Genomic DNA, 56,398 nt, shown 5'->3' on the forward strand with positions numbered 1-56,398 from the left:
CCGCGACGGGTACCAGCCGCACGGCCCGCCGCGGACGCACGACCGGGGCCGTACCCGCGGCCGCGGCGTCGACGCGCCGCTCCAACTCGGCGAAGGCATCGTGGAGGGTGCGAAGGTCGCTCATGAGGTCTCCTGAAAGTTGGGGGCGGTGGCGGTGAGGTCGATGCGCAGAACGTTGAGTGCCCGATGGATCTGGCTGCGTACGGTCGGCTCCCGGCACCCCAACTGTGTGGCGATCTCCCTGTCGGACAGGCCCGCGTAGTAGCGCAGGACCACGGCCGCGCGCTGCTTCCTGGGCAGGCCGGCGAGGCGGCTGATCATCGCGTCCCGCTCGGCCCGCTCGTCCGCGCCGTCGGAGATCACCATCGGCTCGACCTCGGCGCGCGGGGACGTGCGGGTCAGCATTCTGCGCCAGGACAGGTACTCGTTGACGACCATCCGCCGCACGTAGGCGTTCGGCTCGTCCATTCCCGAGATCCGTTCCCAGCGCTCGAACGCCCGGCCCAACACGTCGCTCACCAGGTCCTCGGCCAGCCACGTCCGGCAGGTCAGGACCATGGCGAACCGCATCAGCGCGGGACGCTGCCTTGCCACGTACTCAACGAACTCCACCGGCAACTCCCGATCGTCGGCTCGATCTCGATTTCGCACCCCTAATGGAGAAGTGACCCCTTACGTTGCATTTGGTCTCTTAACGGCTGCTGGTCACCCGCCAGCAGCTGACGACCGGATTCTGCCGGTCGAAACGAGTCGCCTGCTGCTGACAGGTGCCTCGGCCCAGATGGGCATCGCGCAAGGTCGTGTCTCAATCAAGCTGCGGTAGCACGCGTTCGCCGACGAGTTCGACCATGCTGCGGAACTCGCCGACGGGCATACCCCCAAGTCCAGGTAGAGCAGGTTGGTGTCGGCGGTGAGCAGTTCCGCGCCGTGGTTGAGGCGATCGGCAACCTCGTCAGGACTGCCCACGATGGCGGGGCCGGTGGTGGTCAACGTGTCGAAGTCGAAGGTGAGCGACTTGACGAACGACGGCGGCGCCGGCTGTTCCTGCTGATTCTTTCGGTTGCGCCCCACCGTCTTCATCATCAGCTCGTGGTAGGCGCGGTAACGCGGTTCCCATCGAGCGCGGGCGCTCTGGCTCGTCTCCCCCACGTTGGCGTGCCAGCAGGCGCCCACGCGTGGTTCGCGGCCGTGCCCGTACGAGCGGAACTTCTCGCGGTAGAGATCGACCGCGGGCGTGAGCTTGGCCGGATCGCCGAACACGCTGGGCAGCATCAGGTCCAAGCCAAAGCGGGCGGCCAGTTCCGCGGTCTGCTCCGAGGCGCCGCCACCCACCCACAGCGGTACCGCGGTGACCGGTGGTGGCTGGAGGACGAACTCCTCGACAGGCGCACGGTGGCGTGAGCCAGGCCAGTTGACCTCTTTGCCGCTCCACAACTCGACGAGCAGTTCGACCGCGTCCGCGAACAGCTCGTGCGAGTCCCCGGTGCGCTGGCCGAAGAGCCGATAGGTGGAGGTGAAGAAGTTGCCGCGCCCGATCACGACCTCACATCGGCCGCCGGAGAGGACGTCAACGGTGGCGTAATCCTCCGCGACGCGAACGGGGTCGAGGTTGGCGGCGAGCGTGACCGCCGTCGACAGGGTGAGGTGGCTGGTCCGCTCGGCGATCGCCGCCAGAATCACCGGGGGTGCGGAGAAGATGTAGTCCGAGCCGTGGTGTTCGCCCACGTGCACACCGTGGAATCCGGCTTCCTCCGCCACCACGGCGGCTTCGACGATCGAGCGGTGACGTTCGGACGGACTGGCGAGTGTCCCGGTGATCGGATCGACCACCAGGTCGCCCAAGGTCATCAAGCTGAGCTTCATCGAGATCTCCAACGTCTTGGATTCATCACGTGCGAGGTCTGGGCCGCCGGCACTCGGTGTGTTGTTCAACCGAGGCTTGGGCGGCCGTGTCGCCAGGAGCCGCGGAAGGTGATCGCTGAGCGTGGAACGCCCCGGTCGTTCACGAGGTGCCTGCGAACCCCGGTCGCCAAAGCCGACTCGCCCGCGACCCACGCGTAGAACGAGCCCATGGGCAGCAGCGCCGTGCGCACGGCGTCAAGGGCGCGAGAACCGGGTCTCACGGCCGTGTCGTTTCTGGGCAGCCAGTGGATCCGGGTGTGTGCCGGTGCGGTCACCTCGCGGCGGACGTCCTCGTCGCCAGGCACCTCGAGGAAGACCTCCGCTGGCAGCGAGTCCGCCGAACGCTCCAGAATGGACAGAATCGCCGGCAGCGCGCTCTCGTCACCGACGAGCAGCTGCCAGCGCGCGTCGCGGCCCGGTGCGTAGGCGTGCCCTTCGTCGAGGAAGGCGACTTCGTCACCAGGTGCCGCTGTGAGCGCCCACGAGGAACCGGCACCTGCGGGCGGTTCCGTTTCGTGCAGAGCGACCTCGATGTCGATCGCCGAGGCCTCGGGGCGGAAGCGCCTGATCGTGTAGGTCCTGACCCGAGGACGCCGGCCGGTCGGCTGGAGGGTGAGGTGGAGCATCCACCGCTCGCTCTCCGGCAGGACGACCGCCCGTTGTCCTGGCTCGGCGAAGAACAGGCGACCGGCCTGATCAGGCCCCGGCTGTCTCAGTTTCCGCACGTCATCGCCCGCCAAGATGACGGACATGAAATGAGGGCTCACCCGTTGACCGCCCTGGACGGTCAGCCTCAGCATCCGGCCGCGGCCTTGGCGCCGGCGCCCGCCCGGCACCACTGGCTGGTCTGCCGCTGCCTCCGGCGATGACGGTTGTTCCGTGGTCATGACGCCCAGCGTCTTCTCGGCGCCCACTGACAACCACCGGTAAACTGCCAGATGATGCCGGAAACCCGCCAACCTGCCACGCCACCCGCCGAGGTCGCGCCCAGCGGTGGCGGCTGGCTCGACCACGGCTTCCACGTCGACGTCCACTCACACACGGACGGACAGCTGGTCTACGCCGCCTCTGGCGCGCTCGCCACCTCGACCGAGCGGGGCACGTGGGTGGCGCCGGCGAACCGCGCCACCTGGACACCACCGGGATTCGGCCACTCACACCGCTTCTACGGCCGGACCGACGTGCGAATCGTGGTCGTTCCCCCGGCTCTCTGCGCGGCACTCGTGCCCCACCCCAGCGTGTTCGCGGTCAGCCCGTTGCTGCGGGAGGCGATCCTGGCGCTGATCGACCGCCCGGAATCCCGGCCGGGCGCGCACGCACGGCTGCTCGAGGTCATGATCGACGAGCTGGTCGAGACGCCGGAGCTGTCTCTGCACCTGCCCGAACCGCGCGACCCCAGATTGCGTGCGGTGACCGATCTTCTCCACGCCGACCCGGGACGCGCCTCGACGCTGACCGAGTTGGGCCGCATGGTGGGCGCGAGCGAACGCACGCTCAGCCGCCTGTTCGACTCCGAGCTCCGTATGAGTTTCCACCGCTGGCGCACGGTCCTGCGCGTGCACCACGCCGTCATCCACCTCACCAACGGTGTCTCGGTCACCGACACCGCGATCGCATGTGGATGGTCGAATCCGTCCAGCTTCATCGACGCGTTCAGCTCCGTGACCGGCCAGACCCCCGGTCGCTACCAGACCGAGCTCAACGGCCGATAGCCGAAGTTGGCGGCTTTCCCGTATCCGCTGTCGTGATACCGGTGGGACGCACCGATCGCGACGTCCACTGTGGAGGGTATGAACGAAGCGAACGAGTACACCAGCGTTGTCGTCGTGGGCGGCGGAGTCGCCGGGCTCGCGCTCGGAAACTTCCTGCAGCGCAGCGGAATCAGCTGCGTCATCCTGGAGAAGCACAGCCGCGCGCACATCGAGCAGAGGCAACGCGCGGGATCCCTGGAAGCAAGTGGCGTGCGCATGTTCCGGCAGTGGGGACTCGAGGAGGCTTTCGCCGGCTCCCCCAGCTATTCCGTGGAATCGCCCGACATGCCGGTGCTGATCGATGGCGAGACGCGGTACTGGAAACAAGGAGGCGACGACAGCGAGGAACACCGGACTGAGGACGACTCGATCTTCTGCCCCCAGCAGATCCTCGTCGCGAACCTCACCACGATGTTCCTCCGCGAAGGCGGAGACCTCCGCTACGAGGCAGCCGACGTGTCACTGGAGAACGTCACCCACCAGCCCGTGGTCCGCTACCGGACTCGTCCGGCGCCGTCAGGACGATCAGCTGCGAGTTCGTCGCCGGCGCGGACGGATTCCACGGCGTCAGCAGGAAGTCCATCCCCGCAGACGTCCTCACCTGCGACACCCACGAGTTCGGCTACGCATGGGTCAGCATCCTCGCCGAGGTCCACGCCGACCCCATGGCCGTCCTGGCGGTGCACTCCCGCGGATTCTCCGCGCAGATCACCCGCGGCCCCGGCAAGAGCCGCATCTACCTGCAGTGCCCGCTCACCGACGCCGTCGAGCAGTGGCCGGACGAGCGGATCTGGAGCGAACTCTCAGAACGGTTCGGCCACCCGGTGCAGCCGGGCCCCATCAACACCAAGCAGATCGTTCCCCTGCGCGGCGTCGTGTTCAGCCCCATGCGTCACGAAAACCTCTACCTGCTCGGCGACGCCGCGCACATCATCTCCCCGATGAGCGCCGAAGGCATGAGCCTCGCCCTGCACGACGCCGAAACCTTCGCCCGCGCCGTGATCCACCGCATCGGCACCGGAGACTCACGACTGCTCGACGAGTACTCCGACACCTGCCTGCGCCACATCTGGAACCGCCAGCAGGCCGCGATCTGGATGACCGACACCATGCACGACTCCGGCGACAGCTCCTACCACGGCGAGTTCCGCAAGCAGATCGCCAGGGTCAACCTGGAGACGCTGCTACAACCCGCCGATACCGCGAACTGACCGCGTACTACGAAGAAGCGGGTCGAGATTCCTCTCAACCCGCTTCTTCGTACCCGTCTTCGGAGGAACTGCGTCAGGCGATCAGCGTTGCAGAGTCAGCAGGCCCGGCCGGTAGGGCAGGAGGCCGTAGTCGCCGCCGGAGTTGGGGTCACGTCCCTGGTAGAGCAACTGCAGGTTGCAGGGATCGATCGTCTTGGTCTGGTCGGGGTTGCTGCGGATCAGGTCGCCGTGGCTGATGTCGTTGGTCCAGGTGGCGCCGCTGTTGGCCTTGCCCGCGAAGGGGTTGCTCTCGGTGGCGGCCTGCGGTGTCCACGAACCGCTCAGGCTGGTGGACGTGAACGAGCGGAAGAAACGCCCGTTGCGCCCCATCGCCTCGACGAGCATCAGGTACTGGTTCTGGCCCTGGACCTTGTAGACCTCGACACCTTCGAACAGGTTGGCCTGGGTGTCGCTCATGATCTCGGTCCAGGACGAGCCGAAGTTGCCAGGGAAGTTCCCGATGGGCATCGTGGCACGGTAGATCTTGCCGTTGTCACCGGCGAAGAACAGGTACATGTTCCTGTCGTCGGCGATGAGCGTCTGGTCGATGGGGCCCGTGCCGGAGTTGGGGATGCTTCCGGTGAAGAGCGTCTGCGGCGACGACCATCCGTTCGCGTTCGTGGGGTCGGTCGACGTCCGGTAGCTGAAAGCGGGCCCGCCCCACTGGTAGGCGAGCACCCAGATGTTCTTCGGTGCGAAGTAGAACAGCGTGGATGCGACGGCGCCGGGATTCATCCCGTTCTGGCTGGCCGAGGCCATGTCGGACCAGTTCGTGAACGTCCCGAAGTTCATCGAGCCCCAGGTCGTTCCCCTGTCGTGCGTCGTCGCGTAGACCAGGTGCTTGCCGTTGTAGAGGACGTGGGTGAAGTCCTTGAGCGAGACCCACCCCTGCTTCGGGGTCGCCAGCGCGCCCGTCGACGACCAGCGGTACGTCGACGGAAGAGAACATCCGCCGTTCGGCGGGGTGGTCGTCGTGGTGGTGGGGTTCGTGCCGCCGCCGACGCGGACGAGCTGCCACTGCTGGTTGGTGCCGCCCCAGTCGCTGTACTGGACGACGTTGCCGCCGTCATTGGTCGCCGCGCCCTGGACCTCGACGGCCTTGTTGCTGTTGCGGTTGATCAGGCGCACGTGGCCGCCGTCGGAGTCGGCGAGGCGGAACTGCTGGTTGGTGCCGTTGCCATCGGCCCACTGGACGATGTTGGCGCCGTCGGCGGTGGAGAAGTTGTAGACGTCGAGGACCTTGCCCGACAGCCGTGACTTCACCCGGTAGTAGCCGCCGCCGGAGTCGACGAACTGCCACTGCTGCTGGTTGCCGTCGTTGCGGGTCCACTGGGTGATGCGTGCGCCGTCGTTCGTGGCGAGGTTGTAGACGTCCAGAGCCTTGCCGCTGTTGCGGTTGACCAACACGTACCAGGCGTTGGTGTCGACGGTCGCCGCCGACACGGGCGCCGCGCTGAACGCCGCCACCAGCCCGCCGAGCAGTACGGCAACGGCGGCGGCGGCACCGAGCACTCGACGCCTGCGGGCTCGTGGGACGGCGGTGGGCGGGTGATGGCCTGATCCGGCCATGGGCGTGCTCCTCTTCGTCGAGGTGGGGGCAAACCGCGGCACGGGCACCGTTCGAACGACCGCTTGCGCCGGAGCGGTCCATCGCGCGCCCTCTGAACACACCGCGATTACTTCAGCGTCGACAATCCGAGAGCTAAAGACGAGCACACGGACTGGGGACGCCTCCATCAAACTGTGGAGGAGGATCTCCGTGCGGTCAAGACGCAACGGAAATGTTTAGCACGGTTAAGCACGGACAGTCGGGGTGCATTGTGGATGCTAAAAGTGAAGAGAATTCTTTAGCTCATGTGAACGTCGACCACCGCGGTCAGGCGTCGACCAACCGGGTCCCGATCTGCACCTGGGGTCGGCAGGGACGACGTCGGGCTCCGTCGAGGCGGAGCGGCCCGGCTCGGTCCGAGCCGGGCGAGCAGTGGTCCCGCGATGGTGCAGACCGATTGTTCAAGCTTCATTCACGTTCGCTTGTGGGGACAAAAGAGAGCAAGTTCTCTCGGGAGACTGCCGGTATTTCCGGACGTATCGCGCAAGCCTCAAGACGCTCTCTGACTCGTCTACGAAGCGGGTTTGATGCCGATGCCGTCCACTGTTCCCGTGGTGATGGACGAGTAGCTGGTGACCGTGCCCTTCGGAATACCGGCGAACATCGAGTCCGAGACCTTCCGCTCGCCGATCACCTCACCGGTGCCGGGGTCGAGGATGATCTCCTGCCGCTCGCCGTCCTCGGAGATGCCCAGCGCCACGCCCAGGTGGCCGTCGAGATCGGCAGCGCGGTCGGTGACGTCCAGTCCGGGGACGTGGGTCAGCGCCCGCAGCAGGTTCGCGCGGGCCGCCACGGGCATCAGGCCGGTGCGCAACGCGTCCGCGGCGTAGACCAGGGATTGCCGGTCGCCGCCGCTGTCCGCACGCAGCCGCTCGTACAACCGCTCGGGGTCGGCGGGCAGGCCAGCGAGGAACTCCGGCTTGGGGAACTGCCAGTTCCCGTGCTCCGGAGCGCCCTGGGTGAACTCGCCGCCCTTGGCGCGCTGCTCCGGCCACGGCCTCTCCTCGAGCACCACCCCGGCCTCGCGAGCCTCGGCCTCGGTGCCCTTGACCCACTTGCGGTTGCCGGTCTCCCGGCGTCGCAGCAGCCACTCCCCATTCGGATCGGCGGGAATCCAGGTCTCCACGAGGTTCTCGTTGAAGAAGGAGAAACTCCTGCTTTCCGCACCCGTCGTCTTCAGCCACCAGGCGTGGGTCGCCACGTAGCGGTACTGGCCGTTGGCCAGCACCGGGTCCTCGGCACGCGCTGCGAGATCGGCGGCGCTGGTCAGCGCCTCCCGTGCCTGGGCGGTCGCGGAGGTGGCGGAGAACAACAGCGTCTGCGCCACCACACCTCCGGTCGCGAGCACCGCGACCGCCGCCGCAGCGGCCAACCAGCGGCGCAACGGCCGTCGCCGACCGTTCCCCGTGTCGACCAGGCTCAGCCGAGGCTCGGCCTGGCTGTCGATGGCGGTCAGCAGATTCTCCCGCACGGCGGTCAAACCTCGTTGATCAGTCTTGATGTCCATGTACAAACCGGCCAGCGCGCGGTCGAGCTCGTCCCCGGTCCACGCCTGCTCCACGGCCCGATCCCCCTCACGCATCGCCGTCCTCCGTTCCACTGGTCGCGACTGGACTGTGTGACTGCAACCACCGGCGAACCCTGTGCAGGCGCGAGTAGACCGTGCCCACGGGGATGCCCAGGGCCTGAGCCACCTCGGTCGAGGTCAGCCGGCCCCACGACGTCAGCAGCAGCACGTCCCGGTCTCCCGGCTCCAGCGCGGCCAGCGCACCGGCCAGCTGCCGGACCTGCTGCTGCGCGGTGACCCGCTCGGTCGAGCGGACCTCCGGCGACTCGGTCTGGGCCCGGTCCGACCCCACCATCCGGGCCCTGGCCTGCCAGCCACGGACCTCCTGCCGCACGTGCCGGCGCAGCAGGTTGCTGGCGATCCCGTACAGCCACGGCCGCACCCCGGCGCGTGCCGGGTCGTAGGTGTGCCGTTGCTGCAACGCCACCAGGAACGTCTCCGACACCAGGTCGTCGGCCGCCTGGTCCCCGATCCGACGTGCGAGGTAGCCGTGCAGCGACCCGGCGTGCGCGTCGAAGAGCCGCCCGAACACCGATCTCGGATTCGGGCCCGACAGATCCAGTCCGGACAGGTCTGGCGGCTCAGGCAGGTCCGGGTCGTCTTCGGGCGGCGGTCCCTCACCGGGCTCCGCCGAATTCGCGGTCTTCATCGTCACGCCTCTACTTGCCCGCAGACCGCCGCACCCTTCACGAAGGTCATCGTGTCCTGCGCCACGGCTCACGGATGCCGGCGGCCCGCCGGTGATGTCGATCAGAATCACTCGATCGTGGCGATCGGGACCGGCGCCGGGGCGACTTGTGTGGTTTGTGGCGACTTCATCACGTGTGCACGGGATGGTGGACGGCATCTGGCATCCTGCGCAAATGGCACTTCGGCAGGCGAGCGACTTCGCCCAGTTGTCGACCGAGATCAAGCAGGCTGGCCTGCTCGCCCGGCGGCGCGGTTACTACTTCGCCCGGATCGGGGCGAACCTCGTGGTGTACGCGGCGGCGTGGACGGCGTTCGCGCTGCTCGGCGACTCGTGGTGGCAGCTGGCGGTGGCCGTCGTCTTGGCGGTGATGACCACCCAGCTGGCGTTCATCGGGCACGACGCGGGGCACAAGCAGATCTTCGCCTCCAAGAGGTGGAACGAGATCGCCGGGTACGTCCACAGTGGATTGATCGGCGTCAGCTACGACTGGTGGGTCGGCAAGCACAGCCGGCACCACGCCAACCCGAACCATGAGGACGAGGACCCGGACGTCGACATCTCGGTGCTGGCGTTCACGCAACGGCAGGGTGCCGCCAAGCGCGGGCCACTGCGGTGGATCGCCTCGCACCAGGCGGTGTTGTTCTTCCCGCTGCTGTTGCTCGAAGGCTTTGCGCTGCACTGGCATTCGATCAAGCACTCGGGACGTGAGCGCTACCTGATGATCGCGAACGTCGTGGTGTACCTCGCCGTGGTGTTCTGGGTGCTCTCCCCCATGTACGCGATCGCGTTCGTGTTGGTGCATCAGGCGTTGTGGGGCCTGTACATGGGATGTTCCTTTGCTCCCAACCACAAGGGCATGCCGGTGCTGTCCGCCGGGCACTCGCTGGACTTCCTGCGCAAGCAGGTGCTGACGTCCCGCAACGTCCGCGGCGGCTGGTTCGTCGACTTCCTGCTCGGCGGGCTTAACTACCAGATCGAGCACCACTTGTTCCCGAGCATGCCGCGGCCTCATCTGCGGCACGCGCAGTGATCGTGAGCGAGTTCTGCCGTCAGCGCGGGATTTCCTATGCGCAGTGCGGGTTGTTCCGCTCGTACGGGTACGTGCTGGAGCACCTGCACGAGGTCGCGGCGCCGTTGCGGAAAGCACCGGTCTGATTCCCGCCAGACCTGGCCGGCTCGCTCGGCCAGGCTGGTCGGCATGGGATCACTTGACGGAAAGGCCGCTCTGGTCACCGGCGGCAGCCGGGGCATCGGAGCGGCTGTGGCCGGGAAGCTCGCCGAACTGGGCGCGCGGGTCGCGGTCACGTACCAGAACACCAAGCCTGACAACGTTCACGGCATCCGGGCGGACAGCGCCGATCCGGATGCCGTGGTGGCAGCTGTGGAGGAGACCGCGGCGGAGTTCGGGCGACTCGACGTGCTCGTGAACAACGCCGCGGTGTTCCAGGTCGGGCCACTCGAAGAGCTCGGCCGGGAAGAGTTCGACCACACGATGGCCGTGAACGTGCGGGCACCGTTCCTCGCGGCGCGAGCAGCGGCACGGCACATGCGCGACGGCGGGCGAATCATCAGCATCGGCAGCAATGTGGCGGTTTACGCGCCGTTCCCCGGCTTCACGCTCTACTCGGCCAGCAAGACGGCGCTGATCGGCATGACGAAGGGCCTTGCGCGCGAGCTGGGTCCGTTGGGCATCACCGCGAACGTCGTGAACCCCGGTCCGACGGACACGGACATGAACCCCGCGGACGGGCCGATGGCGGAGACGATTCGCGGGCTGACCGCGTTGGCCGTTACGGACGGCCTTCTGAGATCGCCGAACTGGTGGCGGCGCTGGCGGGAGACGCCGGTGCGTACGTCACCGGCGCGAGCATCAACGCTGACGGCGGGTTCACCGTCTGATCAAGCCTCAAGCCCTCGAGGCCGGGTGCCCGCGGTGCACCCGGCCTCGAACTACGCCCAGGTCACCGGCAGGGCGTGGACACCGTAGATGTTCATGTCCGTCCTGAGCTTCACCTCACGGGCGGCCACGGCGAGCTCCAGCGTCGGGAAGCGGCGCAGGAGTCCCTCGAACCCGGCGCGCATCTCGATGCGAGCCAGCTGCTGGCCGAGGCACTGGTGGATGCCGTGCCCGAACGACAGGTGCCCGCGGGCGTTGCGGCGCACGTCCAACGTGTCGGGATTCTCGTATCGCTCCGGGTCGTGGTTGCCGGCCAGCAGCGACAGGATGACCGTCGAACCCTCGCGGATCGTCTCCCCGAAGAACTCGATGTCCTCGGCGGCGTAACGGAAGAAGACATCGGCGACGGCCAGGTAGCGCAGCAGTTCCTCGACGGCGTCCGGGATCAGCTCCGGGTCCGAGCGCAGTGCGGCCATCTGTTCAGGGTGCTCCAGCAAGGCGAAGGTGCCCAGCGCCAGCATGTTCGCGGTGGTCTCGTGCCCGGCGAGCAGCAGCAGGAACGCCATGCCGGTGAGTTCCTCGAGGCTCAGGTCCTCGTCGCGGGCCAGGTCGGACAGCAGGTCGTCACCGGGTTCCGCGCGCTTGCTCGTGACCAGTTCGTACAGGTACGTGTGCATCGCCATGTACGCGGCCATCTTGTCCTCGAGGTTCACCTCCCGCTCCATGAACTTGGTGGAGTTGCCCTGGAACGTCTCGCGGTCCGCGTAAGGCACACCGAGCATTTCGCAGATCACCAGTGACGGCACCGGCAACGCGAACTCCTTGACCAGGTCGACCGGCGGAGTGAGCTTCGCCAGCTCGTCCAGCTGCCGTTCGGTGATCTCGATGATGCCCTCTTCGAGCGCCTTCATCCGCTTGACCGTGAACGCACCGGTGAGCTTGCGCCGCAACCGGGTGTGGTCCGGCGGGTCCATGCTGAGGAACAGCCCTGGCGTCTGCGGGGACGGCTCGGTCTGCTCCGGCATGCCCGGCGTCGGGAACGGCACATGCAGGATGCCGAGGTCCTGCCGGTTGCTGAACCTGGTGTCGGCCAAGGCTTGCCGGACGGCCTCGTAGCCGGTGACGAGCCAGCCCTCGTGGCCGTCGGGGAAAAGCATGGGGCTGATCGGACGGGCCGACCGCAGCTCGGTGATCCGGCTGGGCGGGTCGAACGGGGTGACGTCGCGATCCATGGGCAGGCCGTGCTGAACTTCAGTCATCGCGGTGTCTCTCCTCAACGGGTGGATTCGCGGTTGAACAGCTTCTTGGACCAGAAGTAGCCGCCGAACCCGATGACGGCGCACCAGCCCAGCGCGATGAAGCCGCTGTTGCCGATCGGCGTGCCCATCAGCAGGCCGCGCAGTGCGTCGATGAACGGGGTGAACGGCTGGTACTCGGCGAACCAGCGCAGCACCGTCGGCATCGAGTCGGTCGGCACGAAACCGTTGCCGAAGAACGGAAGCAGGATCAGCGGCAGGCCGACGTTGCTCGACGACTCGACGGACTTGCTCGCCAGTCCGAGCGCGGCGGAGAACCAGATGAGCGCGAAGGCCATGGCCACCAGCAGACCGGCCAGCGCGAGCCAGTCGACCAGACTCGCCTGCGGCCGGAAGCCGATGGCCACCGCGACGCCGAAGACGAACGTCATGGCGAGGACCGTCTGGACCAGGCTGCCGACGACGTGTCCCGTTAGGACGGACACCCTGGCGATCGCCATGGTGCGGAAGCGATCCACGATACCTTCGGTCATGTCCATCGCGATCGAGATGGACGTGCCCTGCACCGCGGCGGTGATTGCCATCAGGATGATCGTCGGCGTGACGTAGTTGAGGTACTCCGCACGTCCACCGGACGGTCCGCCGAGCCCGGCGCCGAGCGTGCCGCCGAAGACGTAGACGAACAGCAGCAGGAAGACGACCGGCATGATCAGGAGCTGGAACGTCATCGACGGATAGCGGATCATGCGCTTGAGGTTGCGCCGCACCATCGTCGCCGAGTCGGTCAGTGCGTAAGTCATTGCTGTGTCACCTTTTCAGGGTTTCCGGTGAGGGCGAGGAAGACGTCGTCGAGGTCCGGGGTGTGCATGCTGAGCGAGTCGACCAGGACCGAGTTCTCGTCGAGCCTGTCGAGCAACGCCTTGAGCGAACCGACGCTGCCGTCGTTCGGCACGCGCAGGGCGAGCGCTTCACCGTCACGAGAGGCGTTGGCCACGATCCGGGTGGCGGCCTCGAGGTGCCGGGGATCGGTGAACTGCAGCAGGACGTGACCGCCGGGGATGCGCCGCTTGAGCTCGTCCGCGGTGCCCTCGGCGACGATCTTCCCGTGGTCCAGCACCGCGATCCGGTCGGCGAGCTCGTCGGCCTCCTCCAGGTACTGGGTGGTGAGGAAGATCGTGACGCCGCTCGCCACCAGCTGCCGCACGATCTGCCACATGGTGCGGCGGCTGCGCGGGTCGAGGCCGGTGGTCGGCTCGTCCAGGAAGATCACCTGTGGTGACCCGACCAGCGTCATGGCCAGGTCGAGCCGGCGCCGCATGCCGCCGGAGTAGGTCGACGCGGACTTGTCGGCCGCGTCGGCCAGGTCGAACTGCTCCAGCAACTGCTCGATCTTGCGCCTGCCCTCCGCCTTGCCGAGGTGGTGCAGGTCGGACATCAGCTTCAGGTTCTCGCGGCCCGTCATCAGGTTGTCGACGGCGGAGAACTGGCCGGTGACGCCGATAGCGGCGCGGACGGCGTTGGGATCACGCGCCACGTCGTGGCCCGCGACGGACGCACTGCCGCCGTCCGCGCGAATCAACGTGGAGAGGATCTTGACGGTGGTGGTCTTGCCGGCGCCGTTCGCGCCGAGCAACGAAAAGACGGTGCCGCGCTGGACGTTCAGATCGACGCCCTTGAGCACGACGTGGTCGCCGTAGGACCGGCGCAGGCCGGTTGCCTTGATCGCGTTCATGGAGTTCCCCTCAGGAACGGCGGACGGTGATGTCGCCGAAGGACGTGTGGGCGGTGACCTTGACGGTCTCCATGGAGTTGCCGGGGCCGTCGCTGCCCTCGAGCGCGCTGTCCACGCGGCCGAACCCGGTCGTGACGTCGAGCCACGCGGCGGTGCCCTGGGCGATCCCGACCTCGATGCTGCCCATCGCGGTGCTGAACGTGGCGGTGTCGCGCACGACCTCGCCGACGCTGATGGAACCCATGGCGGTCTTGGCGTCCACCAACGCACCGACCCGTTCGGCGGCGATGTCGCCGTTGGCCGCGCGCACCCTCAGCTCACCCTCGACCGTGCCGATCTCGGTGTTGCCGTTGGAGTTCTTGACGGTCAGCGAACCGGCGACGGAGCCGATGCGGATGCTGCCGCTGCCGGACTTGACCTCGGCGTTGCCCGTGACCGCCCCGACGTGGACCTGACCCGCACCGGTGTCGACCTTCAGCGGGCCGGTCCGGTCGAGGTGGATGTTTCCCGCCGACATGTCGACCTCGGTCTCCCCCAGCACGCCGGAGGTGCGGGTGCTGCCCGCCGACACGTCGGCGTCCACCTTCGATCCGGTCGGAAGCTCGATCACCACGTCGACCGACCTGGTCTTCTTGGAGAAGTCGAACGTCCGCTTCGGTCCGCGGACGGTCAGCGTGCCGTCCGCGTAGTCGACGCGCGTCTTCTGCGCGGCCTCGACGTCGGAGGAGTCGGAGGAGTCGGAGGGCCGCACCTCGACCGAGGTGTCGGTGCGGTCGCTCGCGACGATCTGGACGTAGCCCGCATAGATGTCGAGCAGTACGGAAATCGGTTGTGGCGTTTCGTAAGAAGGCATGGCTGTCCCCTCAGAAGGTGTCGGTGGAACATCCCCGCAGGTCGGGGCGATGTGGTGAACGTGCTGGGGTTAGCGGACCCAGCCGACGAAACGCTGGGAGGCGGGGACGCCTCCGGTCCGCGGTTCGGGGCCGGATTCACGCTTCGGGCCGAGCTGGGCCGACGCGGCGCGGACGAGCCACGCGTTGACCGAGCGGCCCTCCTTGGCAGCGGCCTCGTCGATCGCCGCCTTGAGCTGCTCGGGCAGGCGGACGTTGATGCGCACGGTGGAGCCGTCCTCGAAGCCGGCCGCCACGTCCTCGGCGGGGGCCGCGGCGACGGGCTCCGGCGTGGCGTCGGCCGGCTGCTCGACCGTCCGGCGCGTCACGACGAACTTCGGGTCACGACCCCGCAGCAGCACCTGCACCGAGTCCGGCGCCAGGTCCGCGGTGATCTCGTCGGCGGCGGCGGACAGCGCCTCGAGCAGCGCCAGCCGGATCGCCGACTCCATCGACACGGTCAACCGCTCGACCAGCGCGCTTGCCTCGTCACCACCGGTCTCGACGGCGGTCAGCAGTTCGCGGCCGAGCGAAGCCACGTACGGGGTCAGATCCATGGCACCACTATGGCACACCGTGGCACCACCAGCAAGCATTTCTGGCTCAGCATGGCATCATTTTGGCTCACCGCAGGTCAGAGGCCTAGTCGAGGAAGGTGACCGTCTCCGTGAGGGGTGCACGGCCCGTGCGTGGCTCAACCAAAGCCCGGTCCTCGTACCCGATCGACATGCCACAGAAGAGGACGAGCTCGTCCGGTGGCGCCACGATCTCCGCGACAGAGGCGTTGAACTTCGCCCACGCCATCTGCGGGCAGCTGTGCAGCCCCTCCTCGCGGAGCAGCAGCATCACGGTCTGCAGGTACATGCCGACGTCGGACCACTGAGGCGAGCCCATGCCGCGGTTGATGTAGCAGAACAGTGCGGCGGGTGGGCCGAAGCAGTCCCAGTTCGCTGACGCGGCCCGCTGCCGCGCCTCCCAGTCCTCGCGGGCGATCCCGAGGGCGCCGTAGCGCTGCGCACCGAAGGCCGAGCGCCGTTCGCGATACGGGGTCTTCAACTCGGGCGGGTACTGCTGGTACTCCGCGTCGTCCCACGGGTCACCGGTAGCCAGGCGTTCGGCGGTGCACTTCTTGAGCTCCACCAACGGTTGTCCCGTTACCACGTAGAGGTGCCACGGCTGGATGTTCGACCCGGACGGCGCCCAGGCCGCGGGACCTGGGAGGAACAGCACCCGAACGGCACCGTGATCCACCGCGACCTCGCCGCCGAACCCGTGCCGCACATCACCGCCGACGGCTACAGCCGGCGGGACTCCGCCGCGTTCGAGGCCAGGCTGCGGTTGATCGAGGAACTGGAGCGCGCGGACGCCGTCCTGATCGGCGCCCCGATGTACAACTACGCGATCCCGTCGACGCTCAAAGCGTGGCTGGACAACGTGATCCTGCTCGGCCGCACGTCCGGTGAGAGCCCGTCCTGCAAGGGCAAGCCGGTCACCGTGGTCGCCAGCCGGGGTGGTTCCTACGAGCCGGGAACCCCGCGCGAGGGTTTCGAGTTCGTGCGGAACTACCTGGAGGCGGTGCTCGTGGGCAGCCTCGGGATGGACGTCGGCTTCATCGTCCCCGAACTCACGATGGCGCCCCGCAACCCCGCCATGGCCGCCTTGATCCCGCTCGTCGAAGCGTCTCGTGAGCGCGCCTTCGAGGAGGCGGTCGTCAAAGCCAAGATGCTCTAATTCTCGGGATGGGCGAGCTTGGTCAGCAGTTCCTCGAGCTGATCACGCTCGCCGGGCTCGAGGACGGCCTCCAGCCGTTCGGACAGCGGTCTCGCCGCCACGTGGCTCGCGTCGAACAGCTCGATGCCCGCCGGGGTGATCTCCACCGCCCGCGCCCGCCGGTCCCCTGGAACGGCCTTGCGCACGGCCAGCCCCTTGCGCTCCAGGTCGTCCACGACCCGCATGATCCCGGCCTTGTCCGTGCCCGTCGCCTGCGCCAGGTCGCGCTGCAGCGTGGGCCCGTTGTTGACCAGCTCCATCAGCACGGCGAAGTGCCGCAGCTCGATGCCGAGCGGCCGCAACGCCTCCCCCATCACCGCGGCCGCGCGCCAGTGCGCCCGGCGCAGCAACAACCCCAGCGCGAACGGCGACACGTCTCCTGGACGGTCGGTCGCGCGCACGGGGTCGGTGGCCATGAGCGGCATGCTACCGAGGTCAGGTGAGGGCGTCCGCGAACGCGGCCAGCGTCGGCGTTCCCTTCTGCCGGTCCAGCACCGCGAAGACGACGTGGTCGAAGTAGCGGTTGTCCCGCAGTGCGATCCGGAACGTCCGCGCGACGGTGGCGGGGTCGTTGCCGAAGACACCGCAACCCCACGCGCCCAGAACGAGCCGGCGGTGACCGTGCGCGGCGGCGACGTGCAGCACGCGGATCGCGCGCCGCAGCAACACGACGGGGATGTCGTCGGCCCGTTCGGGCTGGTTGCGCAGGATCGCGGACCGGTTGGGTGCCGCGGCGGTGAGGAACGAGACCTCGTACGGTTCCGGCAGCAGGTTTCCCTTGTCGTCGCGGAACACCGGCACGCGGGGTGAGTAGATCACGCGGTCGCTGTAGGTGAGGTCCTCGTGCGCGCGGTGATGGGCGTAGAACTCACCGGCGGCACGCAGGCAGGGGTAGAGCGCCGACCCGCGGGCGACGCTCTCCTCCTGTGCCTGCGCGCCGTTCAGGAAACCGCCGCCGGGATTGCGCGCGGAGGCGAAGACCAGGCAGGCGATGTCACCGCCGAGCCGGCGAGTCGCCTCCAAAGTGGACTCATTGGTGACGTCAATCTTGAGAGCCGAGGTCTGCGAAGGCAACGACAGCACTTCTTCCGGCAGATGGAGCCGGGTCCCTGACACAGCCGGGGCAACGGCGATGGTGACCTCGCCCGCGGCGGTGGAGTAGGAACCTCGCTCCGAGATCTCGACGGTGTCGTGCGCGATCGCACGCAGTCTGCTGCTCATGATGTGGTCGATTGTGGCTGCCGCTCTCAGGCACGCCAAGCGAGTTAGATCCGCGCGTAGACCTCGGCGACCGCACTGAACGCGGCCTTGGGTTCCCACGACAGGTCCTCGTAGACCTTGACGATGCCGGGACTGGCCATGTCGAAGTCACGGCTCGGGTCGTCCGGCCGATGCGTGTAGGCGTTGAGCGCGAACATGTAGACGAACGCGCCGTCGACACCCTCGGCCTCGAAGATCTCCAGCAGCTCACGCAGATACGCGGCTTGCTCGGCCTCGTCACGGAGGTAGCCGTCCTTCATCCTGACCGGCCGCCCTGCCTCGTCGACCTCGACGATCTCCATGCTGCGTGGCGCCACGTCACCCGAACCACGCCAGGCCGCCGTGCCGAACCCGGTGATCGCGACAGGCTTTCCCTGCGCCACAACGTTTCGGATGCTCTCGGCGTACTGCCCGGCGACCTCGGCCGACCGGATCAACTCGAACGACATGATGTCGAACGGATCCCAGTCGACGCGCTCGAACGGGATGCAGGCGTAGGTGATCTTGCCACGGAAGTGCTCCCTCACCACGGCGACGGCCTTGGCGAGGAACTCGTTGAGGTGCGCACTGGCCTCGAGAAGGCGCTCGGCCTGGCCCAGCAACAGGTTCAGACGCTGCATGACGTCGTTCCCCGGCAGGAATCCCTCGTTCATGATGCTCAGCTCGACGCCCGTCACGAACACGACCTCGGCACCGTCGACCCGGATTCGCTCGGCCCGCCGCGCGCAGTCGGCGAACAGTTTCAGGATCGCGGACGGCGTCAGCTCCAGCGGGTAGGGCGAGAACCAGACCTCCAGCCCGAGCTCGGCGGCGATGCGAGCGGCCTGCTCCAGCCGTTCCGGATCACCACCGACGAGATGAACGGCGTTGCAGTGCAGCTCGTCCCTGATGACGGCCAGATCGCTCCTCACCACGTCGAGATCGAACTTCTCCAGCGAGATCTCGCCGTGGCGCACGAAGCCGGTGTCGTACGCGATGCCCTTGGCACGCATGGGCAGTCCCCTTCCGTTCTCGGTGGTGCGAGACTAGAAGAGAAAAGTGCGTGCGCGCAAGTTTGCGGATGCGCAACCTCACATCTTGGCCGCCGCGGACTTGATGGCCTGCCGGATGCGGAAGTACGTGCCGCACCGGCAGACGTTGGCGATCCTGTCGATGTCCTCGTCGGTCGGCTCGCTCTTGGTCTTCAGCAACGCCACCGCGGCCATGATCTGGCCGGGCTGGCAGTAGCCGCACTGGGCGACGTCCTGCTCCAGCCACGCCTCCTGGACCGGGTGCAGGTCGTCACCGGAGGCCAATCCCTCGATCGTGGTCACCGACTGCCCAGCGCATTCCGAGACCGGTGTCACGCACGGCTGGATCTCCGCGCCGTTCAGGTGGGACGTGCAGGCGCGGCAGACACCGATGCCGCAGCCGAACTTCGGGCCGCGCACACCGAGCTTGTCGCGCAGCACCCAGAGCAGGGCCATGTCGGCGGGAGCCTCGACGGTGACGGGCTTCCCGTTGACGATCATGGTGTACGTAGGCACGGGGGACGCTCCTTCAGCGCGGGAACGGCTCGAAGTCGACGGGGAAGATGATCGGGAAGCTGCGCGGCACCACACCCGTGGCTCGCGCGTAGGCGTTGGCGATCGCGCCCACCGCGGCGGGCACTCCGAGCTCGCCCGCACCGCCCGGTTCCCCCGTCGCCGGCATCACGAAGATCCGCACGTCCCGCGGGGCGTCCTTCTGCCGCGCGTAGTGGAAGTGCGAGTACGAACCCTCCAACGGCTGGAACAGGGATGATCTGCCGTACATGAGCCGGCGTCTACCGCTACGGCGGCGGTTTCCCGGCTGACACGTGGAACGCCAGCAACTACTGGGTGGAGCCGATCTTCGGGCCTTAGTCGCTCGGCGCGACCCGGCGCCTCAGCACGTTCCCCGAGCCGCCGGTCGCGTCGAGCAACCGGATGAGAGCCCGCTTGGCCTCGTCACCACCGACCCGCGCGTCGAGCTGACGCCGAAACCGGCGGCTGTCGTCGACCAACCGCCGGCCGCGGCCGGTCAGCTGCGCCCTCCGGATCCGGCTGTCCACGCGGTCCGGCACGCGCGCGACGTAGCCGAGGCGTTCCAGTTCGAGCAGCTGTTTCGAGGCGGCCTGCTGGGTGACGCCGAGCAGCTCCCCCAGTTCCGAGACCGTCGGCGCGCCCTCGATCAGGTGCTGGATCACGTAACCGTGGGAGACGCGGACGCCCTCGTGCCCGATCTCGTGCAGCTGCCGCAGGATCGCGTCGTTCGCGGAGCTGCCCGCCAGGTAGGCGAGGGTCGCGAGGTCGATGTCCATCAGGTCCACGGCTCATCCTCACATTGACAACCATAGTTGTACAACTATGGTTGTGGATACGGACGCCATCACGTCACTGCACAGAGCCCTCGAAGCCGGGCAGTCCGGCGACGAGCTGCGCCGGTTCTTCACCGCGGACGCGGTGACCGTCGAGCACCCGAACCTGATCAAGCCGACCGGCTCGCGAGCGACCGTGGACGAGATGCTCGCGGCGTCCGTCAAGGGCGCCGGGATGCTGTCGAGCCAGAAGTACGACGTTCACTCGGCGTTGCGTTCCGGCGACACCGCGATCCTCCGCCTGACCTGGACCGGTGTGCTGCGGACCGGTGACCAGCTCGTCGCGCACATCGCGCAGTTCATCAACACGCGCGACGGACTGATCAGCTCTATCGAGACGTTCGACTGCTACGAGCCATTCTGAGCTCCTCTCCCTGCCACCTCTGCCGCAGCAAACGGTCGTGTGACGCCACGACGACCGCGCCGGGATAGTCGGCGAGCGCCGCTTCGAGCTCCTCCACCAGTGCGAGCGACAGGTGGTTGGTCGGTTCGTCCAGCAACAGCACGTCTGATTCCTGGTGCAGCAACCGGGCGAGCGCGAGCCGCCGCCGTTGCCCGATCGACAGCGCGCCCACCGGGGTCGCGAAGTCCGTCTCACGGAACAGGCCCAGCGCCCTGAGCCGCTCAGCGTCCGCGCCGAAGGCGGCCAGAACCGTCTGCTTCGCATTGTGCACAACGGTTTCCTGCGGCAGGTAGCCGACGACGCCGTTGCGGGTGACCGTGCCGTGGTCGGGTTCGAGGGCGCCGGCCAGCACGTCGAGCAACGTCGACTTGCCCGTGCCGTTCGGTCCTGTCACCAGCAGCCGTTGCCCGGCTTCCACTGTGAGCTCACCGACGTGCATCCGTTGATCAACTCTTGCCTCCCGCAGTTCGAGCACCGCACCCTCCCGCACTCGTGCGTCGAGAGGAGCGTTGAGGTGCAACGGTTCCGGCGGCTTCGGCACCGGATCGGCGCGCAGCCGCTCCAGCCGTTCGGACGCGCTGCGCACCCGCGTCCGGATCGACTCCTGCACACGACGGCCGTCACCGTTGTACTTGCACTTGTTGTGGTCCGGGATCGGCCGCCCCGGCGCGACGCGGTACGCCGTCGTGCCACGCCACTCGGTCCAGTGGCCGATCTCGCCGACCCACTCCGCGTACGCCTGCTCCCACCGTTGCCGCGCCGCCTTCTTCTCGGCGACGTAGCCCGCGTAACCGTCGCCGTAGCGGGTGATCGTCCGCTCGTCGATGGCGTCACCGACGGTGGCATCGCCGGGCAGGTCGAGCACTTGCGCGAGATACCCGACGCCCTGCGCGAACACGATGATCTCACCATCGTCCGGCACGTCCTGTTTCGCCATGAGCCGCAGCAACGTCGACTTGCCGGAGCCGTTCTCCCCCACCACACCGACCTTCTCACCGGGCCGGACCGTCAGCGAGACGTCGTCCAGCATGGGCGCCTCAGCGATACACTGAAGGCCGATCTACCTGGGGGTTTGAGTGAATCGGCACATCCGTTCTGTCGAGGACGTCCTGGTCCTGCTCGACGGTCTCTTCGCTCCTGAGGCCGACCGCTGGACCGAGAGAGCGGGCGACTGGTGGGACGGCTTCTACTCCGACCGGGACCGCGCAGTGCCGTTCTTCGTGGCCAAGCCGGACGAGAACCTCGTCGGTTACCTGGAGCGCGGCCTGATCACGCCGGGACGGGCACTCGACGTCGGCTGCGGACCGGGTCGCAACGCCATCCACCTGGCACGCAACGGGTTCCAGGTCGACGCCGTGGACCTCTCTGCCACCGCCATCGCGTGGGCTTCGGAACGCGGAGAGGGGCTGGACGTGCGGTTCCGTCACGGCGACGCGTTCGCGACCGAGGGCTCGTACGACCTGATCTACGACTCCGGCTGCTTCCACCACCTGCCACCGCACCGCCGGATCAGCTATCTCGCGCTGCTGGACCGCACGCTCAAGCCCGGCGGCCACTTCGCACTCACCTGCTTCACCGCCGAAGAAGGCACCTCCACGCCGGACGCCGACCTCTACCGGCAGTCCGGCCTGGCGGGAGGGGTCGGGTACCGGCCGGCAGACCTGCGCTGGATCTTCCAGGACCTCACCGAGGTCGAGCTGCGGCGGATGACCGACCAGCCGGAGGACTCCCCGGCGTTCGGGAGGTCCTTCCTGTGGACGGCGCTGTTCCGCAAGGACTGAGCTCCACACAGGACCAGCGGTGCAACGACCGGACATTGATGTCCGGCAGGCGGAAACGCGGGGCGCCGCCACCTGCGAAAGTAGGGTCATCCCCCTGCTCCCGTAGGTGATCCAAGGCACAAACCCGGCAGTATCGTCAGGCGCGTGAGACGGGCAGGAAACCTCGTTCCGGTGCTGCTCGTGGCGGCGCCGGGATCCTGGCACGACTTCACACCTTCCAGCCTGGCACTCGCTTTCCCCGCCTCGGCCGTCTCCGTGTACTCGGTCGCCGGGCCCGTCACCTGGTCGATCGGTGCCGGCGTGTTCGCGATCGCCGGGCTCACCGGCCTCTACCTCGGTGCCCGGCGCAGGCTCGTGGAAGCCGTGGCCGCACGAGTCGAACGGGAACGTGAGCTGCTCGCCGAACGGGCTCGCGCCGACGAACGCACCAGGCTTGCCGCCGAGATGCACGACGTCGTCACGCACCGGCTGAACCTGATGGTGCTGCACGCCGGTGCGATGCGGATGGTGGCGAAGGACGACGGTGTCCGCGATGCCGCCGAGGAACTGCGCACCGCGGGCTGCCAGGCGCTCGTGGAACTGCGCGACCTCGTCGGCGTGCTGCGCACCGGCCGCGCCGCGCGCATCCCGGACGTGCTGCCCGACCGGCTCTCCAGCCTGGTCGCCGACTCCGCCGCCACCGGGCTGGAGATCACCCTGACCGAGCACGGCGACGCGGACATCGTCTCCCCCGCCGTGCGCCGCACGATGTACCGGGTCGTCCAGGAGTCGCTGACGAACGTGCACAAGCACGCACCTGGCGCCCACACCGAGATCACCATCCACTGTGGACCGAGCAGCGTCCGCGCGGTCATCCGCAACACGGCTCCTTCGTCCACACCGGGCACGGCGCTGCCCCGCCCCGGCAACGGGTTGCTCGGCCTGCGCGGCCGCGTGGAGATGGTCGGCGGCACCCTCACCGCGGGCCCGACGGACGACGGAGGCTTCGAGGTGGACGCGGTCCTGCCCGCGTTCGTCCCCACCTGATCACTCGTCGGAGGCCCGCACCGCCCTGCAGGCGAGGTGAACCGCGAGCCGCTCGTCCGGGTTCAGCAGGCTGACGCCGAGCAGCTGCTCGGCCCGGTTGATCCGCTGCGCCACCGTGTTCCTGTGCACTTTCAACCGCACCGCCGCCGAAGACGTCACCGACTCCTCGTCGAGGTAGATGGCGAGCGTGCGCAGCAGTTGCCCGTCTTCCACTCCCATCAGCGGTTCGAGGAGCCTGGCGGCCTGCTCGACCAGCGCCGGTGTCTCGGCCGCCATCGACAGCAGGCGCCGCACGCCCAGCTCGTCGATGTGCACCACCTTCGCCGACCCCGTCATCGCGGCGGCTTCGCGTGCCTCGGCCAGCGTCCGTCCCACGCCGGCGGAACCGGGATGCGGACGGCCGACGCCTGCCACGAGCTTGCAGGTGCCCAGCGCCTGGGCGATCTTCGCGGTCAGCTCGCGGTGCTGCGACTGCGGCGGCTCGGCGTCGTTGGTGAGCCAGAACGACCAGCCCTCGGCGCCCTCGACCAGCTGGCCGTGCAGGCCGCGCCGGGACAGCTCGACGCGCAGCCGTTCGGTGTGCCCCGCGTCGAAGCAGTTCGGCGACGGCGGGTTCGGCATCGCGTAGACGCCCGTGTGCCAGCCGTCGAGCCGCCACCCTGCGAGGACGGCCTGCTGCACCAGCTGGGGCGGCACGTCGTCGCCGGAGGCGAGCAGCTCGGACAGCAGTGAGCCGCGGGAGCGGGCGCGGCGTTCGGTCTCGAGGCGTTCGGCGGCGACCCAGTTGCCCAGCGCCCAGGAGGCGACCTGGCTGATCTGCATCACGGTCTCGGCCCAGCGCTTGTTGCGGCCGCGGGCGTGCGAGACCAGCCACAGGTGCACGTGGCCGGTCCGGTCGGTCTCGACGGGAACCGCCACCGCGAAACCCTCGCTCATCTCGACCGTGGTGGCGACCGAGCCGGCCAGCAGGCCCGGAGGCAGGCCAGGCGGGGAGACGCCCTCGATCGCGGTGCCTTCCGCGCTGATCACTGCGCACGTCACGTGCAGTTCGCCGGACAAGATCGTGATGACGGACCGCGGATCCGGCCTGCTGCGGCCCAGCCGTGCGGTGACGGCGTTCAAAAGCCGAGCAGCCGCGACCTCGGGACGTCGCACAGCAGTGCGCAACGAGTCGGCGACAAGCAGTGGGTCGTCGGCCTTGGTCTCCACGAGCGGCACGCCGAGCCGGTTCGCGAACGAGATCGTCGCGGCGGACGGAGGCTGGTACGTGCCGGCCGGCGGGCGCACTAGCACCACGGCCCGCACGTCCGCGCTGTAGGCCCGGCGCAGCGCCACCTCGACGAGGTACGGCTGGTTCCCGGTGAGGATCACCAGGTCGCCGGCCGAGCACGCCTCGACGGCCGTCATGTCCGCTGCCAGCCGCACGTCGGCGACCTCGGTGTCGACGCCGCGTTCGCCCGCCAGCAGGCACGCGTCGCCGAGCACGCCGATCTCCAGCAGATCGCGCACGGTCAGCGAGTCGGCGTCGTCGATCACGGAACGTCCCGGAACGGCACGTAGTCGAGGTCGTAGCCGAACGCTCGCGGATCAACCCGCCCGAGCATCTCCTCCCGCACCCACTGCTCCGGCGATGGGAGCGCTACCACGTCCACCACGGCGCCGAACCTGAGCCGCTCCGTCGACAGCGGGTGACCGGACTCCGCGTCCAGGCAGCACAGCAGGTCAGGCGTCGTCACGAGCGGCTCGCCGTCCGCGAGCGCGACGAGGTACTCACCCTGCATCTCCAGGCGCACGTACGCATCGTCGGTGTCCAGACGCCGCAGCGCCACCGTTCCGCGAGGAAAGTCCCCGACGGACTCTCGCCACACTTCGACGACTTTTCCCCTGGCCACAAGGAAACCGCCGGAAGACTTCGCTCGTTCGTCAACTGAAACCGTTTGCCGGGACCAGATCTCGCCGAGTTCGAGCGCCCGCGCCAGCGAGCCCGTTACGCCTGCTTTGATGGCATCCGCGAGTTTCAACGGCTTCGCCACCATCATCGCCCAGCCACCGAAGTCCACCATCACCGTGCGGGCGAGCTTCTCGATGCCGGTCGAGTCGAGCACCGCACGGTTTCCGCTGGGTTCCGTGATGGCCAACGGAGTCGTGGGCAGCCCGGCCGCGTCGTAGGTCGTCTGGTCGATCCGTGGGAACGCTCTCCCCATCCCGTCCACGTCGACGTACGGCAGCCCCAGCCGCGCGGCCAGGATCAGCGGCAACAGCCCGTTGCACCCGCCGACCTCCCACCCGATGACGGCCGTCGCGGACGTGGAGTCCTGCGCCTGCAACGCCTTCAGGGCTTCCTCCGCCTCCAGACCGGAAGGCAGCTTCTCGATCATCACGGTCGGTGCGCCGATGAGCCCCACCCGCGCGCCGTACCCGTCGGGGTCCGCCTCTTCCGGCGAAAGGACCGTGACAGGACCGCTTTGTCGCATTTCGTGCCGAAGCATCGCCGCGAACGCGTGGGTCTCCGGCTCGCCACCTCCACCGCCGCTGCCGAGCATGACCACGCCCAGGGCGAGCCGGTCCACCTCGTCGGGCTGGAGCAGGTGCATGCGCGAGACAGTAGTGCCGCCGATGCTCGCGCGAGAAGCTATGGGTACGGCGTGCCGAGCGGGGCGTACTCGTGCGAGTAGCCGAACGCCGACGGTCCGACCAGAGCAAGCCCTTCCGGCGTGCGCCAGCGCGGGTGGCACGGCGCACCGACGACCACGACCCGTTGCCCGTACCGCAGCCGCTCGGCGGGGACTGGTTCACCGTCGGCGTCCAGCACGCAGATCAGGTCCGGCACCGAGGCGATGACCTCGCCGTCCCGTGACGCCACGAGGTGCTCGTTCTGGAACTCCAGCCGGCAGCTCGCCCCGTTCCCCTCCAGCCGCGCTTCCCCCTTGGCGAACCCGGGATCCGTCGTGCGCATGACGTCGACGACCTTGCCGGTGAACAACACCTGGCCGCCGAGGAACGACGCGATGGCCTCGCACGGATCGACGTGCTTCCGACGTGCTTCCTCCACCAGCCGTCCCAGCCGGGACGCCAGCGTGAGCGTGCCGGGAATCGTGATGTCGCGGGCCTGCTTGCCGGACATGGGAAAGCTGCTCATCAACGCGGTGCAGCCCATGCCGATGGTCGCCGAGCGCGCGAGCCGTTCCGCCCAGTGGTTGTCGCTGACGTCGAGGACGATCGCGTTGCCCTTCTCGTCCGCGATCGCGAGGGGCTTGGCCAGCACACCGTCCAGCGTGCAGACCACCATCTGCACCATCGGGAACGCGCGACCCATGCAGTCCGCGTCGAGCACAGGCAGGCCCAGCGACGCGGCCACGGGGAAGGGCGCGAGCGAGTTCATCCCGCCGACCTCGATCGGCAGCACGTGCGTGATCGGACGACCGATTTCCCGTTGCAGCGTCAGGAAAGCCGTGACGGCTTCCTCCCCGGCGGGCAGCTTCTCGATCATCACGGTCGGCGCGCCGATCATGCCGATGCCGGCCACCAGCGCGTCGTCCGGCACCTCGTGCAGCTCGGCCACGAGCACCGGCCCGTACTCCAGCACGGCCTGTTCGGCGACGAGCCTGCCGATGTACGGGTCGCCGCCGCCACCGGTGCCGAGAATCGCCGCACCGCGTGCGAGGTGCCTCAGCTCGCCGGCGCCGATCTCACGCACGAGCCCTCCTCGGCGCCTCCTCAAACACCAGATCGCCGACGGCTCTCGCACGGACCCGGCTCGCGTTGCCCGGCAGGTACGCCAGCGGGATCTCCTCGACCTCGACGATCCGCACGCTGTCAGCCTTCGCGCCCGCCGCCACCGCCTTGTCCACGGCCTCCTGCCTGGCCGCGTCGAGCACCTCGTCGCGCCGGGCCGGTTCCATCGTGAAGACCCTGTCGACCTCGCCGCCGACCTGCGCGATCGCGGCGCCGATGGCGTTGGCGAACGCGTGGTGCTCCGGCCTGATCATGTCGTTGACACCCTCGATCTCGTCCGGCACCAGGACGCTGCCGCCGCCGACCAGCACGACAGGCAACGGCGCGGGGCTCGTGCGCATGCGGTCGATCTGGGTGGCGATCTGGTCGCAGACGTGGTCGAGCACTGACCCGACCAGCGCGCGGTCGAGGTTCTTGACGAGCGTGGCGTCGCCGATGTCCGCAAGACCCGCCGCGACCGCGATGTCCGTCGCGGTCAGCGTGTCACCGCCGAACACCAAAGCCCGCTCGCACAACAGGAATCCGACACTGTCCGGTCCTACCTCGACACCGTTGGACGTCTCCCGCACGACGCTGCCGCCGCCGAGCCCGACCGACAGGACGTCGGGCATCCGGAAGTTGGTGCGTACCCCACTGATCAGCACCTCGGACGAGGCTTCGCGCGGGAAACCGTTGTGCAGCATGCCGACGTCGGTCGTCGTGCCGCCGACGTCGATCACCGCGCACTCGTCCAGTCCGGACAGGAACGCTCCACCACGCATGGAGTTCGTCGGTCCTGACGAGAACGTGGCGACCGGGTAGCAGCGCGCGTACTCCAGGTCCATCAACGTGCCGTCGTTCTGGCTCAGGTACAGCGGGGCTTCGATCCCTTGTGCCGTCAGCGATTCGGTGAGCCCGTCGGCGATCTGCTCGGCGAGCTCGCGCAACGCGGCGTTGATGATCGTCGCGTTCTCCCGCTCCAGCAGGCCGAGCCGCCCGATCTCGTGCGAGAAGCTGATGAAGAGGTCGGGCACCTCGGCGGTGAGGATCTCCGCGGCCTGCCGTTCGAGGTCGCCGTTGACCAAGGAGAACACCGACGAAATGGCCACCGACCGCACGCCCTTGGCGGCGATGTCGGTGGCCACTGCCCGCAGCTCGTCCTCGTTGAGCGGCGAGATGAGACGCCCGTCGTACTCGTGGCCGCCGTGACAGAGGTAGGAGTGCCCGCCGATGACCTGCCGCAGCCGCTGCGGCCAGTCGACGAACGGCGGAAGCGCTTTGGTGGCGGGAAGTCCGAGCCGCACCGCGGCCGTCTGCGCGAGCCCTCTGCCCTCGACGACGGCGTTGACGAAGTGCGTCGTGCCGATCATGACCGCGTTGATCGCCGCCGGTTCGAACTCGACCGTCTGCCGAAGTCCGCTGACCGCCGCGATGATCCCGGTCGTGACGTCGGCCGTCGTCGTTCTCTTGCACTCGGCGAGGACACGCCGTCCCTCAACGAGAACGGCATCGGTGTTCGTGCCGCCGACGTCGATACCGATGTGCATGAACGAAACCACCCCTCAGGCGGCCGACGCTTCCCCGACCACCTTACGGTTGGTGGCCCTCCGCGTCCTCATGCGAAGCAGGTCCAATCTCCCAGCTGAGACGTAGAGAGCGAACGCGAGCACGAGCGAGTTCACACTGGACTGCCCGAACGGCAGCAGCTCACCGACGACCGCGGTGGCCGGCCAGATGACCACGGTGGCGGGCACCCACGACGGTGCTGATCTGGGCACCTGCGGCCTCGTGGAGATGATCTCGTTCCTCCACCGGCGCACGACGTAGTACTCGGCGATCATGATCCCGGTGACGGGCGGGAACACCACGCCCAGCAACACCAGGAAGTGGCTGAACTGGCTCACGATGCCCGCCGCGGCGAGGAAACTGCCAGCGCACCCGACCATGACGGTCACCTGGGCCCGGCTGATCCGCACGTTGAAGACCGCGTCGAAGAAGTTCACCATGCCCAGCGAGGCCGAGTAGAGGTTCCAGTCGTTGATCTTCAGCACCGCCGTGACGACGACCAGCGCACCGATCCAGCCGCTGGACTTGCCGATGACGCCCATGATGTCGGTGGTGCCGAGCCCGTGCGCGATGATCACACCGGCCAGGCTGATGATCCACTCGCCGGCCGTGATGCCCAGAACCGTCTGCTTGACGACGTCCCGCTCGGACCGGTTGAAGCGCGTCATGTCCGGCGCGATGGCGGCGCCCACGATGAAACTGCCCGTAACCAGCGTGATCGCGGTCAGCATGCCGATCGGCGGACCGGGCGCCGGACTGGAGAGGGTGGCCCCGACATCGTTGACGTTCGTCAGCACGAGCCACACGAGCAGCAGCAGGAACGCGGGCACGGCCACATACGCGGTCCACGCCATCCACCGAACGCCATAAGCCGCGATGACCGTGACGGCGATGCCGAAGATCAACGACCACACCGGCGCGGGTAGCACCCGCGTGACGTCGGCGAGCGCGACGCCCGCCAGCCCGGTCTGCACCCCGAACCACCCGGTGCAGGACAACGCGATGATCAGCCCCAGCACCGCCGACCCGGCGTGCCCGAACCCGGTCCAGCGCGTGAGGATCGCCGTCGACAGCCCTTCCCGCTGCCCGATCACCCCAACCGCGACGGCGACGACGTTGAGCAGCACCGCCCCGATCGTGAGCGCGATGAACGCGTTCCAGAAGGTCATGCCGAAGCCGAGTGTCGCGCCCAGCAGCAACTGGCTCAGCGCGGTCGTCTGCCCGAAGCGCTGGGTCGCGACTGACAACCACGGGTGCCGCGCCTGGTCAGGGACACGGACGAGGGCCTGATCATCACGCCCGAGAAGAGCGGCCACGATCGTCCCTCCGCCCTGTGATCGACAACTCGGACAGTAATGGCCGACCCACGATCGAGCTACAGACAATGTGCACTGTCGGGCGAATCATCACGTTGCGACTCGCACAGGCGCCGCTAATTCATCGCCAGTCCAATTCGCCGCCGCGCCACCAGCCGCGTGTGGTGCACGTCCAGGCCGACCCCGAGACCAGGCCGCCGCTCGAACCGGTCGTAGCTGCGGCTGAGCAGCCAGTGCGCGGCCTCCGGCGTGATCGACTCGAGCCGCACGTCCTCCCGAAGCCGGTCAAGCGCGTCCTCGACCCGTCGCGTCAGGAACGCGTGCCGCGTGAGGCTGCCACTGATTTCATCGATCATGAAAACCATGGCGTGCGGCGCATCCCCATACGCATAACTGCACAGCAGTGCCAGATATCCCGCGTCGATCGACCGATCGCCGATCCAGCACTCGCCGAACGTCAGGCTTTTGAGGTCCCACTGCGGTTGGCGCTGCTCCTTGGCCGCTTCTTCAGCCCACTTCCCAGGCCTGCCCGGCAGCAGATGCCCGAGTGCGGTGAGCAGGGCCGCGCTGCGCCGGCTCGGCACCTCCTTGAGATGCTGGACGACGACTTCCCACAACTCCTCGTTGTCGGCGAACGGCCCCACGAACGCACTGACCTGGAGCTCGACCTCGAGCGGGTCGGTGAGCTGGGGCAACGGACGCCCGGCGTCCACCAGCGCTTGCTGCATGGGGGTCAGCCTCATCCGCACGGCGGGGAGATTAGACCGAACGGCCCAACGCAAAGCCCTTCACTGACCCCGACACGCCGATGCGATCGCCTCAGCGCAGCGCCCGGCCCAGCACCGGCACGCGTGCCAGCACCTGCTTGATCTCCTCCGCAACGCTGAACTCCTCGGGGTGCAACCGGATGGCGGCGAACAGCCTGATCGCGTGAATGAGGTTGCTCCCGATCTCCTCTGGAGCGTCCTTGCTGGCCCACCGCAGGACGCGAGGTATCCGCGCAGGAGTAGCGGTGAAGAACCGGTTGGCGGGATCGACGATCCCGAACTCAGGCGGCGAGAAGTTGGACTCCGCGATGCCCCTCAGCAACACGGCGGCGACCTCGCGCGGGGATCGGAGACCGTCGGCGACAGCGTCGGCCTGTTCGTAGGCCCAGGCGAAGAACGCCCTCACCTCAGGGATGTCGGGCAACGAGCCGTGCGGCGCCACGTCCTCCAGCCGCTTCAGGATCGCGGGATCGCGATTGGCGCGGAACAGGGCGTAGCTGCGGTTGCACTCGAACAGCGCGAGTTGTTCGCCGAGCGCCCAGATGCGCACCCACGCGTCCCAGAGCTCGAACGAGCTGAACGACGTGAAAGCGTTGGCGACCAGTCCATCGTTGTAGTCGAGCAGCTCGCGCGTGAGCCGCTCGACGGGAGCGAAGCGCTCGACGGAGAAGTCGTCCTCCTTCAACGCGTCCATCAACCGCCAGGCGAACGCGTTGATCCAGTCCATCGTGAACGACAAACCGCGCGAGAACAGAGGGTCGAGAAACCCGGCGGCATGCATCGCGAGTGCCCACCGGTGGCCGGTCGTGCGCGACGACGAGTACTGGAGGCGACCGGTGGCCACCCAGTCACGGACCGGGCGGGCGGCCGCGAACTGGTCCCGGATGTCCGGGTAGGCGCTGATGAACTCGGTGAACTCCTGGCCTGCTGGGACGTCGCGGCGGGGATGCCTGCGCGGATCCACGGTCATGCCGACGCTGACGAGGTTGCTGCCCGCCCTGGGATGGTTGTTGAACGGGATCACCCAGATCCAGCCGCCGTCGAAGATGTGGTGCAGGGTGGACTGGCTGCCGCGCACCGGACCGGGGTTGCGCACCGCGACCCGTTCCCACGCCGCCACACCTTCCATGTGCGTGAACATGGAGCGGGAGTGGTGCCGGAACCGGCACGGCTCATCCCGCAGGTCCAATGTGGACGCCAGCACAGAACGGAAACCGCTGGCATCGACGATGTACCGGGCACGCACCGAGGCACCCTCGTCGGCCGTAACCGTGACACCGGACTCGCCGAGGTCGACACCGGTCACCCGGACACCCTGCCGGACAACGGCACCGTACTTCTCGGCCACACGCATCACCCAGTGGTCGAGGTCCGCACGGAGGAAATGCGTCTCCGTGTGCATGATGCTCGGAATGGGCAGCTGGTGCGACAGCTCCGGGTCCTGCCGTTTGCCCGGCTCGTGCCAGTGGAAGTTGAACCCGCGCTTGATCCCGTGGTTCGCCGAGACCTTGGCGCGGGCGCCGTGGAACGAGGCCAGGTACTTGATCTCCGGCACGTCGTAGCGTTCGGCGATCAGCCGGAACAGGGTCGAGGTGTGCGGAATGGTGGACTCGCCGATGGCGAACCTGGGGTGCCGACCGGCGTCCAGCACCACGACCTTCACTCCACCCCGCGCCAGCACGGCCGCCAGAAGCGTCCCTGCGATGCCGGCCCCCAGAATGACCACGTCGGTGCCCTCGTCCACGGCCCACCCCCCGGTTTCATCGGCCACCGATATGGTCCCAGCGCTCAGTCCGAGGTCATATAGACCGGATGGGCAGTGCATGCTCACTGACGGTGCGGGCATGGGAGGCTGCCAGCGGTGTCACGACCCCAGACCGCAGCCGGCGCTGCGTTCCAGGGCGACTCGGCGGTGCGGGCGACACGCCGGGAAACTTCCATTTCGTGGCGGCCTTGGGGGTAGACCGCTCAGTCAGTGATCAGGCGTCGACAGCTTGGCGTTCGACGGTGATGCGCGCGCGGTCGCCGGGCGCCCTGCCCGCATCCCATCCAGCACCATTGGTGACCGTCGGCGATCTCTGGCTGAGAATCTTCTCGAACGCCTCCTCGACCACCTGAGACCGGGTGCGAGACATTTCGGTCCGGGTGATCTCGCTGCCTTCGGCAACCATCGCGCGGGTGGCCTGGACCAGTAGTGAGGTGACCAGCAGCTCGGTGATCTTCAGGTCCATCGACTCGCCGACCAGTGCGACGAACCCCATCCTGCGGTAGAACACCGACCGGCACCGGTTCGCTCCAGCGATTGCGGCGACCAGATGCGACTTGGCATCGACATAGGGCGCGTCAAGCCACAACCGAGTCGAGCTCGCCGTCTGCTTCCGGTTCTCGTCAGCGTCAAGGACGGCACGTCGAAGGCGTGCCGGTTCCTCAGTTCCTGCGCCTTGGCGGAAAGAGCCTCAGCCTCCTCAGGGGAACTGAGTGGACTCCGCCTTGGCCAGCAAGGCTCGCACGCGCGCCAGCACCTTCTGGTCCACACCGCTCACCGACGCGGACGAGCGCGCGGACGCCGACCCCGGCGTCGGAATGATGCGCGCCAGCTCGGGCAGTTTCATCAACTCGTCGATCAACGCGATCGTGGCCGGCAGCGCACGCTCAAGATCCGTCCCGTGACGGTCCACCCATTGCAGCAACTGTGGCACACCGGGCTCCCATCAGATCTCGGCGGCGAGCTCACGCACCTGCACCGTCCACCATTCATCCACAGTGGACGGAGAGTGTTTCGCAGTGTCCGCGGCGATCACATCGATCAACAGACTGGTCGCTGCCGCGTCGGCGATCCGGCGAATCCGCTCCCGGACGTCGACGGGCGTCCAGCCCCGGCCCCGTGCCTGGTCGATCACCGCGGCCAGAGCGATCCCGGCGCCGATGGCCACCGTCCGAGGGGCCGCGACAGGCCTGCGACCAGCGAGATCCGCCATGCGTCTCTCGACGAGGTCCGTGTCGAACGCGAGGGAGAAGGCGGCCTGAATCAATCCGTCGAACAACCATTTCCGGCGACACGACCGGAGGCAGGTGTTCGTCAAAGCCCTGCAGGGGTGGAGTCGGGGCACGATTCGCCCGGACCTTCTTCTTCGCAGCCTGCTTCTCGCGGTTGCGCTTACTCCCACCAGTCGTCCCTGCGGTGCGTCACCTCGACGTACTCGCAGGGTAGTGATCCGGTCCGACAGTTCCGCGGCAGCCCACAGGCCGAGTCGGTCATGCCTGTTCCAGAAGAGGCTTGATCACCTCAGGTCGCTCTCTGCCGAGCCGCTTGAGGTAGAGGTGCTCGATGAACTCGGGCAACGGTGCCACTCGTTTGGGTATAACCTGATCGAGTGACTGCGGTCACGTGGAGCAACAGTGGGGGAACTGGTGCCACTCGTACAGGGCAGGGCTGCGGAGCTGTTGAAACAGTCGCAGCAGGATGAACTGCACTCACGTCTGGGAAAGGCCTACAGCACAACCCACTTCAGAGCCTTCAGCGCGGGCGAGTACCGGTCGTGGCAGCACAGCCTGAAGGCGCTGCTGGAGGCGTTGGACGAGGCCGGGCTGAGCGACAGTCATGTACTCCTGGAACACTCGCTGCCACGTTCATCACTGCGAGTCGACGCCATCGTGTGCGGCACGAATCCGAACACAGGCCGCCCCTCCTATGTGTTCGTCGAGTTGAAGCAATGGAGCCATGTGCACTCGGTCGAGGGCGGCCTCGTCCGGCAGCACAAGAATGACGAGCTCAGACTCCATCCAGCGGATCAGGTGCGGGACTACTGCCGCTATGTCGGCCACTCGATTCAGCTGGTGGCGGAGGAGAAGGAACTCGTCAGCGGGCTCGCCTATCTGCACAACGCGGACCGGCGAGGTGTGGAGCCGCTGCGGCAGTACACCCCCGACCGGTGGGGCCGGATGTACACGAAGGACGACCGGTCCGAGTTGCTGCGGGATTTGACGCTGTTGCTCGACCAGCACCGCAGGCACGAGGAGAACGTCGCAGCCGCGGAGCGGTTCCTGAGGTACCCGGCGAAACCTTCGGCGCAGTTCGTCGAGATCGCACAGGACGCCATCCACAAGCGTGATCTGCTACCGCTTGTGGACCAGCAGCGAGCCGCCTACCAGCTGGTGAAGAACGCGCTGACGGAGGCGAACGAGAGCGCCCGCAAGAAGGTTGTGATCGTCGTAGGCGGTCCTGGTTCCGGCAAGAGTGCGATCGCCGTGAGCCTGCTGGGCAGCCTCGAGGAACTCGACATGCGCGGATACCACGCGACAGGATCCAGGTCGTTCACCGAGACCTTGCGGCGCCATCTCGACCCGAAACGCCGCACAGGCGTGCGGCATCTCTTCAAGTACAACAACGACTTCCGCGAGAACCGCAACCACGGCGTCGACATCATCGTCAGCGACGAGGCACACCGACTGCGTCGCTCGAGCACGCCGCCAGGGTCGAGGAGGAAGGACGAGAACGCCGAACCGCAGATCAAAGAACTGATCATGGCGGCCCGCGTGCCCGTCTTCCTGCTCGACGAGAATCAGCGAGTGCGGGCCGACGAGGTCGGGTCCGTCGCCGAGATCACGAATATCGCTCACGAGCTCGGCTGCGAGGTCGAGGAGATCAACCTCCGCGGGCAGTTTCGGTGTGGTGGAAGTGCCGCGTTCGAGTTGTGGGTCGACTGCTTGCTCGGGATCATCGACGGGCCACCCGTCACCTGGTCCAGCGTCGCCTCCGATGACCGGTTCGAGGTACACGTCGGCAACAGTCCGCGCGACATGGAGAACTGGTTCCGATCGCGACGGAAGAAGCACCAGACGGCGCGGATCACCGCCGGCTTCTGCTGGGATTGGCCCTACGACTACCGCTCGAGGAACCCCGACATCGTCATCGGGGACTGGCGGCGATGGTGGAACCTCCGCAACGAGGCCGATGACGGCCCCGAGTCCACGTTCTGGGCAACGGACCCCAGAGGCGCTCGGCAGGTCGGATGCGTCTACACCGCGCAGGGCTTCGAATACGACTGGGCCGGTGTGATTTTCGGACCTGACCTGGTGTGGCGGAGTGACCGATGGGTGGCTCAGCGCGACAAGTCTCGCGACGGCAAAGCGAAGGCCGATCCGGACATGTTCCCCGAACTGGTGCGCAACGCCTACCGCGTGCTGCTGACCAGGGGCATGCGCGGCGTCACCATGTTCTCGGTCGACCCTGAGACCCAGCAGCACCTTCGGGCGATGGTCGGCCGGCCCGCGGCTTGATCGGCTAGCCTCGAGACGCGGCCCGCCAGGCACCGGGTGTCCGACCACGACACCCCGTCGTTGCCTCCACCCGCATGTGGATCAAGCATGCCCAGTGGGGGGACATCCGTGGCTCTCGTCCGCAAGAGCGCTGAGACGCTGCTCGCCGACGCATTGGAGAACCGCCTGCACAAGCTGCTCGAAGAGCAGGCGCGGATCCAGTTCGAGGCCGGAGTGAGCGACGGCGAGGTGCGGTCCTGGCAGAACAGCCTGCCGGCGTTCCTCGGCGACCTCGTGGAGGCTGGTCTCGGTCACGTCGAGGTGCTGCTGGAGCACAAGCTGCCGCACAGCCCGAAGCGCGTGGACGTGGTGTTGTGCGGCCAGAATCCGCAGCACGGCAAGCCCGCTTACGTGCTGGTCGAGCTCAAGCAGTGGTCGAAGGCCGAGCCCTACGGCGACGACCTGGTCAAGATCGACCGTTACACCCAGCCCGTTCTGCACCCGGTCGAACAGGTCCGGCGCTACTGCGAATATCTCGTCGACTCGACGCCAGCACTCTCCGAACAACCCGGCTCCGTGCACGGCGTGGCCTACCTTCACAACGCTCGCGAAGCCGGAATCTGGCGAATTTCTCAGTACGCGGTCGACGAGTTCGGGGACCTCTACACGCTCGACAGCAAGAACAAGCTGGTCGATCGGCTCCGCGCACTGCTCGACAGCGACCCGACTACCAGGGACGGCGCCCGCCAGGCCGCCGACGAGTTCCTCGGCATGCGCCACGCTCCGTCGAAACCGCTGCTGGCCGTCGCGGCCAAGGAGATCCAGGAACGCGAGCAGTTCGTGCTGCTGGACGAACAGCAGGTCGCCTACCGACTGGTCACCAAAGCAGTGGACAAGGCTCGCGCGTCACGCAAACAGACCGCGGTCATCGTGCTCGGCGGGCCGGGCTCCGGCAAGAGCGTCATCGCGCTGAGTCTGCTCGGTGAGCTCGCGCGTCAGGGCCGGACGGTTCTCCACGCGACGGGTTCGAGTTCCTTCACCAGCACCATGCGCAAGCACGCGGGACGCCGCAATCCACGGGTCCAGACGATGTTCAAGTACTTCAACAACTTCATCGACGCGGAGCAGTTCGGGCTCGACGTGCTGATCTGCGACGAGGCGCACCGCGTCAGGGAGACCAGCCTCAACCGCTACACGAAGCGGGAGGTCCGGGAGAAGGCCCGCAGGCAGATCGACGAACTGATCGACGCCGCCAGGGTCCCGGTGTTCCTGCTCGACGAGAATCAGACAGTGCGTCCCGGCGAGATGGGGTCGCAGTCGGAGATCGAAGCCGCTGCGGCGGCTGCGGGATGCGACGTGGAGGTGGTGAAGCTCGGCGGCCAGTTCCGTTGTGGCGGCTCGGAGTTCTTCGACGCGTGGGTCGCCAAGCTGTTGGACATCAAGGGAAGGCCCACCCCGTGGTCTGCCCTTGTCACTCGGACCGATGACGAGTTCGTAGTGCGCAGTGCGGAGTCGCCGCGTGAGATGGAGTCGTGGCTGCTCGACCAGCAGGCCAAGAACGGCGGCACCGCGCGCATCGCGGCCGGGTACTGCTGGAAATGGAGCGATCCCGTCACCAAGGACGGCACGAAGGTGCTGGTGCCGGACGTTCGGATCGGCGACTGGCAACGGCCTTGGAACGCGAAGCCGGAACAGCGGGTCCCCGATGCGCCCGCCTCACACTTCTGGGCCAGTGACGAACGCGGGTTCGGGCAGGTCGGCTGCATCTACACCGCCCAGGGTTTCGAGTACGACTGGGCCGGTGTGATCTTCGGGAACGACTTCGTCTGGCGCGGTGACCATTGGGAGGCGCGGCGCGAGCACTCGCACGACCCCGCTGTGAAGAAGGCCGACGAGCTCCACTTCGCCCGGCTGATCCGCAACACCTACAAGGTGCTGCTGACTCGAGGCATGCGCGGGGTCTGCGTCTACTCCGAGGACGCCGAGACCCAGGACCACCTGCGCGCGATGTCCGGTTGACCCCGTACCGGGATCGTTACGAAGATCGGCCGCTCGCCGTCTCACCCGAACGAGCTACAGCGACCCGCTACGGTGGGCCAGGTGACGACGTTCCCACGGGTGCCCGCGGACCTGTTCCGCTTCACCACGACCGAGCACGCGGAGCTGCACACAGCAGTGCTGCGCGCGTTCGGGGCGGCGAACGAGCGCCTGGAAACCACTCTCACACTTGACGACGTGCAGCAGCGGCTCAGGGACGTCGGCTGGTCCGAGCAGGTGACCGACGACGAGCTGACCGCGTCGACAGCTGCTCTCCGTCAGTGGGGCCTGATCGACGCGACGCAGCACCGGTACGGGCTCACCAAGCTGGGCGAGGCGGCACTCGCGGGCATCAAGCACGCGCTTGAGACTCTGACCAGCAGCGGCGCTCTGCAGACCGCCGTCCTCGATGCGATCGCGGACCGGCTCGACGAACTCTCCGAGACGGACGACCGCCGCACGTTCACCGCGCTGATGGAGCTCGAAGGCCATCTCGAAGCCCTCAAGACCAACACCACGCGGTTCAACGCGGACTTGCAGCGACTCCTGAGGGACGAGCAGGCCGACCTGGCGACGTTTCAGGACGTCAAGCGCACGACAATCACCTACCTGCGCGACTTCATCGGCGACCTCGACGCGCGCAAGCAGCAGATCCGCGAAAAGATCGACAGCATCGACCCCGTCAAGCTGCACGAACGCGCGCGCAACGGCGCCGACCTCTACCAGGACGAGAACTGGCTCGATCACCGCGTCCAAGCGTGGGACAACCTCAAGGCCTGGTTTCACAACGTCGACCAGCTGCAGGACGTTGCCAGGAAGGCGATCATCCAGCTGCTTCGTGTGCTCGACCGGATCAGCGAGCAACGCCGCAGGCCGACGAACACCGCGGCCGACTTCAAAGCGCTCGCCAGGTGGTTCGCCAGGACCGAGACCGAGGACGAGGCGCACGAGCTGTTCAACGCCGCGTTCGGGCTGTGGCCAGCGCGGCACGCTCACCTCGCGCACGCCGACGGTGAACTGATCCCGAGCGGCGAGCCTTGGCACAACACGCCGCCTGTGCCGGTGTCGCCGCAGCTGCGCAAAACCGGCAAGCAGGAGCACATCGGCAGCACCGGCAAGATCCGCAACGTCGACGAGGTGCGACGCAATCGCCGCGAACACGCAGAAAAGGAACGCGCAGAGCTCGAACATGCCTGGCGGCAGATCCAGACTGACGGGCCGATTCGGATCTCCACGCTCACCAAGCTGGATCACGACACGTTCCACCGGCTGATCGACCTGGTCGGCAGGGCGCTGGGCAGCGATCCGGACAGCACCGGCACGCGCACGGCCGGCACCAGCGACGGCCGGATGCAGATCAACCTGCGCAACGCTCGTGGCTGGGCGACCATCACCACCCAGAAGGGCACGTTGAGCGGGCCCGACTACGTGATCGACGTGCAGAGCCGATGAGCCGTACCGGAAACCAGCTCGCACGGCTGGAAAGTGAGGAGGTGGCGCGTGGTGTGCGGTTGTTGCTCGCCCGTCCGTTGCTCACGGCCGTCTACGACCACGACGGCTTCGACCTCATCAGAAGGCGTCGCGAACCGATCGTGAAGTGGTTCGACTACTACTGCGGCTGGCGTGTGCACGTCGAGCCACGCGCCGGATACGCGCGCCTCTTCAAGACGACGCAGCGACCTGACCGCACGCGGCCGCAGTTCGATCGGCGGCGCTACATGTTGCTGTGTCTCGTGTGCGCGGAACTGCTGGCCGCCCCCTCGACCACCCTCGACGCGCTGGCCACCCGCACGAAGCAGGCCGCTGCGGCAGACGATCTCCCGCCGTTTGACCCGAGCCGGCGCAGCGACCGGTCAGCGTTCGCGGACGTCCTCACCTTTCTCCAAGAACAAGGTGCTGTCGAAGGCGACGAACTGCAGATTCGCGCTGACCCGACGCTCATCACCCGGCTGCTGGCCGCGCCGGCGTCGCCGTCCACAGTGGACACGATCGAGGACCTCACTCGTGAGTCCCGGTACGAAAACGCGCACCGCAGTCTGTGGCAGCGGCATTCGGTGATGCGCAGGCTGGTCGATGATCCCGTGGTGTACCGGGACGAGCTGACCGCGAGCCAGCTCGCGTTCCTGACGTCTCCGAGTGGCCGCAAGATCGTCCAGACGGGCGTCGGGCTCGCCGGTTGCACGTTGGAGGAACGCGCCGAGGGTTTCCTCGTGGTCGACGCCGACGCGATCGCCACGGACACAAGGTTTCCGGACGACGACAGCAACGCGAAGGTCGCCGCGTTGTTGTTGCTCGACCGGTTGGCACGAGGTCCCGCACGGTTCGAGGACCTGGTCGAGGAAGCACGCGAGCTGCTCACGAGGTTCCGCAACTGGGCCAAGGCCTACCAGTCGGACGGTGGCGCGGGCAGGCTCGCGGCGGACGGGCTCGCGCTGCTCGAGGCGTTCGGGCTCGCGCGCACGGAGAACGGCACCGTTCGCAGGCTGCCCGCGGCTGCCAGGTACGCGGTGGAGGAGCTACATGACTGACCGGTGGCAACCCAGCCGCGCCGGGATCATCAACGTCTGGCGCTACTACGACGAGATCTTCTCGTTCCACCAGGGCAGACTGCTGCTCAGGGGCCCGAACGGCACGGGCAAGTCGAAGGCGCTCGAACTGCTGCTCCCGTACCTCTTCGACGCGAACCTGCGCCCGCACCGCCTGTCGACGTTCGGCAGCGCGGACCGCACGATGCACTGGAACCTCATGGGCGAGGGCAACCAGGGCAGCACGCGCGTCGGTTACGTGTGGCTGGAGTTTCAGCACGGCGAGCAGTGGTTCACCTGCGGTGCGCGGCTGCAGGCCACCACGAACACGTCCAACGTCACCGCCACTTACTTCACCACGTCGTTGCGGGTCGGCGACCTGGCGCTGGTGAACGAGGCCGGACGGCCGTTGACCAAGACCGATCTCGTTGCCGAGATTGGCGAATACGGCGTTGTGCACGCATCACCGGCCGACTATCGCCACACGGTGCGGACGACGTTGTTCCCCGGCGTGAGCGAGCAACGGTACGACTCGTTGATCACCGCGCTGCTGCAGCTGCGTACGCCGAAGCTGTCCGAGCGTCTCGATCCGAGCGTGCTGTCCTCGTTGCTGTCCAGGGCACTTCCGCCGCTGGACCAGTCCGATCTCACCGAGATCGCCGAGGGCTTCGAACGGCTCGACCGCCAGCGTGAGGAGCTGCGGCGGCTCGACGAGGAGATCGCCACCGCGGAACGGCTCGCGGACGTGCAACGCGCCTATGCGCAACGTGTGCTTGGTGCGGCGGCACACGCATTGCAGTCTTCTTCTGAGCAGCTTGAAGACCTGACGCGTGCCGCACGGATGAGCGAACGGCGTTACCAGCGGCAAGTCTCGTTGACCGACGAGGCCTTCGAGCAGCTCGCGGCGCTGGGGCGCGAGGCGAGCGCGGTCGACGCCGAGATCGCCGGGATCTCCGACCTGCCCGCCTACCAGGAGGGCAAGCAGCTCGACCTGTTGCGGCAGCAGCTTTCCGCCGCAAATCTCCGTGCCTCGGAGGCCGCCGCGCACGCGGCGAAACTCCGTGCACGCGCCGTTGCCGATGACGAACAGGCGTCGCAGGCCAAGGCCGATGCGGCAGCACTGGCCGACGCCGTGCGGCTTTCGGCCGCGGAAGCCCGCGAAGCCGCTGAGCTCGCCGGCATGCTGTCGGTGTTCGAGGAGATCGACGCCGGCACCGACGTGCGTGCGGGCCGTCAGCTGCTCACCGCCGCCGTAGACTCACGCTCCGCCGAGATCAGCTCGGTCATGCGTGCCGTTGCCACGCACGAGAGGGCCATCGACGCACGGGATGCCGCACGCCAGCGGCTGGAGGAAACCCGTGAGGAGCTCGACCTAGCCACGGACGCGGAAGTCTTGGCGCAGCAGGCGTTCGAGCAAGCGTTTGCGAAGTTCGGCGCCGACTTCGAAACGTGGGCGCGCGGCTGCTCCGAGCTGCGCGTTTCCGAACACGGCGAGGTCGCGGAAGCCGCCGCGCTCGCCCGTGAGGAATTCAGCCGCATCGAGGCACGGCTCCACGAAACGCACAGCGCGTTGAACGGACAACTCGCGCAGTACAACGCCATCCGCGAGAAGCTCGCCAATCAGGTCGACGTGCCGCCGCCCGCGCCGTACACGCGCAACGCCGAATACCGTTCGTCCGCCGTAGGTGCTCCTCTGTGGCGTTTGGTCGACTTCCGTCCCGGCACGCCACCGGCCGTGTGCGCCGCAGTCGAGGCGGCTTTGGAAGCGTCAGGCCTGCTGGACGCGTGGCTCACGCCGGGCAACTCGTTCGGCCTCTCCGACCAGGACCGCTTCGCCGAACCACTGCTCGCCACGCCCGCACCCGGCCGCACGCTGCTGGAAGTGCTCGTCACCGACGACGATCGCTGCCGCCGTTTCCTCGAAGGCATCGCGTTCGGCGAGACGGCCACCGGCCACACCGCCGCCGTCGGCGCGGACGGAACGTGGCGCCTGGCCAACGCCCACGGCCGCTGGACCAAGTCCTCCCCCGCCTACATCGGCGCGGATTCGCGGAAACGCGCACGCACGGGCCGAATCGCCGAGCTCACCGGCCTGATCGAACAGCTGGCCACCGAGCTGTCCGGTGTGGACGCGGCGCTGTCCCAGATCGCCGTGCGTCGCGCGACCCTGGCCGGCGAGCTGTCCCGGCAACCGTCGACCGATCCGATCGAGATCGCCGAGGACCAGCGCACGAAGGCCCAGTTGCGTTGCGCGGCAAGGAAAGACGCCGTGGCCGCCGCTACCCGGCGAGTGTCGGAGGCCGAGGCCGCCGTGGCCGAAACCCTCCGCGGCACCAACACCGACGTGCCTGATGCTGAGACGGTGTCGGCGTTGCGCACCGCGGGCCACCGCTGGCTGGACGACCGCCACGACGCCTTCGCGGCGGAAGCGGCCTCCCACGAGGCCCTGAGCCGAGCGTCTTTGAGCGGCTCGCTCGCTGACGAAGCCGAAGAAGCCGCCGCCGCCCGCCAGCAGGAAGCCGCCGACCTCGCCATCACCCTGGAGACCGTCGAGCGTTCCGCGGGTTCCGAGTTCCACGCCCTCGACCAGCAGCTGATCTCGTTGCGAACCAAGGCACTCGCTCTGGCCGAGCAACGCGAAACCCTGCAAGACAAGCAAACCTCGCTGGCGCGCACCCTCGGCACGTTGGAGGAGAAGCGCAAGGTAGACACCGCACGCGCTGCAGAAGCCACCATCGTTCGTGACGCAGCCGAAGCGCGCTACCGCCACCTCACCAGCGGCCACCTGCCTGCCGACGCCGGCGATGTGCCGGAGGGTGTCGTGGATCTGCGACTGATCCGCGACTCCGAGTCCCGGCTGGGCATGGCGGTGCACGAGGCCCAGCAACGACTGGCCGGCCGCATCGACCTGTCGCTCGACCCCGACGACGACGTCACCGTTCTGAGCGCAACCCTGGACGGCGCGCGCATGGGCGCCCACGCCCTGCTTCACACGTTGCAAGCCGAACGCGACCGCATGCGCACACACATCACCGACGCCGAACGCGATCTCTTCGACCAAACTCTCACCGGTGACACCCGAAGGCACATCGCCCAACGCATCCGGGGCGCCTCCGAACTCGTCGACACCATGAACCAACGCCTGGAGCGGGTCCAAACCGCATCCGGCATCCGCGTGCAACTCGACTGGCAGGTAGACCCCCAACTACCGCCCGGCACCCGAGAAGCACGCGACCTTCTGCTGCGCTCGGACCTGGACGCCGCGGAACGCTCGTTGCTGCACCAGTTCTTCCGCGAGCGCGTAGAAGAAGCACGCGCCCACGACACTGCAACGGGCTGGGAACAACAACTCGCCCAGGTGTTGGACTACACGACGTGGCACCAGTTCGTCGTGAAGGTGGATCGCGGCGACGGCTGGGTCCCGGTGACCAAACGCGTCCACGGCGCGTTGTCCGGCGGCGAGAAAGCCATCGTGCTGCACCTCCCGCTGTTCGCCGCGGCGGCCGCTCACTACCAGGCCACCCCTCATGCGCCCCGGTTGATCCTGCTGGACGAGGTGTTCGTGGGCGTCGACGCCACGAACCGCGGTCAGCTGCTGGAGTTGCTGGTCAACTTCGACCTGGACCTGGTGCTCACGTCGGATCACGAGTGGTGTGACTACCGGGAGCTGACCGGCATCGCGATCCATCAGCTCACCACCGGCACCGATGGCGACGATGCCGTCACGACGGTTCGCTTCACGTGGGACGGTCACAGCCTCAAGGCTGATGAGTGACTTCCGAGCATTGCCAGCAGTTCCCGCTGCTTGTCCGTCACGGTGAACGTCGGGTTGTGCCGCGGATAGATCTCCGCGGCCTCCCACAACTCGGCACGCACGCTGGACGCGGTGCCGACCTTGCGGCCACGTGAGCGAAGTTCGGTCGCAACGGCCGCCGCGTCGAACAGGTGGACGGCGTCGACGACCATCGGCCGCACCGTGCCACGTGAGCCGGCCGCGGGCGCCTTGGGCCCTGCCAGCACCAGGTAAAGGTCCGGCCCCTTCTCGCGCAGATCGAGCAACCCTTCCTGCTTCAGGTACCACCTGACGTTCACGGTCCGGCCGTCGGCGAACCTGCCGTCGACACCTTTGGTCGTGGCGTTTTCCTCCAACTCGATACCGAAGACTTGCGCGGCGATCCAGTCGCCGAGATGCCCGGTCAACGCCGGCCGTCCGATGCACGCCGACAGCGCGGCGTCGATGCGATTGCGTTCCTGAATGAGACCAGCCACCCGCTTCATCGCGTTCACACGAACCCACCCGCACGTCGCCGGCGCAACGCCGGGTGATCGGCCATCGCCTCCGTCATGGCCAGAAGCCATTGCGGCGGAAGCACATCCGGCGCCCCGAGCTCTTCCTTCAGGTACGCACGCCGTTCCAGCGCAACCGCGGTCTCCTGCCACCGCCGCACCGTCCACCGCACAAGGCGGCAAGCGAGCAACACTCCGGCCGCTGCCCCCGGTGCGAACGAGGGAGACCCGAAGCCCGCGTACCGATGCATCTCCTCTTCCGTCGCAGGCAACGCATCGGGGAGGTCGACCTGCCACTCCAACGGCACGATCGCAGGGTTTTCCGCGCGTCGCTCCGAGACCCGCTTCTCGCAAGCGGCTCGGATCTCACCGATCTCGGCCAACGCATCCGGAATCGTGATCCCCACCCAGCGCCTCGGCGAAGTGTCCGCGACCGCTTCGAACTTCCGCACGAGGTCGAACGACGGCGCCCAGCCGATCAGCAGCCGATCAGCGCACAGGTCGACCAAGCGGCGTGCCGCCGTGCTGTCGGTGAACGCCTCCTCCGCCGGCACGATCCACGCGCCGGTGTTCACTCCGTCGGCGTTCACATGCCACAACGCCACCACGTTCTCCTGCTCCGTGACGACGTGGTGCAAAACGAAGTGGCCGATCACCGCGCACCACCGGTCAGTTCACCGAGCAGCCCAGCGAACAGATCCTCGGAGACGATCGGGATTCCGTACGTGCGAGCCTTGTCCGCCTTGCCCGACATGGTGTCCGGGTCCGCCGCGATCACCATCGCCGTCCGCTTCGTGACTCCGCCCTTCACGGTGAGCCCGGCCGACGACGCCCGGCTCTCCCACACGTCCCGGGGCTCGCGCATCTCACCGGTGAAGACCACGAGATCGCCCAGCGAGAGCCGGACCGACCGCCGCAACACGTCGCCCGCGTCCACCCCGAGCAGCGACGCGACCAATCGGAGGTCGGCCTCCTCGTCGCCGGACACCACGCCGTCCTCCCAGGCTGCCTCGGCCAGGGCGGCAAGATAGCCGCGATGCAGCTCCATCACTTCCGGCAGGCCGAGGTCGAGCGCGCGAGCCACGTCGAGCAGCTCCTCCTGTTCCTCGACCGAAAGATGGCGATCGACCAACGCCCGGTCGAGCACGTCGAGGTACTCGTCGCCCCGCGGCGTTTCCACGCGAGGCAGCAGCCGCACGAGCTTCGCCAGGAAGTGCTGCTCAGGTCCGTGAGCAGCACTGCGTTGCACGGCGTACGCACTCACAGTTCGCGGCACTGTCAGCCGCACCGGCTCCACGTGCCCGATGTGCTCCAGGCACTGCACCAGCAGGCCCGCCGACGCACGCGCGTCGTGCAGTGCGGAGTGCGCGGTCCCCATCGGAACGCCTGCTACTTCGCAGCACGCGGCGAGCGAACGAGTTCTGGCTCCGAGGAAACGGCCGGCCAGCTCCATCGTGCACAGCCCAGCCGCGGTGAGTTCGTGCCCCAGCCGGGCGAACTCAGCCCGCAGGAAGCGCAGGTCGAACGACAGGTTGTGGGCGACGAGCACCCGGCCCGAGAGCCGCTCGGCGAGCTCGGCGGCGATACCGGCGAAGTCGGGCGCGCGACGAGCGTCCGAGGCGCTGATGCCGTGAACGTGCTGCGGACCGAGATCACGTCGCGGGTTGACCAGCGTGCACCACTCGTCGACCCTGCGGCCGGACTCGTCGACGTGGACGACAGCGACCTCGATGACTCGGTGATGATGACCGGGTGAGAGCCCGGTGGTCTCGACATCGACGACCGCGTACCCGTTGCCCATCCGGACCTCCTCGGCGACACGTATGCCGGGGCTGTCGTACGGACCCGTGCCTTCCGTTATCCGCGACGGCCGACGTCATCCATAAGAACTAATGCGAGTTCGCCGCGGGTCGCGATCCCGAGCTTCGCGTAGGCGTTGGACAGATGGTTGTCCACTGTCCGCACGGAGATCACCAGCGACGAGGCGATCTCCTTGTTCGTCAGCCCACGCGCGGCCAGCACGGCGATCTCCCGCTCGCGCCGAGTGAGCGGTGGAGCCGTCATCACCGCCATCGCGGGCGTGCGGGCTCCTTGGCACAACGGGAGAAGCCTGCCGAACATCGCCCGGTTCCCCGCCTCCGCGGCAGCTTCGGTCGCGTGCAGCATCAGTCCGGCTTTCTCGAAGCGGGAGGCGACCTCGGCGAGCGCTGCGGAGTCGTTGCGCACCAAGGCATCCGCATGTGCAAGGTAGATCGGGACGAGCAGGCCTGTGATCGTCTCCGCGAGCTCGCGGAGACGAGGGAGCGCTTGAGCAGCGTGCCCGAGCCGGACCGCCTCGTGCAGCAACATGGCCTCGACCGCGTACTCGTCGTGGTCACGGGCATCCGCGACCGCGTCGAACGGCGACGTGCCTCCCACCCAGATCCGGGCCTGCCACAACCCGCAGCGGTACGGCCTCTGCCCCTGCGGCACCAGCTTCTCCGCCTCGGCGAGCAGCTCGCGGCCGTCGTTGCCCAGCAACGCCTCCACGTGCGCGAGTTCGAACAGCCGCACGTACGGGCGGGCGGGGCGGGCTTCGCGTAGCAACCGGCGGGCGTCGGCGACCCTGCCGCACGTCCGGGCGAGCGATGCCCTGGACACGGCCCAGATGGACCTCATCGAGTCCCAGTCGACCAGCGCTCGATGTGCCTGCTCCGCAAGGCGTTCGGCGGCGGGCAGGTCGCCGTGCATCGCGAGGGTGAAGGCCTCGGCGGTCAGGTTCGTCTCGGCGCCCAGCGGTACACCGTCATGCGGTGGGACGACGGGGAACGGTCCGACGTACCGGCCCTGCACCACGTCGATCATCGCGAGGACCGCCGCCTCCGCCGGGTCGTCGTAGGTCAGCAACGACCGTGCCTCGTCGTACTTCCCGGCGTCGAACAGCAGGACGGCCCGCGCGGTGTCGATCTCGATCATGGCCGCGGCCTCTTCGCTGCGTCCGAGGCCCCAGCCGAGGTTCATGGCGCGGACGGAGCGCAGCTCGACCGAGTCATCGGTGGTGGCGATCATCGCGAAGATCTCTTCGGCCTCCTCCGCACGGTCGGTGAACACCAGGACCTGCGCCAACAGCCGTCCGGCCTCCACACCACCACCGACCGCCCATGCGGCCCGTGCGAGTCGTTCCGCCAGTACGACACCACGTTTCACACTCGCCAGATGCGCCGCCTTGAGCAGCAGTTCGGGGTCATCCGCCGTACCGCTGTCGAGCCGCAGGACTGCCACCCTCAGCGGGTCGTCGAGGACTGACGCGAGATAGCGCTGATGGTTGCGCTTGCGCAGAGGTGGGCACTGCGCGCGCAAGACCTCGCCGTAGAGCGGATGCGCCAGCCTCAGGCCTTCATCGGAGATGGTGACAAGACCGTCCAACGGTTCCAACGCGTCGACGAGATCGAACCCGAGCGGCTCGCCGAACGCGAGCAGCTCCAGCACCCGGCGCTGGTCGTCCGGCACGGCGGCGAGGTGCGCCTCGATCAGCTCGACCAGCCGCGGCGACAGCGGCACCGGGCCGTCCAACGACCAGACGCCGCCGTGCTCCACCCATCGCGCCGCGAAGTGCATCTCTCGCAGCAACAACATGTTGCCCGCGGACGCCGTCCACAGCCGTGCCGCCGAAGCGCTGTCGACCGGACCGCCCAGCACGGTCTCGACAACCTCGGTCACCTCGGACGGACCGAGCGGATCCAGTTCGATGCGCGGCAGCAGTTCGTCTTTCCACAACGCCACAACGGGATCCGGTGCACGTTCACCTGATCGCAGTGTCGCCACCACCACGGCCTCGCGGTGCTGCACAAGGAGGTGCAACAGGCCTGCGGAGGCGTCATCGAGCAGATGGATGTCGTCGACCACGAGCACCTTGTCGCGCAACGCCGCACGTGCGGCGGTCAACATCGCCAACGGTGAGGAGTCCACCGACGGCAAGAAGGGAGCCATCACGCCGAGCGGAATCTCCGACATAGCCGCCGTGGCACGCAAACGGACGTCGCACGCCACCTCGTCCAACAGCCGTGTCTTGCCCACGCCGGCAGACCCGGCCACGATCAGTCCGGCACCGCGCAACGCCCGCCGGACCGCGGCGAGCTCGGCGTCCCTCCCCACGAACGGCCACCCCACGCAGCCAGGCTAGGTGATCCGCGCCGCGAAGGTGGGTGATCGCCTACTCATCCCCCTGAACAGCGCAAACACCACCATGAGGGCATGAGCTTCTTCGCGGACCCGACACCGTACTTCGACAAGTGGCGCGAGCAGGGCCCCGCGCTGATCGAGACCCCGGACGGCCAGAGGTCGTGGATGATCAGCCGCTACGACGACGTCGTGCAGGCCCTCAGTCACCCCGGACTCAGCAGCGCCGTCATCCCCGGCGGCATGCTGAACCACACCGACCCGCCTGAGCACACACGCCTGCGCAAGCCGATCGCCAAAGCGTTCTCCACACGGCGCATGGAGGCGCTGCGGCCGCGCATCGAGCGCATTGCCAACGACCTGCTCGACGCGTGGGAGACCGAGGACGAGGTGGACGTGATCACCACGTTCGCCCATCCGCTGCCGATCACGGTCATCTGTGAACTGCTCGGTGTGCCCGAAAGGGACAGGGACGAGGTCCGCACCCTCACCGCCGAGCTGCTCGCCCCGGAGACCATGGCCGAGGCCTTCGGCCGGTTCGCCCTGTACGCGCAGCGCCTCGTGGACACCAAGGAGCCCGGTGACGACGCCATCACCGAGCTCCGCGACGAACCGAACCTCGTGCAAACCCTTGTGCTGCTCATCACAGCAGGACACGAGACGACAGTGCAGCTCATCGGCAACGGTCTGCTCGCGCTGCTGCGCGATCCCGCCATGAAGCGGAAGTTGATCGACGACCCGATCCTGATTCCGGACGCCGTCGAGGAGCTCCTGCGCTACGACGGGCCGTTCGCCACGGGGCTGACTCGCGTCGCGATCTCCGACGTGGAGATCGGAGGGGTCACGATTCCGCGATCTTCCCAGGTCACCGTCTCACTCGGGGCAGCCAACCGGGATCCTTCCCGGTTTCCGGACCCTGACGTGTTGCAGCTGGGTCGAGACCCGCACGTCGTGTTCGGGCACGGGATCCACTACTGCGTGGGAGCGCGGCTGGCTCGCATTGAGGGCGAGATCGCGTTCGGAACGCTCCTTCGGCGTTTCCCGGAACTCGCGCTCGCCGCTGAGCCCGAGTGGCGGGAGACATTCATCCGAGGCTTGGCGTCATTTCGCGTGCGGCCGAAGCCCTGACGGCGGCTCGGGCTGCCGACAGGTCGTCGACGGCGTAAATCTCCGGACAGGAGGCGATGACGAGATCCTTGTCTGACGCGACAGTCAACAAAGAAACTTTCTCAGTCAACGACTTGGCTTGCCGGACAACTCCCTTGGCATCGACGCGGATCAACGTGACCCACGTCTCTGACCAGGGAAAGTCCGCGACGGCGCTGGATTTACGCAGGCCTTCCACATCGAACTCGGCAAATCTGGGCATGCCACCAAGATAACGAGTGAAGGTTGCGGAAAGCCAAAGATCACCCTTTCACCGCAATGCCGCCAGCAGATGAGACAGGTTGACACCAACGGCGTCCGCCAACCGGCGGACGACTTCTGGAGCGGGTGCCAGCGGGTGTGTCTCACGAGTGAACGGCAGGCCTTCACCGCCTGAAAACTTCGATTGCGGGGTAACTGGCGCGAGGATCGGGTAGACGCGCCAGCGCGGCACCTTCGAGTCCGCCATGGCAAGCGTGTTCTCGTGCCACAACATCACGGCGGAACTCCGCACGTTCCGCGCGAGGACACATCCGTAGCCCGTCAGGGTGATCGCGCGAGCGGCCGCCCGCACGGGGTTCCGGAAGTCGCCGTCCACCACCCACACGCCGTTGATGACCTCCGCCGACAGGCCCTCCACCTCCAGCGCGGCGAGCGTCTCCGCGTGCTGGTCGTCAGCAGCGGCCGTGGCCAGTTCGACGACCTCCTGGACCTCTGAGGCCGTCACAACGCGCGCACCGGCCTCCGTGGAGGCGTGCAGGAGCCGTTCGACGTAACGGTCCTCCGCGTAGGCGGCCCACTCCTGCGCCTTCTCCCACGCCGACCGCGCGATGACGTCGGCCTCGGAACCGCCGCGCAGACGTGCGTCCTGCAGCAGCTGCGCGAGCACCACGGCGATGACAGAGCTCAACAGGGCGTCATCGCGTGACTCGTCGTCCTCGGGCACGAGCGTGACGACCAGGTCGCGCAGCTCCGTGCGCCAGCTCTCGTCGCCCGCCCACACGCCGATGGCGAGCAGGTTCAGGTAGTGGTCCGCGATGGCCATCCGCACGAGCAACGGCTGAGTGCCCGCCTCCCGCGCGTCACGGCGGGCGGTCGCCTTCACCTGCTGCCGTTCCGCGGGATCCACCACGCTCACGCGGATCTTGTCGAGTTCGTCGAGGAAGTCGTCCCACCGGTTCTCCGAGAACCGGGCGAAGACGTCGTCCACCTCATACCTCCAGCTCACAGTCGAGCGACGGACTCGAGTACTCGTCTGGTGCGCGCCACTTCGTGCGCGCGGAAGACCGCGGCGCCCGCCAACGCCGCGATCGCGGTCGCGACGAGGGTGCCCTCGACGCGCTCGTGCAGTTCCACGCCGAGGGTCTCCCCGACGAAGTCCTTGTTGGACAACGCCATCAGCACCGGCCACCCGGTCGCCACCAGCTCGTCCGTGTGTCGCACCAGCGCAAGGCTGTGCCATGTGTTCTTGCCGAAGTCGTGTGTGGGGTCGATCAGCACGCTTTTGCGCGGCACACCGAGCGCGACCACCTTCTCCGCGTGCGCGGTCGTCTCCGCGATGACGTCCGACACGAGGTCCGGGTAGCTCACCCTATGCGGACGCGTGCGGGGCTTCACACCGCCCGTGTGCGAACAGACGTAGCCGGCTCCGTACTCCGCGGCGACCTCGGCCAGTTGCGGGTCCGCACCCGCCCACGTGTCGTTGAGCAGGTCGGCACCGGCCTCGCAGGCGAGCCTGCCGACGTCCGCGCGCCACGTGTCGCTGCTGATGATGAGGTCCGGGTATGCGTCGCGCACACGTGCGATGAACGGCACAACGCGGCGCACTTCTTCGCCGGAGTCGACGAGGTCGCCGGGGCCCGCCTTCACACCGCCGATGTCGACGATGTCCGCGCCCTCGTCGACAACGCGGTGCACGGCCTCCATCGCGACGTCCTCGGCGTAGGTGGCGCCCTTGTCGTAGAACGAGTCCGGAGTGCGGTTGATGATCGCCATCACCAGTGCGCGGTCACGGACGACGGTCCGGCCTCGGAACTGGAGCTCGATCACAACCTGTGTCTACCAGGTGGTCCCCGACCTTGGCACATGGCGGACGTCTCATACTGCCCAGCGTGGAACTGGTGAAAGCGGTCGACGGACTCTGGCAGCGCGGCTGGCTGCCGTACGACCTTCGCGAGATCGTGTCGCGTTCGCTCGACGAGTCGGCCACCTCTCTCGTGGTGGATGTGATCGCTTTGTCCTGTTCGCCTCATGTCGAGGCGACCGTGCACCCGCGTTGGCAGCGTCAGCTCGACGAGATCGGCGCCTCCGTGTGGTGGGAAGGGCCGTTGCTGGAGGCGTGGGCGTCACGCCACATCGAGACGTTGTCCTACGCGTCTCGTACGGCCTCCGCGTTGTTGGCGTTCCTCGGGCGGTTGCCTGCGTTGCCTCGCATCCTGCCGTTGCCGGGTGACGCGTTGATGTCGGCCGTGCGCGCGGGTGCGGACCCGAAGGTGCTCAACCGGGTGCGCGGACTGCTCGCGAAGGCCGAGTCGACGTCGTTCCCCGAAGAGGCGGAGGCGTTGTCGGCCAAGGCTCAGGAGCTGATGAACCGGCACGCGCTCGAGCGGGCGATGCTCGACGCGGACCTGCCTGCGTTGGCGATGTCACGGCGGATGTGGCTGGACAAGAGCTACTTCAAGGAGAAGTCGCAGCTCGTGCACGTGGTGGCGTCCGCGTTCCGGTCGCGTGCGGTCGCCTATGACGGGTTCGGGTTCGTCGCACTGGTGGGCGACGAGGTGGACCTGGAGAGCGTGGAGCTGTTGTCGACGTCGTTGCTGGTGCAGGCGACGCGGGCGATGGTCGCGGCGGGCGGGCGGGCGGAGAAGGGCAGTGAGGCGCGCTCGCGGCCGTTCCGGAAGTCGTTCCTCGTGGCCTTCGCGTCGCGGATCGGTGAGCGGCTGACCGACGCGCCGGACGTCTCCGATGAGCGGTTGCTGCCGGTGCTGGCGGATCGCAAGCAGGCGGTGGACACGTTGTTCGAGGAGATGTTCACGCAGACGCGCACCTCGCGCGTGACGGTGCGGTCGGCGGCCGGATGGGGTGCGGGCCGCCGGGCCGCGGACGTCGCCGACATCGGTACCGGCCGGAACAGCGTGACTTCGGGTTAGGCTGACGCCGCCGCCCCGCGACCTAGGGTGGTGCACGTCCATGTTCGGGAAGTCTCTCGCCGTTGCCGCTGTGCTCGTGGTGGGCCTGTCGTCCTCGGCTTCGGCGTCGTTCTCGCTGCTCAGACCGCTGACGCGGGGCAACGGCGACTCCACGACTCCGGTGATCAGCGCTGACGGGCGTCATGTCGCGTTTCCCTCTCTCGCGTCGAACCTCGTGCACGGAGACCGCAACGACGTCTCCGACGTGTTCGTGAAGGATCTGCGCACCGGTGTCGTGCGTTCCGCGTCGCGTGGTGGTGACGGGCCTTCGTTCGACCCGCCGGCGTTGAGCGCGGACGGGCGGTTCGTGGCGTTCGTGTCGTCGGCCTCGAACCTGGTCGCCGGTGACACCAACGGCGTTGACGACGTGTTCGTGGCGGACATGCGCACCGGACGCGTTGAGCGCGTGAGCGGTGGCAACGGCCCGGCGTTCGGCAGCCCGGCCATCAGCGCTGACGGGCGTTATGTGGCGTTTCGGTCCGAGGCGTCGACGTTGGTGGAGGGCGACACCAACGGTGTGACGGACGTCTTCCTGACGGATCGGTCGACGGGGAAGGTGACACGGATCAGCACGTCGGCGTCCGGTGCGGAAGGCGACAAGCTGGTGCACCACGGCCTCGCGATGAGTGCTGACGGACGGCTCGTCGTTTTCCCTTCCGCCGCAACGAACTTGGTGCCGGGTGACACGAACGGCAGCGTGGACATGTTCGTGAAGGACGTCGTTTCCGGTGTGGTGGAACGGGTCAACGTGTCGGCTTCTGGTGAGCAGACTTCGTCCTACACGCTGATGCCCGCTATCACGCCCGATGGTTCACGCGTGTTGTTTGTGGCGTGGGGCGACACGTTGGTGCCCGGTGACACCGAGGACACGCCGGACATCTTCATGAAGGACTTGCGCACCAAGGCGATCACGCGCGTGAACACGCGTCCTGATGGGACGGTGTCGGACGCTCAGCCGTACCAGCCGTCGGTGAGCGCGAACGGCCGCTTCGTCGTGTTCTCGTCGCTGGCGTCGAACCTGGTGCGGCGCGACACCAACAACGTGGACGACGTGTTCGTGAAGGACATGGTCTCCGGTTCTTTGACACGCCTGAGCGAGCGATTCGGCAGGCAGGGCAACAACTTCTCAGTGGCGCCTTCGATCAGCGCGGACGGCCGAGCGGTGGTTTTCGCGACGCTCGCGACGAACCTCTCGCCCGCAGACCCCACCCCTTCGAGTGAACTCCTCCTTCACAACCGCATCTGAAGGCCCCAACCCGGAAAAAGAGTCAGACCCCCTCCCTAACGTCGACCCCATGACATCCACCTTCCACAACGAGATCAAGCTCGGCGAGGTCAACTACCGGCTGAGCGCGACGACGGACTCGGACGAGTCCCTGGTGCTGGACCTGCTGGGGTCGCTCGACTCGGGAGAGGTGATCGCGGACGGCCGCCTTCGGCTTCCTGTCGAGGGCGGCGCCACGATCGGCAAACTCCTGTCGCGCGTCCTGGGCGCCCACACGCGACTGCGCCTGCGCCCGTCCCGCCACCGCAACGCCAACCAGCCCTGGACCGAATCGCTCGACACCGAACTGCGCACCGCCTGGCTCACCCCGACCGCCGACCCGGCACCCACCCTGATCCGGACCATCGCCGACGACATGGAGCGTTCCCCCACCGCCATCCGAGCCCGCCTGCCCAGGGTGGGCTGCGATCCGGACGTTCCTGGCCGCGAACTCTCGCCGGCGGCTGCCGTGCTGCTCGGGGGAAAGTCAGGGACCACTCAGGGCAAAACCTGATTCGCCGGCCTCCCTCCCGGCGGACCCTGGAGTAGCAAGCACCAGAGTCTCAGGGGGTAACAGTGGAAATCGGCGGCTTGTTCACCGCGCTGCTCTTCGGAGCCATCATCGGCGGTCTGGGCCGTCTGGTGGTCCCGGGCAGGCAGCACGTCTCACTGCTGGCGACCATCCTCGTCGGCATCGTCGCCGCCCTGCTGGGCACCGCGGCGGCCACCGTCCTGGGCGTGGCCAACACGCCGGGCATCGACTGGATCGAGCTGGCCCTTCAGGTGGGTCTCGCCGGCGCCGGCGTGACCGTCCTCGCCAACCGCTCCAGGCCCAAACTCCCCCGCTGACCCCGAACCGGGCACGGGCGGCACCTGCCACCCGTCACCCGTCCACCAGGCCGCGGACCCGAGCCCGCTGTGCCCTCCGCCGCTCAACGCGCGTCCGGACCGCACCGCAACCAACGGGTCCACGGCCCTTCGCACCCATGCCGCCCGGATCGCAGCACTGCCAACGGGTCCCCGTGCCGACGACGCTGTGATCACCTGCCCGACGAAGCCGGCGAAGTCCGGTGTCACCATGGGGCATGACCAAACCCCGCCATGCCGTCCTGGAGGGAACCCGGATCCCCCGCCTCCAGAACCCGGACGACAGCCGGATCGAGGCAGCCGTCCGCACCTTGGCCCGCGAGAGTGTTGTGGTGCTGTCCGAAACCAACGACGACAACACGTACATCCAGGTGTGGCAACGCCCGGACGGCCTCTACCAGCTGGAGCACCGTGCCGGCTCACCCCTCGAACACTTCCAGACGGTCACGGTGTCAGCGGACAAGGTCCATGCGGCGTTCACCGCGTGGCTGGACAACGACGAAGGCTGGGCCGACCCGTTCACCTGGAAGCCGATCAGCGAGCTGTTCTAGTCGGCAGGCTTCAGCGACAGGTAGGCAGGGCGCAGCAGCTCGACGAGGTTCTCGCCGCGCACGGTGATGGGCACGGCGTCGAGCTGGTCGAGCACCGCGTCCGGGCGCACCTCCGCCGTGGGGTCGCCGAGGTTGAGGCTGGTCGCGGTCTGCTTCTGCCAGAACGTGTCCAGGCACTTCGTCAGCGGCGGCGCCTCTTCCCTTGCCACCACGGTACGGGTGGTGCCGCGCAGCATGCGGAGGCGTTCGAGCAGGTCCTCACGGCTGCGGCCGCGCCAGGCGAGGATCTCGAACGGGTCGTTGTCGAACGACTCGGCGAGCAGGTAACAGGTGGCGGCGAGGTGTTTGCAGGGGACTTCCCAGTCCGGGCACGTGCAGTCCATCGTCAGCTCGCGCTGGGTGGCGGGGAAGAGCTGCAGGCCCAGACCGGCGAACAGGGTCTCGATGTCGCTGGGCATCTCGCCGGCCAGCAGCTTGGCCGCGTACAGGGCCTTCCCTGCCAGGGCGTGTTCGATGCGCTGCCATTCCGGGTTGGTGAAGGACTTGATGGCGATGCGCGTCTTGTACGGCGTGGGGCGCGAGCCCTGCACC

Annotated in this window: 54 protein-coding genes and 5 pseudogenes (1 of these 59 cut by a window edge); 20 read left to right on the plus strand and 39 right to left on the minus strand. The window is 67.8% G+C overall.

What is annotated here, in order from left to right; all coding sequences use genetic code 11:
- Positions 1-120 precede the first annotated feature (120 nt).
- The 3 genes from FXN61_RS10830 to FXN61_RS10840 all read right to left on the minus strand — a co-directional run bounded on the left by FXN61_RS10830 (position 121) and on the right by FXN61_RS10840 (position 2,789).
- Complete coding sequence (locus FXN61_RS10830; protein WP_167972805.1) at positions 121-618, minus strand: SigE family RNA polymerase sigma factor; 498 nt, start codon at positions 616-618, stop codon at positions 121-123.
- 87 nt (positions 619-705) lie between these two features.
- Entirely contained in the window at positions 706-1,863 is a 1,158-nt protein-coding gene (locus FXN61_RS10835; RefSeq protein WP_223165392.1) for an LLM class flavin-dependent oxidoreductase, read from the minus strand.
- A 65-nt stretch (positions 1,864-1,928) separates the two neighbouring features.
- On the minus strand, positions 1,929-2,789 hold the full coding sequence (locus tag FXN61_RS10840; protein WP_281360413.1) for a siderophore-interacting protein: 861 nt from the start codon (positions 2,787-2,789) through the stop codon (positions 1,929-1,931).
- A 54-nt stretch (positions 2,790-2,843) separates the two neighbouring features.
- Between FXN61_RS10840 and FXN61_RS10845 the strand changes: the two genes are divergently transcribed.
- The 3 genes and pseudogenes from FXN61_RS10845 to FXN61_RS10850 all read left to right on the plus strand — a co-directional run bounded on the left by FXN61_RS10845 (position 2,844) and on the right by FXN61_RS10850 (position 4,864).
- Positions 2,844-3,614, plus strand: coding sequence for an AraC family transcriptional regulator (locus FXN61_RS10845; RefSeq protein WP_167972895.1), 771 nt, complete (start codon positions 2,844-2,846; stop codon positions 3,612-3,614).
- A 78-nt stretch (positions 3,615-3,692) separates the two neighbouring features.
- Positions 3,693-3,851 (plus strand): annotated as a pseudogene (locus tag FXN61_RS51880) (FAD-dependent oxidoreductase); the annotation flags it as partial.
- 326 nt (positions 3,852-4,177) lie between these two features.
- A complete protein-coding gene (locus FXN61_RS10850; protein ID WP_312877647.1) occupies positions 4,178-4,864 on the plus strand; it encodes an FAD-dependent monooxygenase in 687 nt (228 codons plus the stop codon).
- Positions 4,865-4,945: 81 nt separating this feature from the next.
- Here the strand turns inward: FXN61_RS10850 and FXN61_RS10855 are convergent, their stop codons facing one another.
- The 3 genes from FXN61_RS10855 to FXN61_RS10865 all read right to left on the minus strand — a co-directional run bounded on the left by FXN61_RS10855 (position 4,946) and on the right by FXN61_RS10865 (position 8,728).
- Positions 4,946-6,472: a non-reducing end alpha-L-arabinofuranosidase family hydrolase gene (locus FXN61_RS10855; RefSeq protein WP_167972807.1), complete on the minus strand. Its 1,527-nt coding sequence runs from the start codon at positions 6,470-6,472 to the stop codon at positions 4,946-4,948.
- A gap of 551 nt (positions 6,473-7,023) precedes the next feature.
- Positions 7,024-8,094: a CU044_5270 family protein gene (locus FXN61_RS10860; protein WP_167972809.1), complete on the minus strand. Its 1,071-nt coding sequence runs from the start codon at positions 8,092-8,094 to the stop codon at positions 7,024-7,026.
- Positions 8,087-8,728 (minus strand): RNA polymerase sigma factor, encoded by a 642-nt coding sequence (locus FXN61_RS10865; protein ID WP_167972811.1) that lies wholly within the window; start codon positions 8,726-8,728, stop codon positions 8,087-8,089. Before FXN61_RS10865 ends, FXN61_RS10860 begins: the two co-directional genes overlap by 8 nt.
- A 214-nt stretch (positions 8,729-8,942) precedes the next feature.
- Between FXN61_RS10865 and FXN61_RS10870 the strand changes: the two are divergent.
- Positions 8,943-9,925: pseudogene (locus FXN61_RS10870) on the plus strand (fatty acid desaturase family protein).
- A 43-nt stretch (positions 9,926-9,968) separates the two neighbouring features.
- Positions 9,969-10,669, plus strand: a pseudogene (locus tag FXN61_RS10875) (SDR family NAD(P)-dependent oxidoreductase).
- A gap of 51 nt (positions 10,670-10,720) precedes the next feature.
- Here FXN61_RS10875 and FXN61_RS10880 read toward each other — a convergent pair.
- The 6 genes from FXN61_RS10880 to FXN61_RS10905 all read right to left on the minus strand — a co-directional run bounded on the left by FXN61_RS10880 (position 10,721) and on the right by FXN61_RS10905 (position 15,775).
- The gene (locus tag FXN61_RS10880) at positions 10,721-11,926 is read right to left on the minus strand and encodes a cytochrome P450 (protein ID WP_167972813.1); all 1,206 of its coding nucleotides are present in this window, start codon (positions 11,924-11,926) and stop codon (positions 10,721-10,723) included.
- Between the two features lie 14 nt (positions 11,927-11,940).
- A complete protein-coding gene (locus tag FXN61_RS10885; protein ID WP_167972815.1) occupies positions 11,941-12,723 on the minus strand; it encodes an ABC transporter permease in 783 nt (260 codons plus the stop codon).
- The gene (locus tag FXN61_RS10890) at positions 12,720-13,655 is read right to left on the minus strand and encodes an ATP-binding cassette domain-containing protein (RefSeq protein ID WP_167972817.1); all 936 of its coding nucleotides are present in this window, start codon (positions 13,653-13,655) and stop codon (positions 12,720-12,722) included. Before FXN61_RS10890 ends, FXN61_RS10885 begins: the two co-directional genes overlap by 4 nt.
- A gap of 10 nt (positions 13,656-13,665) precedes the next feature.
- On the minus strand, positions 13,666-14,508 hold the full coding sequence (locus tag FXN61_RS10895) for a DUF4097 family beta strand repeat-containing protein (RefSeq protein ID WP_167972819.1): 843 nt from the start codon (positions 14,506-14,508) through the stop codon (positions 13,666-13,668).
- Between the two features lie 69 nt (positions 14,509-14,577).
- Positions 14,578-15,102, minus strand: a complete 525-nt coding sequence (locus FXN61_RS10900) for a ribbon-helix-helix protein, CopG family (RefSeq protein ID WP_167972821.1) — start codon at positions 15,100-15,102, stop codon at positions 14,578-14,580.
- 85 nt (positions 15,103-15,187) lie between these two features.
- Positions 15,188-15,775 carry a nitroreductase gene (locus FXN61_RS10905; RefSeq protein WP_312877642.1) on the minus strand — a complete coding sequence of 196 codons (588 nt, stop codon included), beginning with the start codon at positions 15,773-15,775 and terminating at the stop codon, positions 15,188-15,190.
- Positions 15,776-15,787: 12 nt separating this feature from the next.
- Between FXN61_RS10905 and FXN61_RS10910 the strand changes: the two genes are divergently transcribed.
- Positions 15,788-16,276 carry an FMN-dependent NADH-azoreductase gene (locus tag FXN61_RS10910; RefSeq protein ID WP_312877643.1) on the plus strand — a complete coding sequence of 163 codons (489 nt, stop codon included), beginning with the start codon at positions 15,788-15,790 and terminating at the stop codon, positions 16,274-16,276.
- Here FXN61_RS10910 and FXN61_RS10915 read toward each other — a convergent pair.
- The 6 genes and pseudogenes from FXN61_RS10915 to FXN61_RS10940 all read right to left on the minus strand — a co-directional run bounded on the left by FXN61_RS10915 (position 16,273) and on the right by FXN61_RS10940 (position 19,895).
- Entirely contained in the window at positions 16,273-16,731 is a 459-nt protein-coding gene (locus FXN61_RS10915) for a MarR family winged helix-turn-helix transcriptional regulator (RefSeq protein WP_246291259.1), read from the minus strand. The two genes, FXN61_RS10910 and FXN61_RS10915, sit on opposite strands and share 4 nt — an antisense overlap.
- Positions 16,732-16,750: 19 nt before the next feature.
- A complete protein-coding gene (locus FXN61_RS10920; RefSeq protein WP_167972829.1) occupies positions 16,751-17,536 on the minus strand; it encodes a TIGR02452 family protein in 786 nt (261 codons plus the stop codon).
- Positions 17,537-17,580: 44 nt separating this feature from the next.
- Positions 17,581-18,567, minus strand: coding sequence for a glycoside hydrolase family 113 protein (locus FXN61_RS10925; protein WP_167972831.1), 987 nt, complete (start codon positions 18,565-18,567; stop codon positions 17,581-17,583).
- Positions 18,568-18,645: 78 nt separating this feature from the next.
- Positions 18,646-19,101: a (2Fe-2S)-binding protein gene (locus FXN61_RS10930; protein WP_167972833.1), complete on the minus strand. Its 456-nt coding sequence runs from the start codon at positions 19,099-19,101 to the stop codon at positions 18,646-18,648.
- A gap of 13 nt (positions 19,102-19,114) precedes the next feature.
- Positions 19,115-19,342, minus strand: a pseudogene (locus FXN61_RS10935) (xanthine dehydrogenase family protein molybdopterin-binding subunit); the annotation flags it as partial.
- 112 nt (positions 19,343-19,454) lie between these two features.
- Positions 19,455-19,895, minus strand: a complete 441-nt coding sequence (locus FXN61_RS10940; RefSeq protein WP_246291264.1) for a MarR family winged helix-turn-helix transcriptional regulator — start codon at positions 19,893-19,895, stop codon at positions 19,455-19,457.
- Between the two features lie 52 nt (positions 19,896-19,947).
- Between FXN61_RS10940 and FXN61_RS10945 the strand changes: the two genes are divergently transcribed.
- The gene (locus FXN61_RS10945; protein ID WP_167972837.1) at positions 19,948-20,316 is read left to right on the plus strand and encodes a nuclear transport factor 2 family protein; all 369 of its coding nucleotides are present in this window, start codon (positions 19,948-19,950) and stop codon (positions 20,314-20,316) included.
- On the opposite strand, the gene FXN61_RS56925 is transcribed toward FXN61_RS10945, so the two are convergent.
- Both FXN61_RS56925 and FXN61_RS56930 read right to left on the minus strand, forming a co-directional pair.
- Positions 20,282-20,794: an ATP-binding cassette domain-containing protein gene (locus FXN61_RS56925; protein WP_446684935.1), complete on the minus strand. Its 513-nt coding sequence runs from the start codon at positions 20,792-20,794 to the stop codon at positions 20,282-20,284. The genes FXN61_RS10945 and FXN61_RS56925 overlap by 35 nt on opposite strands.
- Positions 20,795-21,163: 369 nt before the next feature.
- Positions 21,164-21,385: pseudogene (locus tag FXN61_RS56930) on the minus strand (ATP-binding cassette domain-containing protein); the annotation flags it as partial.
- Between the two features lie 46 nt (positions 21,386-21,431).
- On the opposite strand from FXN61_RS56930, the gene FXN61_RS10955 reads away from it, so the two are divergent.
- Both FXN61_RS10955 and FXN61_RS51885 read left to right on the plus strand, forming a co-directional pair.
- Positions 21,432-22,136: a class I SAM-dependent methyltransferase gene (locus tag FXN61_RS10955; protein ID WP_167972840.1), complete on the plus strand. Its 705-nt coding sequence runs from the start codon at positions 21,432-21,434 to the stop codon at positions 22,134-22,136.
- 144 nt (positions 22,137-22,280) lie between these two features.
- Entirely contained in the window at positions 22,281-23,162 is an 882-nt protein-coding gene (locus FXN61_RS51885; RefSeq protein WP_167972842.1) for a sensor histidine kinase, read from the plus strand.
- On the opposite strand, the gene FXN61_RS55220 is transcribed toward FXN61_RS51885, so the two are convergent.
- The 11 genes from FXN61_RS55220 to FXN61_RS11010 form a co-directional block, all read right to left on the minus strand.
- Positions 23,163-24,698, minus strand: a complete 1,536-nt coding sequence (locus tag FXN61_RS55220; protein ID WP_167972844.1) for a helix-turn-helix domain-containing protein — start codon at positions 24,696-24,698, stop codon at positions 23,163-23,165.
- Complete coding sequence (locus tag FXN61_RS10970) at positions 24,695-25,756, minus strand: DUF917 domain-containing protein (protein ID WP_167972846.1); 1,062 nt, start codon at positions 25,754-25,756, stop codon at positions 24,695-24,697. Before FXN61_RS10970 ends, FXN61_RS55220 begins: the two co-directional genes overlap by 4 nt.
- Positions 25,757-25,794: 38 nt before the next feature.
- A complete protein-coding gene (locus FXN61_RS10975) occupies positions 25,795-26,859 on the minus strand; it encodes an S-methyl thiohydantoin desulfurase family protein (RefSeq protein ID WP_167972848.1) in 1,065 nt (354 codons plus the stop codon).
- A complete protein-coding gene (locus tag FXN61_RS10980) occupies positions 26,852-28,423 on the minus strand; it encodes a hydantoinase/oxoprolinase N-terminal domain-containing protein (RefSeq protein WP_167972850.1) in 1,572 nt (523 codons plus the stop codon). The genes FXN61_RS10975 and FXN61_RS10980 overlap by 8 nt, the downstream gene beginning before the upstream one ends.
- A gap of 15 nt (positions 28,424-28,438) precedes the next feature.
- Positions 28,439-29,758 carry a purine-cytosine permease family protein gene (locus FXN61_RS10985; RefSeq protein WP_167972852.1) on the minus strand — a complete coding sequence of 440 codons (1,320 nt, stop codon included), beginning with the start codon at positions 29,756-29,758 and terminating at the stop codon, positions 28,439-28,441.
- Between the two features lie 116 nt (positions 29,759-29,874).
- Complete coding sequence (locus tag FXN61_RS10990) at positions 29,875-30,486, minus strand: hypothetical protein (RefSeq protein WP_167972854.1); 612 nt, start codon at positions 30,484-30,486, stop codon at positions 29,875-29,877.
- 91 nt (positions 30,487-30,577) lie between these two features.
- A complete protein-coding gene (locus tag FXN61_RS10995) occupies positions 30,578-32,269 on the minus strand; it encodes an NAD(P)/FAD-dependent oxidoreductase (protein WP_223165393.1) in 1,692 nt (563 codons plus the stop codon).
- 235 nt (positions 32,270-32,504) lie between these two features.
- Positions 32,505-32,756 carry a hypothetical protein gene (locus FXN61_RS11000; protein ID WP_167972858.1) on the minus strand — a complete coding sequence of 84 codons (252 nt, stop codon included), beginning with the start codon at positions 32,754-32,756 and terminating at the stop codon, positions 32,505-32,507.
- Entirely contained in the window at positions 32,747-33,061 is a 315-nt protein-coding gene (locus tag FXN61_RS56230) for a DUF2786 domain-containing protein (protein WP_223165394.1), read from the minus strand. The genes FXN61_RS11000 and FXN61_RS56230 overlap by 10 nt, the downstream gene beginning before the upstream one ends.
- Complete coding sequence (locus tag FXN61_RS11005; RefSeq protein ID WP_167972860.1) at positions 32,991-33,224, minus strand: DUF2786 domain-containing protein; 234 nt, start codon at positions 33,222-33,224, stop codon at positions 32,991-32,993. The genes FXN61_RS56230 and FXN61_RS11005 overlap by 71 nt, the downstream gene beginning before the upstream one ends.
- 12 nt (positions 33,225-33,236) lie before the next feature.
- Positions 33,237-33,503, minus strand: a complete 267-nt coding sequence (locus FXN61_RS11010) for a hypothetical protein (protein ID WP_167972862.1) — start codon at positions 33,501-33,503, stop codon at positions 33,237-33,239.
- A 421-nt stretch (positions 33,504-33,924) separates the two neighbouring features.
- Between FXN61_RS11010 and FXN61_RS11015 the strand changes: the two genes are divergently transcribed.
- The 5 genes from FXN61_RS11015 to FXN61_RS11035 all read left to right on the plus strand — a co-directional run bounded on the left by FXN61_RS11015 (position 33,925) and on the right by FXN61_RS11035 (position 44,121).
- The gene (locus tag FXN61_RS11015; protein WP_167972864.1) at positions 33,925-35,805 is read left to right on the plus strand and encodes a DUF2075 domain-containing protein; all 1,881 of its coding nucleotides are present in this window, start codon (positions 33,925-33,927) and stop codon (positions 35,803-35,805) included.
- 108 nt (positions 35,806-35,913) lie between these two features.
- Positions 35,914-37,803, plus strand: a complete 1,890-nt coding sequence (locus FXN61_RS11020) for a DNA/RNA helicase domain-containing protein (RefSeq protein ID WP_312877644.1) — start codon at positions 35,914-35,916, stop codon at positions 37,801-37,803.
- An 81-nt stretch (positions 37,804-37,884) separates the two neighbouring features.
- Complete coding sequence (locus FXN61_RS11025) at positions 37,885-39,273, plus strand: TIGR02677 family protein (RefSeq protein ID WP_312877645.1); 1,389 nt, start codon at positions 37,885-37,887, stop codon at positions 39,271-39,273.
- Complete coding sequence (locus tag FXN61_RS11030) at positions 39,270-40,349, plus strand: TIGR02678 family protein (protein ID WP_167972868.1); 1,080 nt, start codon at positions 39,270-39,272, stop codon at positions 40,347-40,349. Before FXN61_RS11025 ends, FXN61_RS11030 begins: the two co-directional genes overlap by 4 nt.
- Entirely contained in the window at positions 40,342-44,121 is a 3,780-nt protein-coding gene (locus FXN61_RS11035) for a TIGR02680 family protein (protein ID WP_167972870.1), read from the plus strand. Before FXN61_RS11030 ends, FXN61_RS11035 begins: the two co-directional genes overlap by 8 nt.
- Here the strand turns inward: FXN61_RS11035 and FXN61_RS11040 are convergent.
- Genes FXN61_RS11040 through FXN61_RS55225 form a run of 4 tightly spaced genes read right to left on the minus strand, consistent with a single transcriptional unit; the run spans position 44,097 to position 48,782 of the window.
- Complete coding sequence (locus FXN61_RS11040; protein WP_223165395.1) at positions 44,097-44,615, minus strand: DUF6998 domain-containing protein; 519 nt, start codon at positions 44,613-44,615, stop codon at positions 44,097-44,099. The genes FXN61_RS11035 and FXN61_RS11040 overlap by 25 nt on opposite strands.
- 14 nt (positions 44,616-44,629) lie before the next feature.
- Positions 44,630-45,289 carry a DUF6218 family protein gene (locus tag FXN61_RS11045; RefSeq protein WP_167972874.1) on the minus strand — a complete coding sequence of 220 codons (660 nt, stop codon included), beginning with the start codon at positions 45,287-45,289 and terminating at the stop codon, positions 44,630-44,632.
- Positions 45,286-46,434: an exonuclease domain-containing protein gene (locus FXN61_RS11050; protein ID WP_167972876.1), complete on the minus strand. Its 1,149-nt coding sequence runs from the start codon at positions 46,432-46,434 to the stop codon at positions 45,286-45,288. The genes FXN61_RS11045 and FXN61_RS11050 overlap by 4 nt, the downstream gene beginning before the upstream one ends.
- Positions 46,435-46,490: 56 nt before the next feature.
- Positions 46,491-48,782 (minus strand): LuxR C-terminal-related transcriptional regulator, encoded by a 2,292-nt coding sequence (locus tag FXN61_RS55225; protein WP_312877646.1) that lies wholly within the window; start codon positions 48,780-48,782, stop codon positions 46,491-46,493.
- Positions 48,783-48,866: 84 nt separating this feature from the next.
- Between FXN61_RS55225 and FXN61_RS11060 the strand changes: the two genes are divergently transcribed.
- The gene (locus tag FXN61_RS11060; protein ID WP_167972878.1) at positions 48,867-49,919 is read left to right on the plus strand and encodes a cytochrome P450 family protein; all 1,053 of its coding nucleotides are present in this window, start codon (positions 48,867-48,869) and stop codon (positions 49,917-49,919) included.
- On the opposite strand, the gene FXN61_RS11065 is transcribed toward FXN61_RS11060, so the two are convergent.
- The 3 genes from FXN61_RS11065 to folP are packed head-to-tail and all read right to left on the minus strand — an operon-like array spanning position 49,876 to position 51,986.
- On the minus strand, positions 49,876-50,160 hold the full coding sequence (locus FXN61_RS11065) for a hypothetical protein (RefSeq protein WP_089959768.1): 285 nt from the start codon (positions 50,158-50,160) through the stop codon (positions 49,876-49,878). The two genes, FXN61_RS11060 and FXN61_RS11065, sit on opposite strands and share 44 nt — an antisense overlap.
- Before the next feature lie 48 nt (positions 50,161-50,208).
- On the minus strand, positions 50,209-51,147 hold the full coding sequence (locus FXN61_RS11070) for a hypothetical protein (protein ID WP_167972879.1): 939 nt from the start codon (positions 51,145-51,147) through the stop codon (positions 50,209-50,211).
- 14 nt (positions 51,148-51,161) lie between these two features.
- A complete protein-coding gene (gene folP / locus FXN61_RS11075) occupies positions 51,162-51,986 on the minus strand; it encodes a dihydropteroate synthase (protein WP_167972881.1) in 825 nt (274 codons plus the stop codon).
- A 62-nt stretch (positions 51,987-52,048) separates the two neighbouring features.
- On the opposite strand from folP, the gene FXN61_RS11080 reads away from it, so the two are divergent.
- The 5 genes from FXN61_RS11080 to FXN61_RS11100 all read left to right on the plus strand — a co-directional run bounded on the left by FXN61_RS11080 (position 52,049) and on the right by FXN61_RS11100 (position 55,807).
- Positions 52,049-53,086 (plus strand): DUF2786 domain-containing protein, encoded by a 1,038-nt coding sequence (locus FXN61_RS11080; protein WP_167972882.1) that lies wholly within the window; start codon positions 52,049-52,051, stop codon positions 53,084-53,086.
- A 40-nt stretch (positions 53,087-53,126) separates the two neighbouring features.
- Complete coding sequence (locus tag FXN61_RS11085; protein ID WP_167972884.1) at positions 53,127-54,371, plus strand: TolB family protein; 1,245 nt, start codon at positions 53,127-53,129, stop codon at positions 54,369-54,371.
- A gap of 49 nt (positions 54,372-54,420) precedes the next feature.
- Positions 54,421-54,903 (plus strand): hypothetical protein, encoded by a 483-nt coding sequence (locus tag FXN61_RS11090; protein WP_167972885.1) that lies wholly within the window; start codon positions 54,421-54,423, stop codon positions 54,901-54,903.
- A gap of 62 nt (positions 54,904-54,965) precedes the next feature.
- On the plus strand, positions 54,966-55,238 hold the full coding sequence (locus tag FXN61_RS11095; protein ID WP_167972887.1) for a GlsB/YeaQ/YmgE family stress response membrane protein: 273 nt from the start codon (positions 54,966-54,968) through the stop codon (positions 55,236-55,238).
- A 236-nt stretch (positions 55,239-55,474) separates the two neighbouring features.
- A complete protein-coding gene (locus FXN61_RS11100) occupies positions 55,475-55,807 on the plus strand; it encodes a hypothetical protein (RefSeq protein WP_167972888.1) in 333 nt (110 codons plus the stop codon).
- Here the strand turns inward: FXN61_RS11100 and FXN61_RS55230 are convergent.
- Positions 55,804-56,398: the 3' portion of an SWIM zinc finger family protein gene (locus tag FXN61_RS55230; protein WP_167972890.1), read on the minus strand. It continues 233 nt past the right edge of the window; 595 of the gene's 828 nt are visible here — the last part of the coding sequence; its start codon lies off the right edge, out of view; its stop codon occupies positions 55,804-55,806. The two genes, FXN61_RS11100 and FXN61_RS55230, sit on opposite strands and share 4 nt — an antisense overlap.

This window comes from Lentzea indica (genome assembly GCF_012184385.1).
GTDB classification, from domain to species: Bacteria; Actinomycetota; Actinomycetes; order Mycobacteriales; family Pseudonocardiaceae; genus Lentzea; species Lentzea indica.

Excerpts from the sequence above, each read along its gene's own strand:
- FXN61_RS10835 (WP_223165392.1), bottom strand. The coding sequence starts at position 1,863 with ATGAAGCTCAGCTTGATGACCTTGGGCGACCTGGTGGTCGATCCGATC.
- FXN61_RS10840 (WP_281360413.1), bottom strand. The coding sequence starts at position 2,789 with ATGACCACGGAACAACCGTCATCGCCGGAGGCAGCGGCAGACCAGCCA.
- FXN61_RS10845 (WP_167972895.1), top strand. The coding sequence starts at position 2,844 with ATGCCGGAAACCCGCCAACCTGCCACGCCACCCGCCGAGGTCGCGCCC.
- FXN61_RS10855 (WP_167972807.1), bottom strand. The coding sequence starts at position 6,472 with ATGGCCGGATCAGGCCATCACCCGCCCACCGCCGTCCCACGAGCCCGC.
- FXN61_RS10860 (WP_167972809.1), bottom strand. The coding sequence starts at position 8,094 with ATGCGTGAGGGGGATCGGGCCGTGGAGCAGGCGTGGACCGGGGACGAG.
- FXN61_RS10865 (WP_167972811.1), bottom strand. The coding sequence starts at position 8,728 with ATGAAGACCGCGAATTCGGCGGAGCCCGGTGAGGGACCGCCGCCCGAA.
- FXN61_RS10880 (WP_167972813.1), bottom strand. The coding sequence starts at position 11,926 with ATGACTGAAGTTCAGCACGGCCTGCCCATGGATCGCGACGTCACCCCG.
- FXN61_RS10885 (WP_167972815.1), bottom strand. The coding sequence starts at position 12,723 with ATGACTTACGCACTGACCGACTCGGCGACGATGGTGCGGCGCAACCTC.
- FXN61_RS10890 (WP_167972817.1), bottom strand. The coding sequence starts at position 13,655 with ATGAACGCGATCAAGGCAACCGGCCTGCGCCGGTCCTACGGCGACCAC.
- FXN61_RS10895 (WP_167972819.1), bottom strand. The coding sequence starts at position 14,508 with ATGCCTTCTTACGAAACGCCACAACCGATTTCCGTACTGCTCGACATC.
- FXN61_RS10900 (WP_167972821.1), bottom strand. The coding sequence starts at position 15,102 with ATGGATCTGACCCCGTACGTGGCTTCGCTCGGCCGCGAACTGCTGACC.
- FXN61_RS10915 (WP_246291259.1), bottom strand. The coding sequence starts at position 16,731 with ATGGCCACCGACCCCGTGCGCGCGACCGACCGTCCAGGAGACGTGTCG.
- FXN61_RS10920 (WP_167972829.1), bottom strand. The coding sequence starts at position 17,536 with ATGAGCAGCAGACTGCGTGCGATCGCGCACGACACCGTCGAGATCTCG.
- FXN61_RS10925 (WP_167972831.1), bottom strand. The coding sequence starts at position 18,567 with ATGCGTGCCAAGGGCATCGCGTACGACACCGGCTTCGTGCGCCACGGC.
- FXN61_RS10940 (WP_246291264.1), bottom strand. The coding sequence starts at position 19,895 with ATGGACATCGACCTCGCGACCCTCGCCTACCTGGCGGGCAGCTCCGCG.
- FXN61_RS56925 (WP_446684935.1), bottom strand. The coding sequence starts at position 20,794 with ATGCACGTCGGTGAGCTCACAGTGGAAGCCGGGCAACGGCTGCTGGTG.
- FXN61_RS10970 (WP_167972846.1), bottom strand. The coding sequence starts at position 25,756 with ATGCACCTGCTCCAGCCCGACGAGGTGGACCGGCTCGCCCTGGGCGTG.
- FXN61_RS10980 (WP_167972850.1), bottom strand. The coding sequence starts at position 28,423 with ATGCACATCGGTATCGACGTCGGCGGCACGAACACCGATGCCGTTCTC.
- FXN61_RS10990 (WP_167972854.1), bottom strand. The coding sequence starts at position 30,486 with ATGCAGCAAGCGCTGGTGGACGCCGGGCGTCCGTTGCCCCAGCTCACC.
- FXN61_RS11000 (WP_167972858.1), bottom strand. The coding sequence starts at position 32,756 with ATGGACCTGAAGATCACCGAGCTGCTGGTCACCTCACTACTGGTCCAG.
- FXN61_RS11010 (WP_167972862.1), bottom strand. The coding sequence starts at position 33,503 with ATGGCGGATCTCGCTGGTCGCAGGCCTGTCGCGGCCCCTCGGACGGTG.
- FXN61_RS11030 (WP_167972868.1), top strand. The coding sequence starts at position 39,270 with ATGAGCCGTACCGGAAACCAGCTCGCACGGCTGGAAAGTGAGGAGGTG.
- FXN61_RS11035 (WP_167972870.1), top strand. The coding sequence starts at position 40,342 with ATGACTGACCGGTGGCAACCCAGCCGCGCCGGGATCATCAACGTCTGG.
- FXN61_RS11050 (WP_167972876.1), bottom strand. The coding sequence starts at position 46,434 with ATGGGCAACGGGTACGCGGTCGTCGATGTCGAGACCACCGGGCTCTCA.
- FXN61_RS11060 (WP_167972878.1), top strand. The coding sequence starts at position 48,867 with ATGAGCTTCTTCGCGGACCCGACACCGTACTTCGACAAGTGGCGCGAG.
- FXN61_RS11065 (WP_089959768.1), bottom strand. The coding sequence starts at position 50,160 with ATGCCCAGATTTGCCGAGTTCGATGTGGAAGGCCTGCGTAAATCCAGC.
- FXN61_RS11085 (WP_167972884.1), top strand. The coding sequence starts at position 53,127 with ATGTTCGGGAAGTCTCTCGCCGTTGCCGCTGTGCTCGTGGTGGGCCTG.
- FXN61_RS11090 (WP_167972885.1), top strand. The coding sequence starts at position 54,421 with ATGACATCCACCTTCCACAACGAGATCAAGCTCGGCGAGGTCAACTAC.
- FXN61_RS11100 (WP_167972888.1), top strand. The coding sequence starts at position 55,475 with ATGACCAAACCCCGCCATGCCGTCCTGGAGGGAACCCGGATCCCCCGC.